This window comes from Prevotella sp. khp7, assembly GCF_900109055.1.
GTDB lineage: Bacteria > Bacteroidota > Bacteroidia > Bacteroidales > Bacteroidaceae > Prevotella.
On record NZ_FOIV01000002.1, the window covers coordinates 288,358 to 346,028 of the forward strand.

Consider the following 57,671-nt stretch of genomic DNA (forward strand, 5'->3'; position numbering starts at 1 on the left):
TTGCCGCCGAATATACCCATATTGGCAGCTGCTTTGCATTTACTTTCTCGAATAATCTGAGGAGCCGTCTTAAGATTATGCTTAATATACTCCATGGCAACCTCATAGTCTGTCAATGAAAAATTCTCAATCATCTCCAGACTTTGACATACGACATCTGCATTTACCACCCTATCAGGAAATTCCTGCCAAATAAATACATCATTATCTACATGTAAGAACGGTTCCTTTTGTACAGAATAGGTCATGATTTTCCCATACGCCCACAAAGATTCGTCAACGTTGGCCATATCATCAAGATTTGTGTGGAACTTATAATATGGGAGTTTCAAAATATCTCTGAAAAGCTTCACTCCAAAAGTATCCGTGTATAATTCAAGATGAGGATAGTATCGGGATATAGTAAGGCAACTATAAGCCATTGACAATAAGCAATAGCGATAGTTTATCCAACCGCCATGATACCTGTTCTGGCTCACATCGCTGTTTGCCTTAAAAAGCGGCTTGCTCCAAAAAGACTGTATTACATTCATAATGTATTAAAGAAAAAGTGTCTCATTGCAGTTCTGTCTACAAGAGACACTATGATAAAGTTTGCTTAGTAAGTTAATGATTTTACCATTAACACAGGCAGATCAGTCCAGTAAATGGCCAGTATCCGCATCTTCCGCTCTTACCATTCCATGTACATGGGCTACCCGGACCCTTACCAGCGCAAGGTGCGGCACCAGTACCTCCAACAACATGTTTCAACTGTTCGCGAGTCAGCGAATTGTCCATCATTCCCTCTAGGGAATTCATCTTAATCTTTTTCATTTCTTTTGTTTTTTTATTAATACTACAATTACTGGTATAAGCGTACTGCAGATTACTTACACCAAATTATTTATCACTCAAATAGAGATTCAAAATCATTATACGAATAGAAATCATCTGGTAGTTGATGATTGTTTATATAGAATGTCGGAGTATAATGTATCTCCAGCTCCTGAGTTCTCCGTTCCATCCACATGATCTTATCTTCTTGTGCGTCTATTGCTTTGTCATCTATTTCATACTTTTTCCGGAATTCTTCATATTTTTTTTCCTTTTGGCCATACCAGTCATGCAAAACCTTTATCATGTATTGATCGCCATATTTTTCCTTTAGAGCAAAGAACAATTTTATGGCATTCTTCTTTGCATCACGATCTATAGAAGACACGTTGAAGATAACTTGTAAAAAGACATCCTTCTTTTCCAAGAATTTTTCCATTTTAAGATGAGACTTGGAACAAGCGCTACAATACGGATCGCAGACCTTAAGTATTGTCACCGCAGCAGTTGGTTGGCCTATATTTATACTCATATCCTGAGGTACTTCTGCTATCAATGGGCTCTCTTCCAACAACGTCCGGAATACATTCTCATCATATCTAAGTTTATTGAAAGCAGGAAATAGCTCATTATACATTTTATTCTGTTTACATAGACTCAGATACATATTACTTCCCCATAGCATTATCAAATCAATGATGATAAAGGGAACAACGCTACTCATTATCTGATTTAAACGCAAACTCAAAAAACCACCAAGAATTGATATCACAAACAAATAGAGCAAAAGCGTCAGTACAGACAAGCACATTACACACCAATGCTTAGACACTATGACTTGATAATAAAGCGAATATATAATAAAGGGGAGGGCTAATACATTTATGCAAGCAGCCGCCTGATAATAGCTCAGATTATTACCAACACACGTTAAAGTGATTAACGTGCCTGCAAAATAAGCGAGTCCTATCGTAGTCCAATTTATACCATAAATGTTGTTTGCAGCCGATTTTAGGACAATCGAACAGTCCCACTTCTTCCCAACAGGGCATAGTTTCTCAATAAAAGATGAGTTATAATCATTTACTTCAGAATATAAAAGAACCGCACAAATGAGACTTCCAATCCCAAGTCCTACAGCATACAATCCGAAATAAATCGGTATTTCGAATGGCAATAATGACAAAAATACCGATACAAAAGCTATAACAAATACAAAAATCGGCATTGTTTCTATAAGCTTTTTTACAAAATACTCTTTCTTTTTATTCTTGTACTCTGGTTCTGCAATATAATCCTTAACCTCAACGAAGGTAACAATTCCACCATATATATTCTTGAATTCTCCGAAAGAGATGTTTTCTTTTCTATTATTTATTGGATTATACCATATAACACTTTCATTTGTTACCGAATCTATAATACTGAAATAAGGCTGTGAATGAACATATACCAATGCAATATATGATCCGTCCTGTTGTATTAAAGACTCTGCGTCTTTTATATTATATGAGGTCGTTGCTATGTTATAATTCTCCAAGACATCAGAAATTGCCATAAGGGAATCTGAGTAAGGATGCTCAGACAACTGCTTGCAAATTGTTTCCCTATTAATGGAAAGCGCGTTACGCTTTACGATTTGCCAACAAATGTCCAAGCTATTTGTCGATGTAAAATTGTACATATCCATTAGACGCAATATTTAAGTTTCTGAATTATTAACTCGCCATTTATAATTTATTACGATTGCGCTGCAAATTTAGGCGGATAATTTCTTTTTACCAAGAAAAGAATGTCGCAAAACAGGAACTAGGAGAATATACTGATTTCATAGTTAATATATTGAATTAAAGATAATTGCGTATACGCAACACGATTGCGCAACGCTTTTTGAGACATTCTATTTCTCCTATATGATAGTTTAAGCCATACATAGTAGGAGTTTACTCTTGCATATATCAAAGATAATGTGTACCTTTGCCAAAGATTAACTAAACAACATTGTATTTATGACTCCTAAAGAACTCAGAAACGAACGGTTGGCAGAGCGGATGATTAAGAATCTGAAACGTCGCAACATGGAGGCTTTCTACTGCAAAACCTCTAGTGAAGCTATTAATAAGGTGTTGGAACTGATACCTGATGGCAGTAGCATTACGTGGGGGGGCTCCATGACTATCCGCGATATGGGTCTACCAGACGCACTTCGACAGAAAGGTACATACGAAGTTTTAGACCGTGACCTGGTAGAAGGTAACGAAGAGAAAATACAGATGTACGTCAGAGCCTTCACGGCAGATGTTTATCTGTCGAGTGCGAACGCCATCTCTGAAGATGGTATAATCGTAAATATTGACGGAAATGGCAATCGTGTAGCGGCTATCACGTGGGGGCCAAAGAAGGTCATCTTTATCATAGGCCTGAACAAAGTAGCTCAGACTATAGAGGCTGCTCTGGCCAGGGCTCGAAGCACCGCATCGCCCATCAACGCTAGTCGCTTTGACATCAAAACTCCATGCCAAGTAGACGGCGTGTGCCATAACTGCAACTCGCCAGAAAGCATTTGTAACTACGTACACTTCCTGCGCAACTCACCACGAGGCAAGCACACGGTAATTCTAGTTGGAGAAGACTGGGGCTACTAAGTCACTGCTCAAAAGTTTCCTTAAAAGCTTCCATGATGGCGGTAGGACGATGATTGCGGAAGGCTCCCAAACGATAACGGCCTTCGGCCTCGGGAGCCCAATAGAAAATGCCCTTGCAATGGCCTTTGGTCTGGCTACGAGCCGCATCGATCATTCGCCTCATCCATCGTTTGCCATCTTCAGCACGATCGGCATCATAGCCTGTCTCTACTATCATCAGTGGGGTATGATAGGTTTCCCATAGCTGATTTATATTAGCGATGGCTTTTTCAAGCGTCTCGTCTTCGCTCGTTGTCAGCTTTGCGTCAATATCCCAATAAGGATAGATGCTCATGCCTATCATATCCCACTTAGCACCAAACTTCTTCAGTCCATCAAAGATGAATTGATAACGGTGAAGGTCGCAACCTGCATCGAGATGAATGATACAGGCCACTTCTGGAAATACGGACTTCACTGCATCATAACCTGCTTGTGTAAGACCTGCATATTGCTCCATATTCTCTGAGGCGCGCCCCATAGGCCAAAGAAAGCCATTGGTGGTCTCATTGCCTATCTGAACCCATTTCACATCAATGTCGTTATCTTTCAATAGTTGGAGGGTTTCACATGTGTGCTGAGCCAGGGCCTGTTTCATCTCTTCATAATCCATTTGCTCCCAGGCCTTAGGAATAAACTGTTTACCAGGATCTGCCCACGAGTCACTATAGTGAAAGTCAATCATAACAGCCATGCCTTGTTCCTTAGCACGGAGAGACAGGCGGAGCACATCCTCTTTGCTACTGAATCCCCCCATAGGATTCACCCAGACACGGAATCGGGCGGCATTCAACCCGCACTCCTTCATGATGGTGACATTGTCACGAGGCTCGCCTTGGGCATTATAAAGTTGTACATCATAAGCCTCCAAGCCTGATGTGCCACTAATATCAGCACCCAACCAAAAAGTATCGTCAGCAGAGACTGAGACAGTCATTGTCAGCATGACTAATGTTGATAACAGCTTCTTCATAAATTATTTGTTTTAGTTCTTTGGTTGCAAATATACGAAAAAATATGGTATCTCCATATATTATACTCCTTTTTCTGAAATAAAATGCTTACCTTTGCAGGCAAAATTACCAAAAGGCATGTCACCGCATTACGCACTCTTTTTCGATATAGACGGTACGCTCGTGAGTTTCAAGACACACGAGATACCACTCTCTACAATACAGGCCCTGACTCAAGCAAAGGCCAACGGCCACAAGGTTTTTATAGCTACAGGCCGCCCACCAATTATTATCACGAACCTTGGTGCCATTGAGCACTTAATAGATGGCTACGTGACCACCAACGGTGCTCTATGTTTTGTTGGCAACGAAATCGTAGTCTGTAACGCCATTCCTCAAGAAGAGGCCAAGCTGGCTGTAAACGACGCGAAAGAAAAGCAATACGGCATTATTGTAGTCGGAGAGAGAAACATTGCTGTTTTGGATCCCAAAGGTGATGTGGATTTCATCTTCAGACAGCAATTAGCTGTGAAGAACTTGAATGAGGCCATACCCGTGGAAGAGGTTCTTGAACAGCGCATCCTGCAACTTACACCTTTCTTCAACAAGGACTATGAAAAGGAACTGCTGGGACGTATTCCTGGCTGTATATCCGGACGTTGGCATCCTGCCTTCACCGATATCACCGCACAAGGAGCAGATAAAGGTCGAGGGTTGTTAGCAATGGCTGCCCATGAAGGGTTAGACCCTCAATATACCATGGCCTTTGGTGATGGAGGGAACGACACCACCATGATTAAAACTGCAGGTATTGGCGTTGCTATGGGAAACGCTATAGACGAGTTGAAAAAAGAAGCCGACTACATGACCACATCTGTAGACGAAGAAGGCATTTGGAATGCCCTACAACATTTCAAACTGATATAGAATGTCTTTATTTCTCTATCACCTCTAAAGCTTTCTTTACCATCTCACTATTCTCGTTGAAAACAGAGAAATACTCGCTCATATCCCAAATATCGCGAGCGATCAAGGCCTTTAACTGCACACATAGATATGAGAGAGTCTTTTCAAGTTCAGCCTCATCATTTGGCTTAACACCTTGCTTCTCTCCTTCAGAAATGATAGAATCAAGGAGTTGCTGAGGCACTTCGAACTGCTCTTTAAACTCAGCAAACGATGTCCAACGCTTCTTCAGTTCCTTACGATGGTTATCAACATAGCGCAGATTCTGCTGAATGACAATGCCCTTTGCCGCCAACTCCCGATGGAATCGGGTATAAATAGTCGTATCGAGCGGAACAAACTCATCAGGAACGATGCCTCCACCGCCATAAACCGCACGGTGCTGACGCAGAGTCTCGTATTTCAAAGAATCAACGAAATGAATGCTATCGGCATTGGTCAACTCACCACTCTTCAAACGATTAAGCATATCCATAGCATAATCTTTCGAGTCCCCTTTCTTATAAGGCTTCTGAATGCAGCGACCAGAAGGGGTATAATAGTGAGCAATCGTCAGACGAATCATAGAACCATCAGGCAAATCGACAGGACGCTGAACAAGCCCCTTACCAAAGGTACGACGACCAACCACAATACCGCGGTCCTGATCCTGAATAGCACCCGTGACGATCTCAGCAGCCGAAGCAGTATAGCCGTCGACTAGCACAACTATTTTACCTTTTAGGAATGCGCCATTGCCATCGGCCTTATAATCGGTACGAGGTACTTTCAAACCCTCTGTATAGACAATCAGATCACCACGCTGCAGAAACTCGTTGGCAATATCAACCGCTGCTTTTAAATACCCACCTCCATTCTCCTGGAGATCAAGAATCAGACTGGTCATTCCAGCGTCACGAAGCTGCTTAAGATGCTCCATAAATTCCTTATAAGTTGTGGCGCCAAAACTGCCAATTCGGATATATCCGATATTGGGTCGAATCATATAGGCGGCATCAACGGACTTAACTGGGATTTTAGCACGGGTAACGGTGAACTTTAGTCGGTCCTTAATGCCTTGGCGAACGACCCCAAGACGAACCTTCGTTCCTTTTGGGCCACGCAGACGCTTCATAATTTCCTCTTTCGACATCTTCACACCTGCAATGGCTGTATCATTTACAGATACAATACGATCGCCAGCAATGATACCGACCTTCTCCGAAGGGCCGTTAGTAACTGGCTGGATAACTAAAAGCGTATCCTCAATCATATTAAACTGTACACCGATGCCTTCAAAGTTGCCATTAAGCGGCTCATTTAGTTCTTTGACCTCTTTGGGCGTGGCATAGGTGGAATGAGGATCAAGTTTCTCCAACATACCACGAATGGCATCCTCAACCAATTTCTTTTCATCAACACTGTCGACATAAAGATTGTTAATGGCTATCTCAGCATATTGTAACTTGCGCAAAGGACTGTCATCATTCTGCCCAATACGAAACTGAGCAGAAACAGAAAGAGCAAACAGCAACAAAGGTGCTATAAACAAGTTTGTTTTCTTATTCATATATGTCTTCTTCTGGGCGGTCCTCCTCTACCACAAGGTTATCAATGATAAAATTCTGACGCTCCATCGTGTTCTTACCCATATAATATTCAAGAAGTTTCTGAACTTGATCGGTCTTATGAAGTGTCACCTGTTCCAAACGCATATCAGGACCTATAAAAGCTGCGAATTCATCGGGAGAAATCTCACCAAGACCTTTAAATCGGGTAATCTCGGGATCTGGCCCTAACTCATTAATGGCAGTCATACGTTCTTCATCGCTGTAGCAATAACGAGTGATGAAATCACTTCTTTTATCGTTTTTCGCATCAGCATCGGCAAGAACCTTCTTATTCTTAATCTTTGTACGACGATTACGGACACGGAACAAGGGCGTCTGCAAAACATAGACATGGCCTTTTTTTATCAACTCCGGGAAGAACTGGAGGAAGAAAGTGATGGTAAGCAAACGGATATGCATACCATCGACATCAGCATCGGTAGCCACAATCACCTTATTATATCTCAGGGAGTCAAGACCATCTTCAATATCCAAGGCTGCCTGAAGCAGATTAAATTCCTCGTTCTCATATACTACCTTTTTCGTCAATCCGAAAGAGTTCAGGGGCTTACCTCGAAGCGAAAATACGGCTTGTGTATTCACATCGCGGCTCTTCGTGATACTTCCACTAGCAGAATCACCCTCTGTAATGAAAATGCATGATTCTTCTTTGCGGTCGTTCTTCACATCGCTGAAATGAATACGACAATCACGCAGTTTACGATTATGTAGGTTGGCTTTCTTGGCTCGTTCACGTGCCAGTTTGGTGACACCTGCCATCGCCTTGCGCTCTCGTTCACTTTCCTTAATCTTATTTTCTATCACCTCAGCCACATCCTGATGGATATGCAGATAGTTGTCGACCTCCTGTTTTATAAAGTCTCCAACATACTTATTGATGCTTACCCCGCCAGGAGCCATCGTCAGTGAACCAAGCTTAATCTTTGTCTGACTTTCGAACATAGGTTCCTCAACATTAAGGGCAATAGCAGCCACGATACCAGTACGGATATCACCATACTCATATTTCCCGAAGAAATCGCGAATAGTTCGGGCTATATGCTCTTTAAAAGCACTCTGATGAGTTCCACCCTGAGTAGTGTGCTGGCCGTTGACGAAAGAATAATACTCCTCACCATACTGATTAGAATGGGTAAAGGCAATCTCGATATCCTCACCCTGCAAATGGATAATAGGATAAAGAGCCTCATTGGTCATTCGGTCTTTCAACAGGTCTTCCAAACCATGACGGGAAAGAATACGACGACCATTGTACATAATGGCCAAACCCGTATTAAGGTAAGTATAGTTTCGAAGCATATTCTCCACAATCTCATCGTGGAAAGAGTAATTCAGAAACAGCGTATTATCAGGTTCAAAGAATATGTATGTTCCATTCTCATCCTGAGAATTCTCGGTAACGTCGCTGGTCATCTCGCCTTTTTCGAAAGTGGCCTTACGTACCTTACCATCACGATAGCTGCGCACCTCGAAATGAGAGCTCAAGGCGTTTACGGCTTTCACGCCGACACCATTCAGGCCAACTGACTTCTTAAAGGCTTTTGAGTCGTATTTACCACCCGTATTCAGCACAGATACGGCTTCAATCATCTTACCCTGAGGAATACCACGGCCATAGTCACGCACTGAAACACGCAGATTTTCATCAATAGTAACCTCAATTCGATCACCAGCCTTCATCTTAAACTCATCAATCGAGTTGTCGATAACTTCTTTTAGCAACACATAGATGCCATCTTCTGGCAATGAGCCGTCGCCAAGGCGGCCGATGTACATACCTGGACGGGTACGCACATGTTCCATATCACTTAGATGACGAATATTCTCATCGTCATACTGTACTTGTTCGTTCTGTTTACCGATGATGTTATTATCTTCTGCCATAGCTTATTTATAGTTTCTTCAGATAGCAACGACGACGCTTATGCTGATGATGCTCCAGATACTGCCACTGGCTCTGCACCTTCTCGTTGGTCTCCATCTCTACATTAGTCTCACCCCATTTGAAACCATACTTCTGATATCTCGGTATCAGGTCGTAGAACAGCAAAGCATTAGCCCCCTTCTGCTGATATTCGGGTAAGACACCCACAAGCATCAAGTCGACACACTCAGCCTTATGGAATTTCAGAGCACGAAGGCAATGCCACCACCCCAATGGCCACAGACGGCCTTTGCGACACTTCTGTAAGGCGCGCGTCATTGAAGTAATGGAGATACCCACACCAATTATATCATGGCCAGGCGTATTCCAATCTTCTATCAGACAGACCAGGTTCATATCAAGCATGGGGAAATACATCTTCAAATACTCATCAATCTGCGCTTCTGTCATTTGTGAATAACCATACAGGTTCCCAAAAGTCTTGTTAATGACCTCAAGCACCTTACGACCTACCTGTTCCTTGCCAAACACCTGACTACGTTTCGGATGTGTAGGATGCAGGTTATAACGCTTCATGACCAATTCTGCAACTTTCTTGAATTTATCGGGCATTCCCTCTTCGGGTACAATGACCTTATACTCTACGTAATCATTATCTTTCTCCCATCCGCCCATCTGCTCAATATGCTTGGGATAATAGGGATAATTATATATAGTAGCCATGGTTCCCATCTGATCAAATCCATCAATCAGCATGCCTTCTGGATCCATATCAGTAAAGCCAAGAGGACCAATAATCTCTGTCATTCCCTTCTGACGGCCCCACTCCTCAACGGCATTGAACAAAGCCCTGCTTACCTCTATATCGTCGATGAAATCAACCCATCCAAAGCGAACGCTTTTACGCTCCCATCGCTCATTGGCACGATGGTTGATAATTGCGGCTATACGACCAACAAGTTTACCATTCTTATAAGCCAAGAAATATTCAGCCTCGCAGAACTCAAAAGCCGCATTCTTGTCCTTGCTTAACGTGTGCATATCATCACTAAAAAGATTGGGCGCATCAAACAGATTGCCCTTATACAAGTCATGATGAAAGTCGATGAAGTCTCTCAGACCTTTTTTGTCTGCTACCTTCTTAATCTCAACTGATGACATATTTCAATGTTATTGTTAAAGCTTTAAAACGATGCAAAGATACTTAAAAAGGCGCAAATAACAAAATTATTAAGATTTTTTACGGCAAACAAAAAGCTGATGCCCTTCGTTTGCTACTGTCGTTGCAAAAATATAAACATCACCACCTTCCTTTAATTTTAACCGCTTTCGAAGAGCGGCTACTGATAGCGGAAAATTACGCACGGCAATATTTGCTTTATCAAAACCTGCGAGTACTTTCTTCAGTTCGCGCTTGTTCATAGAGGCCTGATGTTCAATGACAAATTGGCGACCCGGGAAATGCGTCTTTTCTTTGTCGGAAACAAACAAATGGCTATTCTTGTCAAGTTGGGCAACACCAAACCGTTGCTCCAACAACTCAAAACAACCTGCCTTCATGATTGAGGCGTTTGGCTCATACAAGTATCGGAACTCCTGCGGCAAAGCAGGCACATTGCTAACATGACTGTCTGCAGGGCGATAATCAAACACCTCACCATTGTTCACACAGAACACACTCAGCGACTTTTCTTCCTTTGATAGAACAAGCAACAGCTCCTTGCATTCATTATCAACTGAAACGATATGCACTTCGTTCACCTTTCCCAAATCAGCAACAGCCTTGCGCCAATCAAGCATTGGAGATAGTTTCACCATAACGCGATCTGCCTTTTCCAACATTTCATCGCGCATTTCCAATACATTTGGGGTACAGTCGGCAATTCCGTAAGTACGGCCACCATGTTCATCCCTCCTAGCTGGATCAATAAACAGCAGATTGACATGCGACAGCTGATGCAAGTACTCCACCCCATCGCCACAAACAACCTCAATCTGTTTCAAGCCTAAAGATTTATAATTTGCTGACGAAATCGCACAAAGGGATTCTTGACGCTCCACATGGACAGCCCGCTGAAATCCTTTTGCTATAAAAGCTATGTCGACTCCAAAACCTGCTGTAAGATCAACCATAAACTGGCCTTTACCTGCAATAGCCGATTTATACAAAGCCGTTTGCTCACTTGAACATTGCTCCATCGATAAATGAGATGGATATATTATATCATCATTTGCTGCCCATGAGGGCAATTTCAAACGTGCCTTCTGTCTGCCTGCAATCTGTTCAAGAGCATAAGGAAGATTTACCTCAGGAACCTTCGTTCCCCGAAGTGCCAGCTGTCGGACATCGTCATCTGCATGCTGACGAATAAAGTCGAGTGTCTCAGAATTCATTATTTTCAGCTATTACGGCTACAAAATTAGACAATTATTTCCAAGTTCGTGTAGTTTTTCGTAACTTTGTTGCGTCAAATGGGTGAAGTTTCAAAAAACAGATGAGACAATGAATGTTTTAGAACGACAGTTTGCGCAAACCGTTAAAGAGCATAAAAGCACGATCTACACCGTGTGCTACATGTTCTCTAAAGATGTCGACGAAGTAAACGACCTGTTCCAAGAGGTACTAGTCAATCTGTGGAAAGGCTTCGAGAGCTTCGAGCATCGCAGCGACATCAAGACGTGGATTTATCGCGTTGCTCTTAATACCTGTATCTCTATAGACAGGAAGAAGAAGCGCGCCGCATCTGCTAAGGTCTCAATGGACATTAATCTCTTTGAAGACTGCGACGAGGATACTCGTCAAGTGGACATGCTCCACAAACGCATATCTAAACTGCAGCCTTTCGATCGTGCAATTGTCCTACTCTGGCTTGAGAATCTCTCTTACGAGGAAATCGGACAGATCGTAGGTATATCCACGAAAAACGTCAGTGTCCGTCTGTACAGAATCAGAGAGCAATTAAAACAAATGTCAAACGATTAAAACCTATCCCATTATGAACAACAATTTCGAGTTAGATAGCATGCGCCAGCAGATGGACACACTAAAAAAGAAGCTGGACGAACAGGAGATTGTGAACGACAAGCTGATTCACAACTCAATGAGAAAAAACGCCCATTTCATCAGCCTCCGCTACTATATTACTATTGCCATTGGCCTGTTGATGATCCCTTATTCATATTGGTGCTTTATCAAGACCATAGGACTTTCGCAGGCTTTCTGGATTGGGACAAGTGTTTTCATGCTAATCTGCGTTGTGGCTACATATTATAATTGTAGAAATCTAAACAACTTTGATCTCACGAAAAGCAATCTGTTGAATGTCAGCAAGAGAATGGCCCGCGCCAAGAAGTTCGATAGTAGTTGGCTTTTTTTCGGTATCCCTGCTGTCATTCTCTGGTTTGCCTGGTTAGTTTATGAAGTTTACCAAATTTCTACCGCATCAACGGTTTTACTAATTGCCGGCTTCATCGGTGTTATTATTGGTGCTATCATTGGTTTTTCTCTTTATTTTAAAACCCAACGAAAATACCAGGAGATTATAGACCAGATAAAGGATCTTACCGCAGAGGATTGAATCAGCCAATTATCCTAAGAAGAACAGGCTGACACCAACAACAGAGATGATTGCGCCCAAAACGGCTCGCCAAGTAATCTTTTCGTGGAAGAGCCAGTATGACGGAAGAAGAATAATGATAGGGGTCATCGCCATCAATGTAGAGGCAATACCCGCAGCAGTATATTGGACAGCCATTAACGAGAAACCAACACCTACAAAAGGCCCAAAAATCGTCGTTGCCGTAGCAACAGCCATACCTTTACAATCATGTATGGCATCACGTAAATCCCCCATTTTACCACGGAAATACAACAATAACGTAAAACCAATGATGCCTGCTATACAACGATAGAAATTTGCACTGAACGGTACCAGCCACTCTGGTATACCCGCTTCAGCCAATGCGGCAGCTTCATAATGATCCATGCCTATCTTACTCAACACCAAACCTATACCTTGACACAAGGCCGCACCTATAGCAAAGAGCACACCATTAAGAGGCAAGCGCAATGATATCTTATGACGCTCCCCACGTCCAAGCACAGAAATACCAATACCAAGAAGCGTCACAAGCATAGCCATAACACTCATGGGCTTCATCTGCTGTCCTAATGTTATCCAAGCCATCAATGCTGCCGCCAATGGAGCAAGGGTCATAAAGAGCTGACCATAACGAGAGCCAATAATAATATAACATTGGAAAAGGCAGAAATCGCCAATGACATAGCCTATAAGTCCTGACAAGAGCATCCATCCACAGGCCTCCGACGAGGCCCCTGCGGGCAACGGATTACCAGTTATAACCCCAAAAAGCACCAATGAAAATACCAATGCCAAAGCCATTCGCAACACATTAAGCGTCAGATTGCCTAAACGCTTACTACCAAACTCACTTAATAATGCCGTAGCCGTCCATGAAAAGGCTACACCTATTGATATTAGTTCACCTATATATGTCATTGTTAAGTCTATCCCTAACTATATTATGTCATCGACAATGCTTCATCTACACTCCCTGCTTCCAACAAACGCTGTTGAGCCTCCTCATAGCTTAAGCCCAAAATCTCTTGCAGCATTCGTGTCCCACGATCTACAAGCTTAGCATTTGTCAACTGCATCTTAACCATACGATTACCCAGAACGCGACCAAGTCGTATCATCAGTGTTGTAGAAATCATATTCAATACCATTTTCTGGGCCGTTCCGCTCTTCATTCGGCTGGAACCTGTCACGAATTCCGGGCCAACGATTGTTTCTATCGGGAAATCAACTTCCTTGGCTAAAGGCGTATCAGGGTTGCTCGTTATACAGCCAGTTAACAGTCCGTTTTGCTTTGCCAACCTCACAGCCCCTATCACATAGGGCGTCGTTCCTGATGCCGCGATACCCAACACCGTGTCATTAATGGTTGGATGATGGACCTGTAGGTCTTTCCATCCTTGTTCAGAGATGTCCTCAGCTTTCTCAACAGCATGGCGCAGAGCACGATCACCACCAGCAATGATACCCATTACCCAAGTGTCTGGCACACCAAAAGTTGGAGGCAATTCACTAGCATCCAACACGCCCAATCGCCCACTGGTACCAGCTCCTATATAAAATAGTCTACCACCTTGTTTCATCCGCATCTCTATAGCTTTCACCAATGCTTCTATCTGAGGTATCGCATTCTTTACAGAATCGGCCACACGGCAGTCTTCTTCGTTGATGTGCTGCAACAACTCCAAGACCGACATCTGCTCCAGATTATCGAAGCGCGACGGTTGTTCAGTGATCTTCTTCTTAATCTCCACGGCTGCAAAATTACAACTATTATTTGAGAAAATAGCAACTATATCATGTTTTTCGCCATACTCGTTTCGTCTGAAGGAGAACACTAAGCAGAATAAGACAAATACCTATATAGAAGGAGAAGTTAATCTCTCGTCCTTCACCAAAGATGAGGAAAGCCAAAACAATAGTATAGCAGGGCTCTAGATTATACGTCAAATTAACGGTGAAGGCCGAGAGGCGTTTCAAAGCCTGAATCTGTAACAGATACATGCCAACGGTGCAGAACAAAGCATGACAGAGCATAAACCAAAGGTTTGTATCTTCAGGAACGACAACGACTGGTTGCTGACTGGGGAAAACTAAGAGATAGAAAGGGATAATGACCGAGACAGCAATAAGCCCACCTGACATTTGGTACATCAGTACCGTGCGACTTCGTACACCCACACTGGCCTTTTTGTTACAAATGGCATAGAGAGCGCAGACAGCCGAGGACGCAATACCAATTGTGATGCCATAACGATAGCGAGCATCAAGAGAGAAAATACAAAGCACACCAGCCACCGTTATCAACGAGAACAAAAGTTCGACGCCTGATATACGCCTCTTATAAATCAGAGGTTCGAAGAGTGCAGTAAAGAAGCCGATAAGCGAGAAACAAATGACACCTATCGAAACATTAGAGGCCTTGATACTGCCATAGAACAGCATCCAATGAACCCCTAACAGCGCACCACAGCCACAGAGCTGAAGAAATTTACGCCATCCTATCCTTGGCAGACCAGTAAAGACTAACAGTATCAGGCTTGTAAAAAGCATGCGATACCACACAATATCTACCTCGTTTAATGTAATCAATCGTCCGAACAAGCCTGTGAAGCCAGCCAGAAGCACACTCAAGTGCAGTTGGACAAATCCTCTTCTCGTTTCAGTCATCGATCTCTCTGAGTTGATTTAATTCTACAATTAAGTTCTCGCGCATCCGACAATAGATTCCAGATACCATCCTCAGAAAGCACGCCACGTTTGAGGTCTACAGGCAAGAGACCTGCCTCATCATCGGCATAATCTTGTTTCCATTCCTCACTGCCATAATACGCGTCGAGGACCCTGATATCTTTCTGCACCGCAGCATACTTTTCCAAAGCCGCGGATAACTCTATCACTGCAGCAGCGGCTCTTTCCAGCCGCTGCTCCATTTGTTTGATTCGTTCTATCTGTTCCATGTTACCAGACTGAAATTAAGAGATCTGCAGTATCTGTTCTGCGTGCTCCTTGGTTTTCACCTGTTTTCCTGAGAATATATGCTCAATGATACCCTCCTCATTAATAAGAAAAGTGGTACGAATGGTACCCATGATTTTCTTGCCATACATCGATTTTTCACCCCAAGCACCCATTGCTTCTAACAAAGTGTGGTTTATATCGGCAATCAACGGAAAAGGCAATTCGTGTTTATCCTTGAACTTAGTATGTGAGGCAGCAGAATCCTTGCTCACACCCACAACCTCATAGCCTGCTCCCTGAAGTTCATCATAATGGTCTCTCAAGCTACACGCCTCTGCCGTGCAACCACTGGTATTGTCCTTGGGATAAAAATACAATACCAACTTCCTTCCGCGATAATCACTCAGACGTATCTCACGGCCCTGTTCATCCTTGCCCAGTATCTCTGGCGCCTTATCTCCAATTTTCATAATCCTTTTTTGTCTTTTCGATTCCTTTTCGGCTTTGGTTCTGGCAGAGCCTTACACGTCTCATAAACGATGAGAGATATATAGTCACGGTCATCAACATCGCCAATATAAAAGTAATCCCTGGCGCCCTCATATGGCGGACGCATATCAACTATACGCAGCAACGGGCGAACGGTTTCCGTGGGTTTCAGATAAAAGCAATCGTCACAAATAAGACCGAAGATTTTACCGTTACAATAGATGCCATAATCACCAAACATCTTCTTTACCGTAATATCACCAGCCTTTGCACACTGATCAACAATATACTGCACGAAGTCGGAACTACTTGCCATAACGTTTTGAAATAACATCCCAATCCATAATCTGCCATAGAGCTGCAAGATGGTTGGGACGGCGATTCTGATAATCGAGATAGTAGGCATGTTCCCAAACGTCGAACGTCAGCAGGGGGGTGAGACCCTTCTGAACAGGATTGGCCGCATTCGGCTCCTGGGTAATAACCAGTTTCCCATCCTTATCAGCAGAGAGCCATACCCAGCCACTACCAAAAAGCGTAGCACCCGCCTTTTGGAACTCTTCCTTGAATGCCTCAAACGATCCAAAGTCGCGTGTGATAGCCTTTGCCAAAGCACCAAACGGCTCTGCCTCTGAAGGCTTGGCAAATTGTCCGAAGTATAGCTCATGATTCAATATCTGACCTGCATTATTCAACAGTCCACCAGATGCCTTACAGACTATTTCTTCCAGCGTAGCATTCTCAAAACCACTACCTTCCAGCAATCCATTCAGATTGTTCACATAAGCCGCCAAATGCTTTCCGTGATGGAAACCAATAGTTTCGCGACTAATCACTGGCTCTAACGCCTCTGGTGCATACGGCAGCACCATCAATTTAAATTTTTCCATACCTTTCAATTATTTTGTGATTGTGGGTACAAATATACATCTTTTTTCGCATCTTTGCAATCATAATAACCAAAAAAGAACGAATTATAAAGAAAAAACTTTCCTAACTATGCTTGCAGGACATCTAACAGCATGTAGTGGCACATTAACCATTGACAATACCCGCATCAGAATATTGATCTGCAAATTCAACTGGGTGAAGCAGGTTCAAAAAGGGAACATCTCACATCATTGGGATTCTTTTACTCAAAAACATACCCAAAACCTTGTCGGCTAGTAATGTTCGAAGCATAGGGACCAAGTTTTTTACGGAGGCGGGTGATATGGACGTTAATGGTTCGCTCCGTAACAATGACACCAGTCCATACATCATCCATCAGTTGCTGGCGGGAAAGGACGGTTCCACGATGCATAAGAAGCAGGGAAAGGAGATCGAACTCGGTACGAGTAAGACTAATGGGAATGCCGTCGACAACAACAGTCTTGCGGTCGAGGTTCATCTGCAGACCACGAAACGTAAGATAGCGCTTACCAAGACGGGCCTCAACGACATTCATCACATAATCACCCAGTTTTTCGCAGTCGGCAATGATATCGGTATAAAGAGATCCAAGGGCATAGCTGTATTCGTGTGCCATAGCGTCTCTAGAAACCTCGCCCTTTAGACGGTCGCGCAGGGCATTGATGTCGCGTTCGATGTCTTGCGAGGCACTAATGCTAAGATCGTCGCGTCGTCCACTCACCACGACCAACATCTGCGTCATGGCCTCGTTGACTAAACGGAACATATCGTGGAGGTTGGCATACTGTTGAGGTGTGAAATCCTGACGACTATCATGACGGTGCTGGATTGTGCGGGCTATCTTGTAGCAGGCATCACCTATAGATTCAAGTTCACCAATCTGTCGGAACATATCGCGTATCTTGGCTTTCGTGTCGTCGGAAAGGTGCTCATTGCCCACACGTTCCAAATAGGCGGCAATTTCAATCTCCATGTTATCGGCGATAGTCTCGTAGTGTTCAATACGTCCATATTGCCGTTCAAATTCTTTTTTGTCCTTTTCATCGAGCAGAGTATGAGTCATGCCAAGCATACGTTGCATGCGCTCTGCAAAATGGACGATTTCCTTCTGTGCCTGAAGCACAGAAATTTCGGGTGTAGACATCAGTCCTCCATCGATAAAGTGAAGCGTCGTTGGCGAAGACTTGTCCATCGTGCTCTCCGGAATCAGCCAACATACCAGTCGCTCCATCTGCGGAATAAAGCCGATGAGGAACACCGTATTGAGGATATTAAAACATGTATGGAACATGGCGAGGACAACGGGTAACCGTTCCGTCTGCGCAACAGCCATCGAATCATAGCCCACAAAGCCACATACCATATCGGCAAATGGATAGAATACAGCGAGCAGCCAAACGACACCAAACACATTGAACAACAGATGGGCCAATGCTGCTCGCCTCGCTGCAATGCCAGCACCAAGGGCTGCAAGGTTGGCTGTAGCCGTAGTTCCGATATTCTCGCCCATCACCAAAGCAATTCCCATATAAACAGGCAGTACGCCCGTAGAACAGAGGAGAATGGTGATGGCCATCACAGCAGCCGACGATTGTACAATACAGGTAATTAGTGTACCGACAGCAAGGAATATCAGGATAGTAAAATAGCTCGATGTATCAAACGACGCGAAGAAGTTCACTACGTCTGCGTTATGTTGCAAGTCCATGTCGCGTCCAACTCCACTCAGCATTACCAGCGACCAGAACAAAAACGCAAGTCCAAAAAGAAAATCACCCACAAATCGGTGGCGCTTCCTATAGATAAGCACCATGCCTATGAGAAATGCTGGAAATACCACATTTGTCAAATCAACATTATAACCTAATGACATAATCCAGGCCGTCAACGTCGTGCCGATGTTCGCACCCATGATAACCGAGATGGCCTGTGCAAGCGAAAGCAGTCCTGCCGACACAAAAGAGACCGTCATTACCGTTGTGGCTGATGACGATTGCACGGCGCAGGTGACAAACACTCCCGTCAACATTCCGCTGAACCGATTCGATGTCATACGTCCGAGAATATGTCGCAGACCTGAGCCCGCTAGTTTCTGTAATGCATCGCTCATCGTTTTCATACCATAAATAAGCAATGCTAACGAACCGAGGAGTCTGAATAGAATTTCAATAGTCATAGTTTTCATCATTCGTTTACAATTACGCCGCAAAGATACAAAGAAATTCTCATATCTTAAGAATTAATGTGATTACAATTTGGTTACAATCATCATTAAACAAAAAAGAGCGCCGCAGACTAGAATCTGCAGCGCTCTATAGATAATTGCAAATTGTTTAATCAGCCATCTTGCCTTCGGCAACCTTAGCTACGCTCGGCATAACCCAAGCAAGCTTGGCTCTGCTCTCACTAATCACTAAGCTTTGCCTTGATCATCTCGCGGTTCAGGCGAGCGATGTTAGCAATGGTCTCGTTCTTAGGACAAACAGCCTCACAAGCGCGGGTGTTTGTACAGTTACCAAAACCAAGTTCGTCCATCTTGGCAATCATGTTCTTAACACGACGAGCAGCCTCTACCTTACCCTGAGGCAGCAGAGCCAGCTGGCTTACCTTAGATGAAACAAACAGCATGGCAGAACCATTCTTACAAGCTGCTACGCAAGCACCACAGCCGATACAAGATGCGCAGTCCATAGCCTCATCGGCATCCTCCTTAGAGATTAGGATAGCATTGGCATCCTGAGCCTGACCTGTGCGGATAGTGGTGTAACCGCCAGCCTGGATAATCTTATCGAAAGCGTTACGGTCAACCATACAGTCCTTGATTACAGGGAAGGCAGCTGAGCGCCAAGGCTCAACGGTGATAACGTCACCATCGTTGAAGCGACGCATGTAGAGCTGACATGTGGTTGCGCCACGCTCTGTAAGACCGTGAGGTGTACCATTAATGTAGAGTGAGCACATACCGCAGATACCCTCGCGGCAGTCGTGATCGAACACGAAGGGCTCCTTGCCTTCGTTGATGAGCTCCTCGTTCAGGATGTCGAGCATCTCGAGGAACGAGGTATCATCGGGGATATCGTGCATCTCGTGGGTATCGAAATGTCCCTGGTCCTTGGGGCCATTCTGGCGCCAGAACTTTATTGTAAAGCTGATATTCTTAGCCATATTTACTTAGTTTTTATAGTTACGTGTCTGTACCTTAATTGCCTCGTACTCCAGCGGCTCCTTAGAGAGCTCAGGCTCAACACCCTTGCCTTTGTACTCCCAGCATCCTACATAGAAGTAGTTCTCATCGTCGCGCTTGGCCTCACCTTCCTCGGTCTGATACTCCTCACGGAAGTGACCACCACAAGACTCGTTACGAGAGAGTGCGTCGAAAGCTACGAGCTGACCCATGGTGAAGAAGTCACGCAAGTGGATCGCCTTGTCGAGTTCGACATTCAGACCTTCCTTAGTGCCAGGAACGAAGAGGTTGGTATCGAACTCTTTCTCGAGCTCATGCATCTTCTTCAGACCTTCTTTCAGGCCTTCAGCAGTGCGACCCATACCTACATACTCCCACATGATATGGCCCAGTTCTTTGTGAATAGAGTCAACAGAACGCTTACCCTTGATATTTAACAAACGAGTGAGCTCTGCGTCAACTGCCTTCTCTGCCTCTTCGAACTCAGGCAGGTCGGTAGAGACCTTACCCCAGATAGACTGGTCTGCCAGATAGTTCTGGATGGTATAAGGCAAAACAAAGTAACCATCGGCCAGACCCTGCATCAGAGCAGAAGCACCCAGACGGTTAGCACCATGGTCAGAGAAGTTGCACTCACCGATAGCAAACAGGCCCGGGATAGTGGTCTGCAGCTCGTAGTCTACCCAGATACCACCCATGGTGTAGTGGATAGCAGGATAAATCATCATAGGTTTGTAGTACTTCACACCATTGATTTCGTTGGCAACATCGCCAGGGAATACGTCGGTAATCTCCTCGTACATCTCGAAGAGGTTTCCATAACGCTGCATGATAACATCCAGTCCCAAACGATTGATAGACTCTGAGAAATCGAGGAACACGGCCAGACCTGTGTTATTAACACCGAAGCCCTTATCGCAACGCTCCTTAGCTGCACGGCTGGCAACGTCGCGTGGTACGAGGTTACCGAATGCAGGATAACGGCGCTCCAGATAGTAGTCACGATCTTCCTCAGGAATCTCCCAACCCTGCTTGGTTCCTGCCTGCAGAGCCTTAGCATCCTCAATATTCTTAGGAACCCATATACGACCATCGTTACGCAGCGACTCAGACATCAGCGTCAACTTAGACTGCTTATCGCCGTGAACGGGAATACATGTTGGGTGAATCTGAACGTAAGAGGGATTTGCAAAGAAAGCACCCTTACGATAGCACTGAACAGCAGCTGTACAGTTACAACCCATAGCGTTAGTAGAGAGGAAGTAAGTATTTCCGTAACCACCAGTAGCGATAACTACAGCGTTAGCTGAGAAACGCTCAAGCTCACCAGTAACCAGGTTCTTGGCGATGATACCACGAGCGCGACCGTCCACAATGACTACATCCTCCATCTCATAACGGGTGTAGAGCTTTACTTTACCAGCCTGAACCTGACAAGAAAGTGATGAGTAGGCACCCAGTAGCAACTGCTGACCGGTCTGACCCTTAGCGTAGAATGTACGGCTAACCTGAGCACCACCGAACGAACGGTTGGCCAGCATACCACCGTACTCACGAGCGAAAGGTACGCCCTGAGCCACACATTGGTCAATAATATTGTTAGAAACCTCAGCCAGACGATATACGTTAGCCTCGCGAGCACGATAGTCACCACCCTTTACGGTATCGTAGAACAGACGGTAAACAGAGTCACCATCGTTCTGGTAGCACTTAGCGGCGTTGATACCACCCTGAGCAGCGATAGAGTGAGCACGACGGGGTGAATCCTGAATACACAGGTTGATTACATTGAAGCCCATCTCGCCGAGTGAAGCAGCTGCAGATGCACCAGCCAGACCTGTACCAACTACGATAACATCGAGCTTCAGCTTGTTCTTGGGGTTAACCAAGCGCTGATGAGCCTTATATTCCTTCCATTTCTCAGGCACTGGTCCTGCGGGAATCTTTGAATCTAATACTTTTGCCATAATCTTTTCTAATTAAAAATTGATAATTAGCAGCTACCGCCACAGAGCGAAGGAGCACAACCGAATGCGAATGCCAGAACCACAATGAGGAAGCAGAGCATGAGCAGAGTCACGTAGATGTTACCAATACACATCCAACGCTTCAGCCAAATCTTGCCACTGACGCCCAGTGTCTGCATAGCTGACCAGAAACCATGAGAAAGGTGGAACCAGATAGCTACAAGCCAAACAACGTAGAGCACAACAAAGACAGGATTCGAGAACGTCTCCTTAATCCATCCGAAACCATCGGTGGGGCTGATAGCGGGCATAGCGCCAACAAGTTCTGCGAACATCATGTTGTACCAGAAGTTCCAAAGGTGAATCAGCAAACCAACGCAAATGATGAGACCCAGAACAAGCATGTTCTTAGATGCCCACTCTACCTTACCAGCATTAACCTGTGTAGCCACTTCGTAGCGGTTGTCGCCACGAGCCGTACGGTTCTGCGCTGTCAGAATGAACGCGTAGACGATGTGAATCACTGCCAGAGCTGCCAAACCAAGTGTTGCTACAACAGCATACCAGTTGGCACCTAGGAATTCGCAAATCATGTTGTAACCCTCTTCCGAGAATAGCGCTACCATGTTCATGCAACCATGAAAGGTCAGGAACAGAATCAGCGCAACGCCCGTAACAGACATTACAACTTTTCTACCAATTGATGAATTGATTAACCACATAAGTTGTTGAATTTAAGTTATTTATAAAAATTTGTAATCCTTCCTTATACCTTATTTTAGGTATATCTACCCTACTTTTAGAGCGCAAAGATACTATAAATTAATGATAATTCAAAGTTTTTTGAGACAAAAATGCATTATAATTCCAAATTTTATTGTTACTTTTGCGGAAAATTAGCGAAACGAAGATGAAATTCAACTATGATGTGCTGGTTATAGGGGGTGGACACGCTGGTTGCGAAGCAGCAAGCGCAAGCGCTAACATGGGAGCCAAAACCTGTCTGATAACCATGGATATGAACAAGATTGCGCAGATGTCGTGCAATCCTGCTATTGGCGGCATAGCCAAAGGTCAGATAGTACGTGAGATTGATGCACTGGGAGGTCAGATGGGATTGGTGACCGATGCCACATCAATACAATTCCGCATGCTAAACGTCGGCAAAGGCCCTGCCATGTGGAGTCCTCGCGCTCAGTGCGATAGAGGAAAATTTATATGGGAGTGGCGCAAGCACCTCGATGAAACCGAGAACTTAGACATCTGGCAAGATCAGGCTGACGAACTTATTGTGGAAAACGAAAACAAAGGAAGCGTAAGGGCTATTGGCGTCAGAACTATCTGGGGTACAGAACTTTACGCAAAATCTATCGTTATTACTGCAGGTACTTTTCTCAACGGATTGATGCACATCGGGCGAAAGATGGTGGCAGGAGGGCGTATTGCAGAACCTGCCGTAACCCATTTTACAGAAAGCATCACAAGATATGGCATTGCCTCAGCTCGCATGAAGACAGGCACCCCTGTCCGTATTGATAAGCGTTCTGTTCATTTTGAAGACTTAGAGGAACAACCAGGAGAGGATCGCACATACCAATTCAGCTACATGAATAAAAGCGGAGCCTTAAAACAACTACCCTGTTGGACGGTAAACACCAATGCTGAGGTGCACGAGATTTTAAAAAGCGGTTTGGCAGACTCTCCATTATATAATGGCCAAATTCAATCGATAGGTCCGCGTTATTGTCCCTCAATAGAAACGAAGCTCGTTACCTTTCCTGATCGCGAGAAGCATCCGCTGTTCTTAGAACCAGAGGGGGAAGACACCAATGAGATGTATCTCAACGGTTTCTCGTCTTCTTTGCCGATGGACGCACAAATTGGAGCATTAAAGAAGATGCCCGCTTTCAGAGACGTGAAAGTATATCGACCTGGCTATGCAATTGAGTACGATTTCTTCGATCCGACACAATTAAATCATTCGTTGGAATCGAAGATTATCTCTAATCTCTTCATGGCGGGACAGGTAAATGGCACTACTGGTTATGAAGAGGCTGGAGGTCAAGGAACATTGGCTGGCATCAATGCCGCCCTGAAAGCAGGCGTAGAAAGTGATTGTCAATTCAACCCCTTCATTCTACATCGCGACGAAGCATATATAGGCGTTTTAATCGATGATTTAGTTACAAAAGGCGTCGACGAACCCTATCGTATGTTCACTTCCAGAGCCGAATACCGCATTCTTCTTCGTCAGGACGATGCAGACGCTCGCTTGACGGAAAAAGCCTACGAGTTGGGATTGGTAAAACGTGACCGCTATGAATGGTGGATGGAAAAGAAACAATATATCGAAGAAATCGAAACTTTCTGCCAAAATTTTGCGATTAAACCGCGTTTGATTAATTCCGCCTTGGAGGCTGCTGGCACTACCCCACTCCAGTTTGGCTGCAAGCTCATTGATTTAGTGAATCGTCCACAATTAAATTTGTCAAACCTTTCTGAGATGATTCCACAACTCAAGGAGGTTCTGAATCGCCCAACTAATCGAAAGGAGGAAATTGCAGAAGCTGCAGAAATCCGAATGAAATATAAAGGATATATCGAGCGTGAGAAAATTGTGGCCGAAAAAATGCATCGCTTAGAGAATATTAAAATCAAAGGACACTTTAACTACGAAGAACTTCAAGGCCTTTCCACCGAGTGTCGTCAGAAGTTGATGAAGATTCAGCCCGAGACGTTGGCACAGGCAAGCCGTATCCCTGGAGTCTCACCGAGCGACATTAATGTACTTTTGGTACTAATGGGAAGATAGTGTTCCACGTGAAACAAATATAATTATACAGACATTATAACTCATTGATTATGAACAACAAGACATTGATTGACAATCTGCGTTGCATACCAGATTTCCCAAAGAAGGGCATCAACTTCAGAGACGTAACAACTCTCTACAAGAGCGCCGAGTGCATGAAGATCATGATGGAGGAGTTGGAAAAGCTCTACAAAGACAAGGGTATCACCAAGGTGGTAGGCATTGAAAGTCGTGGTTTCATTCTTGGCGCAGCCCTCGCCGCCCGATTAGGCTGCGGATTCGTAATGGCACGCAAACCGGGCAAATTACCCGCAACAGTTATCAAAGAGTCATTTTCCAAGGAGTACGGCGTTGACACTATCGAGATGCATATCGACTCTATCGACGAGAACGATGTTGTGCTGATTCACGACGACTTGCTGGCTACAGGTGGTACTGCCAAAGCTGCATATAATCTTGTCCAGCATTTTAAACCCAAGAAAGTCTACATGAACTTCATCATCGAGATTACAGACGAGGGCCTTCATGGTCGGGACATGTTTGAGGGAATCGACCTCACTACCCTCATGACACTGTAACGTTTCACGTGAAACCACATCTTGCGGAACATGCCTATTTAAAGGCTTTCCGCAAGATTAACAACAAAGAATAGGAATGACGAAGGAAGAAAACGAGAAGCGATTAACATACCTGAAGAAGATTGTAAGCAGACTACCAGATAAACCTGGCAGCTACCAATTCTATGATGAGGACCATACAATAATATATGTAGGAAAGGCCAAGAGCTTGAAATCCAGAGTCTCATCCTACTTTCACACAGAGGTAGACCGTTTTAAGACGAAGGTTCTAGTCAGCAAGATCTTTGATATTAGCTACACCATAGTCAATACAGAAGAGGACGCATTATTACTTGAAAATTCACTCATAAAAAAATACAACCCTCGTTACAATGTGCTACTGAAAGATGGAAAGACCTATCCTTCTATCTGCATTACAAACGAGTATCTTCCTCGTATCTTCAAGACACGTACCATCAATAAGAAGTGGGGAACATATTATGGGCCCTACTCTCACGTTGGTTCAATGTACGCCATTCTCGACATAATCAAAGAACTATATCACCCAAGGACCTGTCGGCAACCCATCACAAAAGAGGGAATCGAAAACGGGAAATATAAAGTCTGCCTCGATTACCATATTAAGAAATGCATGGGGCCCTGCGTGGGCAAGCAGAGCTATGATGACTATCAGAGAAACATACTGCAAGCTCGCGAAATACTGAAAGGCAACACCGGCGTAGTGATGAAGGAACTGAAGGATGAGATGCTAAGACTTTCAGAGCAGTTACGCTTCGAAGAGGCAGAAGAAGTGAAGCGTAAATATATGCTTCTGGATGGATTTGTAAGCAAAAGTCAGGTGGTTAGTCACACCATCAACAATGTGGACGTTTTCTCCATCACATCCGATGAAAAAATGGCCTTTATCAATTTCATTCACGTGGCAAATGGTAGTGTAAATCAGAGCTTTACAATAGAATACAAGAAAAAACTTAATGAGACCGATGAGGAGCTTTTGGAACTTGGAATCGTGGAGATTAGGGAGCGTTTCAAAAGCAATTCAAAGGAAATCATCGTTCCTCAAGAGGTTAAAGTAGAACTTGAAGGAGTTACCTTCACTGTACCACAAAGAGGCGACAAGAAAACCCTACTCGACCTATCAATTATGAACGGAAAAGAGTATAAATTCGACCGTCTGAAACAAGCCGAGAAACTCAATCCCGAACAGAAACAAACCCGCTTGATGAAAGAACTACAGGAAAAGCTCCATCTGCCCAAACTACCCTATCAAATCGAGTGCTTTGACAACTCAAATATATCCGGTACCGATGCTGTTGCATCATGCGTGGTATTCAAGGCCATGAAGCCCAGCAAAAAAGACTATAAGCGCTTCAATATTAAGACTGTTGTAGGGCCCGATGACTATGCTTCGATGAAGGAGGTTGTACATCGCCGCTACAGCAGACTTATAGAAGAAGAACAACCCCTACCCGATCTTATTATAGCTGACGGCGGAAAAGGACAAATGGAGGTGATTCGTGAGGTGATTCAAGACGAGTTAAATCTAGACATCCCCATTGCAGGACTGGCAAAAGACGACCGTCACCGTACCAATGAGTTGCTTTATGGCTTTCCACCCATGAAAGTAGCACTGAAACTCGATTCAGAACTGTTTCACGTGCTTTCACAAATACAGGACGAAGTACACCGCTTCGCCATCGAATTCCACAGAGACAAGCGTTCTAAGCGTGCTTTACACTCCGAGCTGGATGATATCAAGGGAATAGGACCAAAGACGCGTGACGAGCTTCTAAAAGCTTTTAAATCCGTTAAACGCCTTCGCGAAGCCCCACTCGAACAACTTTCTGAGGCTGTAGGACCGGCAAAAGCAGCTATTGTTTACAACTACTTTCATGCTTTGAACGGCTGACAGGAATATGCAAGTACATGGTCAGCAGCTATATCTTATTGTGCAATATAGATTAAATTGCAAAGCAAAATAGACTAAATTGCAGAACAAAATAGACTAAATTGCAAAAAAAGGAGATGTCTCTGTCAATACATAAGCTTAAATGTATCAATTGAAAACAGCATGAATGACAGTGAAATAAAACACTAGATTTGGTAAATTGAAAATAAGTTTGTAACTTTGCCGAAAAATCGAAAGATAATGAGAGCAGTCATACAACGAGTTACCCATGCCAGCGTTACCATCGAAAGCAACGTAAAAAGCCGTATAGGACAGGGATTTCTGATTCTGTTAGGCGTATGCGAAGAGGACACGATGGAAGATGTGGACTGGTTAGTGAAAAAGATAGCCAACCTGCGTGTGTTTGGTGACGAAAACGACGTGATGAACCGCTCTATTCTCGACATTCAAGGCGAGGCTTTGGTAATAAGCCAGTTTACACTCTACGCCAGCTACAAGAAGGGTAACCGTCCTAGCTGGTTCCGTGCAGGCTCACACGAGCACTCTATCCCACTCTACGAGGCCTTCTGCACTCAACTTTCCGATGCCATTGGAAAGCCAGTAGGCACAGGCGAATTCGGCGCAGACATGAAGGTTGAGCTCCTCAATGACGGGCCCGTAACCATCTGTATGGATACAAAAAACAAAGAATAAGAATGAAGAAATATCTCAAGGAAATAGAAATATCGGGCCTAATTCTGACGGCTATCGGCGTAGGACTTTCCTACATCAAGGGCATACAATATGGCGTATGGCCATGCGGTATAGGGCTCTTCCTGCTACTTCTTATTTTTCTCTACAAAGCATTCCACTGGAAGGAATACGAGCGCGAGAATAAGCAGTATATCATGATTATACTGATTTGCATTTTCATATTAATACTTCAAATGTTTAAGGCACGATGACCATCAAAGAAGCGCAAGAAGCGGTAGACCGCTGGATAAAGGAATACGGCGTGCGCTACTTCTCAGAACTTACCAATATGGCTGTTCTGACGGAGGAAGTTGGCGAACTGGCCCGGGTGATAGCGCGTAAATACGGCGATCAGAGCTTCAAAGAGGGCGAGAAAGATAACCTTGGCGAAGAAATGGCCGATATTCTCTGGGTACTACTCTGTCTGGCTAATCAGACGGGAGTTGATCTCACTGATGAGTTGCAGAAATCCATCGAAAAGAAGACACAAAGAGACTCATTAAGACATATACATAACAAGAAACTATTAGCATAACAATTATGGCAGAACATCATCATGACCACGAGCATCACCACCATGTGGAGATGCCACAGAAGAGCCGTATTGAAGAGGCTCTGAGCAAGTACAACCTCGATGTGAAGGATGAGGACGTGAAAGAGGCAGTGAAGAAAATTATTGCCGAGAAAGTACATGAAAACGACACTCCAGAGGTGAAACAGTTCCTGATGGGTAGCGTAGAACTAACGACACTGAAAACTACCGATTCTGATGAAAGCGTAATGGCCTTCACAGAGCGTGTAAACCAGTTTGACGAGCAATATCCTAACCTACCCCACGTAGCAACCATCTGCGTATATCCCCGCTTCGCCCGCACCGTAGCAGAAACGCTCGAGGTGGATGGCGTGGAGATTGCTTGCGTGTCAGGCTCATTCCCATCTTCCCAGGCCCTTATCGAGGTGAAAACCATCGAGACCCAATTGGCCGTAAAAGACGGCGCTACAGAGATCGACATGGTGCTCTCAGTAGGTGAATTCTTAGAGGGCGACTACGAGACCGTATGCGATGAGATACAGCAGATGAAAGAGGCGTGTGGTGATAAAAAGATGAAGGTGATTCTGGAGACAGGTTGCCTAAAGACTGCTGCCAACATCAAGACCGCCTCAATTCTAGCCATGTATAGCGGTGCCGACTATATCAAGACCTCTACAGGCAAGCTGGAGCCAGCCGCAACACCAGAGGCTGCTTATGTGATGTGTCAAGCCATCAAGGAGTACTACGAGCAGACTGGCATTCAGATTGGTTTCAAGCCCGCAGGAGGCCTTAACTCCGTGATGGACGCACTGATATACTATACCATCGTCAAAGAGGTTCTGGGCGAGAAATGGCTCACCAACGAGATGTTCCGCATGGGAACCTCACGCTTGGCTAATATGCTATTGAGTGAGGTCATCGGTGAAGAAGTGAAGTTCTTCTAATAAGTATACCTAGATGATTCCGCTCTTAATAAATAACCCTCGCAATAAAACTTGCGAGGGTTATTTATTTACAGATTCCTTTGAATCACATATTCAAGATAAGCAGTAAAAGCAGGCTTAAGCTCTGGTTTCACACATTCATCAATATACCTTTGAGCCTCAATAGCAATCTCTTCCATCTTGCGCTCAGCATACTCGATGCCACCCTGTTGCTTAGCAAACTCCACCAAGACAGCAATTTCATCCGAATTAATCGTTCCTGCCTTCACTTTCTTGGCAAGCGTCATCATGGCGGGCTGATCAGCATGATTCAGAGCATAGATAATAGGCAGGGTCAACTTGCCTTCAGCCATATCATTGCCCGTGGGTTTACCTATCTCTTTAGAGTCATAATAATCGAAAATATCATCACGAATCTGAAATATCATACCAATATTTCGACCAAAAGTCTTAGCTTTCTCTATTGTTTCCTCAGAGGCGTTGACAGAGATAGCGCCAAGCTCAGAACATCCTTCGAACAACGCAGCTGTCTTCTTCTCAATTACCTGATAATAAACATCTTCTGAGATTTCCTTATTTGAAATATTCGACAACTGTAGAATCTCACCAGCAGCCAGTGTTCGACCCAGTTCAGACAGACTCTCAACTATACGCAGGTTTTTTGACAATGACACACGTAACAAGGCGGTAGAAAGAATATAGTCGCCCACAAGCACAGCCACTTTATTATTATAAGAAGCATTCACCGAAGGCTGTCCACGCCGCTGACTGCTCTCGTCAACCACGTCATCGTGAACCAGCGAGGCAGTATGCAACAACTCTAGTCCAAGCGCTGCATTCTGTGTAACATCAGAAATCGTCCCGTAATTCTGAGCTGTAAGCATAATAAGCATGGGACGCATGCGTTTTCCACCCCTCTGACGTATGTGTGAAAGTACTTGTCCGAGCAAGCCTTCGCCTTCGGAAAGACATTTATTAAACAACTCCGAGAAGTCGTTCAACTCAACTGCAATGGGTCTTCTAATCGTCGATAAATAATCCATATCTCACAGATTTTCGTTACAAAAATAGTAAAAATGGTTGGAATTACAATATTTTTAAGTAATTTTACGCCGAAAATTAAGAAAGTTATGCAGAAATTGTTCCTTTTAGATGCCTACGCACTCATTTATCGGTCGTATTACGCATTCATCAAGAACCCTAGAATCAACTCGAAGGGCTTGAATACAAGTGCAATTATCGGCTTCTGCAACACACTCAACGAAGTGCTGCAGAAAGAGCAGCCAACCCATATCGGTGTGGCTTTCGACCCCCATGGTCCCACGTTCCGAAGCGAAGCATTTCCTGAGTATAAAGCTCAACGCGAGGAGACGCCAGAAGACATTCGCAAGGCAGTACCTATTATCAAAGATATATTGAAAGCCTACCGCATTCCCATCCTTCAGGCAGATGGTTTTGAGGCCGATGACGTTATTGGTACCTTAGCCAAGAAAGCCGATTCCATCGGTGTAGAAACATATATGCTGACACCTGATAAGGATTATGGCCAGTTGGTAACAGAGAATGTGAAGATTTTCCGCCCCCGTCATGGAGGTGGTTATGAAACAATGGGACCGAAAGAGGTAACAGAAAAATATGGCATCACAAACCCACTCCAGGTTATCGACCTCTTGGCACTCATGGGTGACTCGGCAGATAACTTCCCTGGATGTCCTGGTGTGGGTGAGAAGACAGCTTCGAAACTCATCAACGATTTTGGAAGTATAGAACAACTGATTGCCCGTTCATCAGAAATCAAAGGTAAACTTCGCGAAAAAGTTGAAGACCATGTAGACGACATCAAGATGAGTTACTTCCTCGCAACCATCAAAACCGATGTTCCCATCGAACTCGATATGGAAGCTTTGAAACTCGTCGAGCCCAACGAGGAAGAATTGGGCAAACTCTTCACCGAACTCGAGTTCAAGAGTCTCGCAGATAGGATTCTTAAAAAACCTCAAAATAAGCCAAAGCCCGTTAACGCCCAACTCGATCTCTTTGCCGAATTTCCGACCGACGGATCAAGTTTAAGCGAAAATTCGAGTTTTGAGACCCTTAAAACAACGCCTCACAACTACAAACTTATTGAAAATGAGGATGATTTGGCGAATTTACATGATTATTTCTTAACAAAAGAAATTCTCAGTCTAGATACGGAAACCACTTCAACCTCCGCCATCGAGGCAGAATTGGTAGGTTTAAGCTTCGCCGTGAAGGAATTTGAGGCATTTTATGTGCCCATTCCTGCTAATCGTGAAGAAGCGTTGCGAATTGTTAACATCTTTAAAGAGGTATATGAGAACGAGAAAATTCTCAAGGTAGGACAAAATTTGAAGTACGATCTCGAAGTGCTTCGCAACTATGACATCCATCTGGCTGGTCCAATGTGGGACACCATGATTGCACACTACCTCATTCAACCCGAATTGCATCACAACATGGACTATATGGCCGAAATCTATCTTAACTACCAAACCATTCATATAGATGAGCTGATTGGACCCAAAGGCAAGAACCAGAAATCCATGCGATCCCTCCTACCCTCTCAGGTTTACGAATATGCTGCCGAAGATGCGGACATCACATTACGCTTAAAGAATAAATTAGAACCTGATCTGAAGAAGTTTGAGTGCGAAGAGCTCTTTTATAATATAGAGATGCCTCTGATGCCTGTACTCGCAGAAATGGAGATGAACGGCGTTTGTCTGGATACGGAATCACTAAAAGAAACGTCAAAAGTTTTAACTGACCGTATGAGTGAGTTAGAGGAACGTATCTACGAACTTGCAGGTTTACAGTTCAATATTGCTTCGCCAAAGCAGGTAGGTGAGATACTCTTTGATAAGCTTAAAATCGTAGAGAAAGCCAAGAAGACCAAAACTGGGCAATACGTCACAAGCGAAGAGGTGCTTCAGCAGCTGCGCAATAAGCACGAGATAGTAGCAGACATATTGGAACACAGAGGTTTAAAGAAACTTATAGGCACCTATATCGATGCCCTTCCCAAGCTAATTAATCCTCGTACAGGACATATTCACACCTCGTTTAATCAAACGATTACTGCTACAGGACGCCTGTCAAGTAGCGATCCTAATCTCCAAAATATTCCCATCAGAGGCGAGGATGGCAAGGAGATTCGCAAGGCCTTTATCCCCGAGCCTGGTTGTCTGTTCTTTTCAGCAGACTATTCGCAGATAGAACTCCGTGTAATGGCACATCTCTCTCAGGATGCTCAGATGATAGAGGTGTTCCGTGAAGGTAAAGATTTGCATGCTGCCACAGCGGCAAACATCTACAAAAAGGATATAACGGAAGTGACCCGTGATGAACGCACCAAGTCAAAACGCGCCAACTTCGGCATTATTTATGGTATCACCGTGTTTGGCTTGGCAGAGCGTTTGGATATCCCTCGCGACGAAGCTAAGATGCTGATTGACGGCTACTTTGCCACCTTTCCACAAGTACACGACTATATGGAGAAATCAAAAGACATTGCTCGTCAGAAGGGGTATGTCACTACCCTCTTCGGACGACGACGCTATTTGCCTGATATCAACTCGCACAACGCCACTGTTCGAGGCTTTGCTGAGCGAAACGCCATCAACGCACCCATTCAGGGCACAGCAGCTGATATCATCAAGGTAGCTATGATCCACATTTTCAACCGCTTCAAGGCAGAAGGCATCCGTAGCAAGATGATTCTCCAGGTACATGACGAACTTAACTTTAGCGTCTATCCAGAAGAAAAAGAGAAGGTTGAGCGTATCGTTATTGAAGAAATGCAAGCCGCCTTCCCACTGTCTGTTCCCTTGGTAGCAGACAGCGGATTCGGTAAAAACTGGCTTGAGGCACACTAAAATAAGAAAAACTGCGGAAGTGTTGTCTTCCGCAGCTTTTCTTTTTATTCTTACAACTCAGTGATGCTGCCTATCTTAGGATTATTGAATTTCCTATGAGCTGGACGACCAGCATACCGCAAGGAGCCCACGCCCGTCACACCGCCTTCAATGGCTTCAGAAGCATAGCACTGTATACTGCCTACTCCCGTTACCTGTGCTTTCACGTTGTAAGCCTTCAAATCCTGTGCGTTGATGCTGCCCACACCAGTGCAACTATATTCTGCTTTTTCAGTCTGACCACTCAGTTCTATACTACCTACACCCGTACATTTTACATCAAGGTTCTTTACGTTCAGTTGGTTCAGGAAGAAAGAACCCACACCACTATTGTAAACCTCAAAAGCCTCGGTTGTCAGACTGTCGAGGCGAACCTCAGAAGCACCAGAATTCCTGACTACGTTAAGCGTCGGCGTATAGATAATGATATCTACATCCTCTGTATCGATATTGACACTGTTTCTTGTAAAGCGGATTTTCAACTCACCACCCTCATTGGTAAATTCATACAGATCAATATAGTTGTCAGGCGCAGAAAGCGTCACGCGGCTGTCACCTTTGCTCTGAACAATACGGATATTGCCAACTACGTGGTTATCAATCTTATCGAAAGCCTCAAACTGATACTTGGCTTTTACAATATTATCACTTGGCGAGATCCTATTGCTTATATTATTACCAAAATTCACGCCACACGACGTTAAAGAAAGCAAGAATGCCGTTGCCATCATTAATAGTTTTGTCTTCATACCATTTACATTTTTAGTTGTTACTTTATCTGTTTGACGTACAAACTATTCAAAAAGTTGCAGTACCAGATAAAAAGTCACTTCACACGCCACACATTCAAAACAATTCCCTTAAACGACTGAGAGAACTCTGGAGCACACACAAAGAGCGAATTGTTCAACCAAGCATACTTGCCGTCTGCAGGAGCCTCAAACTGTGGGGCAGCCCTGAAATAGAACGACGGATTACCCTGGGCGTCCTTACCTGTGGCGATAATACCACGATTGCGAACATGAATAACCACACCATCGTCTGTCTTAATACAATAGATGGCTTCAAGTTCGGTACGATTCAGCGACTTGTTTCCTAACTGATAGTCAGCACCGCCATTAATGATAGTTCCTTTAATGGCAGGACCTTCGAATGTTCCTCCGGTTATGGGAATGATGGTTCGTTGGCCGTGCTGGGTCTCACCTGCAGAATAGGCTTCACCAAGTGTCACTTTCAGTTGCAGGGCAAACTCCAACTCTGGGGTATCTTTGGGTTCAGTAACCTGGGCACTGGCGTTTAACGTAAGAGCCAGTAACATAATGGTTGATAACAGGATTTTATTCATTTTATCTATTAATTTAGTTGATAATCGGCTGCAAAGATAGACAAATAATGAAAAGAAACAAAAAGAAATAAGAGTAAAACTCAAATAAATTTGGTTTTTTGCTCACTTAATCGTAACTTTGCACCCGAAAAGTCGACGAAAGTCAACTTATTGTAAAAAGATAAACGTTTATAGAAGAAAATGGCATTGAAGTGTGGTATTGTAGGACTGCCGAATGTAGGTAAGTCTACATTATTTAATTGCTTGTCGAGCGCAAAGGCTCAGGCAGCAAATTTTCCTTTCTGTACAATTGAGCCTAATGTGGGCGTGATAACAGTGCCCGATGAAAGACTGACTAAATTGGCAGAGCTGGTACACCCAGGGCGTATCGTGCCTGCTACTTGTGAGATTGTTGATATTGCTGGTCTTGTAAAGGGGGCCTCAAAGGGCGAAGGACTGGGTAACAAGTTCCTTGGAAATATTCGTGAGACAGACGCCATCATCCATGTACTTCGTTGCTTCGAGGATGAGAATATCACCCACGTTGATGGCACTATCGACCCCATCCGTGACAAAGAAATCATCGATACAGAGCTACAGCTGAAGGACCTTGAGACCATTGAGGGCCGCCTGGCTAAGACAGAAAAGGCCGCTGCAGCAGGTAATAAGGATGCGAAGGTTGAGGCGACTGTGCTCCATGCTTATAAAGAGGTGTTGGAACAAGGTAAGAATGCCCGCATCGTGGAGTTTGAAAGTAAGGATGAGCAGGATTGCGCTCGCAACCTCTTCCTGCTTACTTCAAAACCCGTTCTCTATGTATGTAATGTAGGCGAGGCGGACGCCAAGAATGGCAACGACTTTACTAAGAAAGTTGAAGCGCTAGCCAAGGAAGAAGGCGCTGAGACCATGATTATTGCAGCCAAGACCGAAGAGGATATCGCTGAACTCGAATCATACGAGGACAAGCAGCTGTTCCTCGAGGAACTGGGCTTAGAAGAGAGTGGCGTAAACCGTCTGATCAAGAAGGCTTACGCCCTGCTGAACCTCGAGACCTTCATCACTGCTGGTGAAATGGAGGTAAAGGCCTGGACATATAAGAAAGGCTGGAAGGCACCTCAGTGTGCTGGTGTCATCCATACCGACTTCGAAAAAGGCTTTATCCGCGCTGAGGTCATCAAATACGACGACTATATCCAATATGGCTCTGAGGCAGCTGTCCGCGAAGCTGGCAAGATGGGCGTAGAAGGTAAGGACTACGTGGTACAGGATGGCGATATCATGCACTTCAGATTCAACGTATGATGCAATACCTATTAAACTATATCGTCTGGAATCCAAACCTCGAGGCATTTCACTTGGGGGCTTTTTCCATTCGCTGGTATGGCCTGATGTGGCTCATTGGATTTGCTCTGGCCTATTTCTTCGTGAAGCGTCTTTACAAAGAGCAGAAAATCAAGGATGAACTTTTCGATCCGCTCTTTATCTATTGCTTCTTAGGCATACTGATTGGTGCCCGTCTGGGACATTGCATTTTCTACCAGCCTCAAGATTTCCTTACCTCCTGGCAAGGCATCGTGGAAATGATTCTGCCTATTCGCTTTGGCGACGACGGCAGTTGGCTTGGCCAGACCTTTGGTTTCTTCATTACAGGCTACGCTGGCTTAGCCTCTCACGGTGGAACGTTAGGCTTGATGATTGCCCTTTGGCTCTATGTCCGCAAGACAAAGCTCAACATCTGGACGGTATTAGACAATATAGCCATAGCCACAGGTAGCATGGCTTGCTGCATCCGTCTGGGCAACTTGATGAACTCTGAGATTATCGGCAAGATAACAGACGTGCCCTGGGCATTTATCTTCGAGCGTGTAGACGCCGTGCCTCGTCACCCAGGACAACTTTACGAAGCCATCGCCTATGCCATCCTGTTCTTCATTATGTGGTATCTGCACAAAAAGATGCCTCAGAGAATAGGCACAGGCTGGTACTTCGGCTTCTGTCTGACCTATATCTTCACCTTCCGCTTCTTCATCGAGTATACCAAGGAGATACAGGAAGCTTTCGAAGCCTCTCTCCCACTCGACATGGGACAGATTCTCTCCATCCCATTCATCATCATCGGAGTCTGGTGCATGATAAAAGCTAAAAGAAAAGGATAAAAAGAAAATCGTCTCATTAACCTGAGACGATTTTTATTTGTTATAGTTTGATTCAAAAAGTCAGTGTTATGTGTTATCATTTCTTCAAATCCTTGGCAACCCAAAGTACCCAGGAATCAATATTATCCGTCAGTTGTTCTGGATATGGTAGAGGTATTGTGATATCTGGTGCATAGCCTGGAGTCTTCTTCTTACACCACTTCTCGAATGTACTTTCAACTGTCATGGGGAAGCGCATATATATTTGGCTGTTAGGCAGACGAATTTCGTTGCAGTTACCCGTCTCTTCGCATCCCATTGTATTTTCTCTTCCATATACCTTTGCATGTTTTTTAGAGTAATTGCGGACATAACGTACTGGTGCTTCTGCAGCGCTGGCGCTGTTATTGTCTATTATAATAGCTCCTTTACGCACAAGTGGAGTATGCTGATTCTGGCCTTTAGATGTAGATGACCACTTTAAATAGCTACCATCTTCTGCTAAAACAGCCTCTGACATTACCCTGTTGTGAAAGTTATTAGGATCATTATTACAGTATTTCTTCAACTCCTTATTGTTCTCATAACTTACTCTAAAATAATCCTGTTCATCATTCATAGCACTACAGTCGCACATAAACCTTGTAAACAGAAGACTGATAGCGTCACCGCCACCTGTATTACCACGAAGGTCAAGAATAAGATATTTGCAGCCCGACTGTTTGAACTCCTTTTCTTTTTCTGACATCCAGTTCCATGATGGATTTTCACCTCTGCACGATGGTAGGCGTAACAGATATGTTTCATCGTCTACTTTACAGCCAACAGGTTGGGGAGAATACTGGGGGATAAGGTTGTTGTAATCTATCATTTCTTCTGAACGTAGTTTCCAGAAGAAATCTGAAGAACAGCCAGTGTGGCGATCGAAGTTCTTGTGAAACCAGAATATATAACGTCCTACAGCTTCGTCGGCAGATATATTTCCTTGCAATAATTGTGATAGCAGACTATCTTTCAGAGAATTGTATTCGTTTTCAAATCCACATCGCATTAATATGGGGAAAATAGCATTACTACGTTCGTTGACATCAATAGCGAAGTCAAAGGTTTCGTATGCCTGACGAATAGAATCTGGCTTTGCACCATATCTTTTCACAAACTCATCCATGAAGTACTTTGATATGTCTTTCTTAATACCAGGTGCTTTGATGCCTAATGCTTTTTGAACGCTATTGGGTAATCCACATCGATCCCAAATAGTTACAAAAGGATGACCATCGTTGTCGAGTGTTGTTACAGATATTGTTTCGTCGTCAATCCAAGTTATCATACATATCATATCATCCGTCTCAATGACATTTTCGCTGAGATAGCTGCAAGCCGTATATTGGCACTGAACGATATTGGGAGTTGGAACCACTGCCATCACAGCTCCATTATCGCCAAACACCTGATAGGTGTCCATTCCCATACGACCTACCCAATACTGCGATGTGGCTGTGTTGGTTAGTTGTTTGCCTCTCATTTTCCATGTTCCATACAGTCGGTGTGGCTTTTCGGTTTGTTTCATCTTCAGAACATTCATAGCAATCTGAATGTTATCAGAATCCCTGTTAGCCGACTGTTTGCACGATAACATAATAGTTACAGAGTCAAGGTTTATTCTGTACTGCTTGTTGTTCTGTGAATACCCTTCAAATGTAGCAAGGGTAAACAAAATGGTTAAGATAATCTGTTTCATATACGGTTGATTAAATTTAGATATGTTTCAAATACTCCATAATTCCCTTGCGGTATAGTTCTGCGGGGTCTGTAATACCTTTATTAGATAAACTATCAAAAATCTGACAGAAGGTCTTAACGTCTGCATCACCAAAGTTTCGATAATCCTCTGTTTCCTTGCCTGCTATCTTGCAGTTATACCAACAAGCCATACTTTCAAAGGCACTCCAAGGTACGTATGTCAGGTCTTTTTTCGAGTCTAAAGAACGTGTGTACTCTTTCATTTCCTCTACGATAGAGTCGATACTATCTTGCATTAAGAAAATACCAAACTCATGGCTGAACATTGCCAGCTGATAGTCCAAATATTGATTGTAATAGACGGTATTGGTGTTTTCATTAAGATTGTTGTACGATGGACCTTTAGCGCCAGCACGATACAAAAGCCAGTGATAATCACCACGACGCCATGTGTAACCAGTAACGCGCTCCCAATCCTTAACAACAGGGTTCTCCATCATTTTCTGTCTCAGCTGATTCTGACGTTCCTCCATGTCTTTCTTCGCCTGAGGATAAACCGTATTGAGATAGTTGTCGTAGTTATCGACATACACCTTGGAAATAGCTTTGGCAATATTCATCACATCGTCAGGTGAGTTATAGCGCTGGGCCATCTCTTGATATTTGTCCATGACTTTTTGAAGGCTATCAGCATTGGCAAATGTCTCTGCAGAAATCATAAAGAAGAACGTTCCTGCCAACATTCCGCCTTCACCTTGTCCAAATATCAGATGTTCCTTATATTTTTGGAGGGTATCGACAGCTGCTTTAGAAAGCGTATTACCATATTTTGCTGTGTATTCCTCGTCAGAGAATCCTAGCCCAGCAAGTGTGTATAGATGAGTAACGTAGTTAACCTCAGGACGTATCTCAAACAGAATCTTAGCACCAGCAGCTTGCATGAATGATTGTCTGCTGAAGTTGACCATTAATAACGCCAAAAACAAAAATAATACAGTTCTTTTCATTACAATTTAGTTTATATACATATGACGATGAAAAGGTTCGAATAGCTACAATTATTGACTAAAAAACTGTATTTTTGCCTCTTATCAAGGATTATCATTACTTCCCTGAGACGATCTTCTTGATGTCGTTAAGTTTGTTGAGAGCTTCCAAAGGCGTGAGATTATTAACATCAAGGCCAAGAATCTCATCGCGAACCTGACAAAGTACAGGGTCGTCAAGCTGGAAAAAACTCAGTTGCATGCCTTCGCGAGAAGCAGCGATCTCTGCCGTGGGCTTACCAACAGAGCCTACAGAGGCATTATCGGCCTCCAACTGCTTTAAAATCACGTTGGCACGCTTCACGATAGAGCGAGGCATACCGGCAATCTCTGCCACATGGATACCAAACGAGTGCTCACTCCCACCCTTCTCCAACTTACGCAGGAAGATGACCTTACCATCCACTTCTTTCACTGAGACATTATAGTTCTTGATGCGCGAGAAATTCTTCTCCATCTCGTTCAGCTCATGATAGTGCGTAGCAAAGAGCGTTCTGGGGTGCCCTTTGGCATTCTCATGAAGATATTCCACAATGGCCCAGGCAATAGAAATACCATCGTAAGTACTTGTTCCCCTACCCAACTCATCGAAGAGCACCAAAGAACGAGAGCTGACATTATTCAGGATGTTCGAGGCCTCTGTCATCTCTACCATAAATGTAGATTCGCCAAGAGAGATGTTGTCCGAGGCTCCTACACGAGTGAATATCTTGTCCACCAGACCTATTCTAGCGGCTTCTGCTGGCACAAAACAACCTATCTGGGCCAGTAATACTATCAATGCCGTTTGGCGTAACAGGGCTGATTTACCTGCCATATTCGGACCGGTGATAATGATAATCTGCTGGCGCTCGTTGTCGAGCAGGATATCATTGGGCACATAGCGCTCTCCCAAAGGCAATTCTTGTTCTATCACCGGATGACGGCCCTGCTTGATATCAATCACCTCAGTCGAGTCAATCACAGGACGTATATAGTTATTCTCCTCGGCCACCTTGGCAAAGCTCAGCAAACAGTCGAGATGAGCAATGATGTTGGCATTGATCTGAATCTGAGGGATAAACTCCTGCATGCTCAGAATCAGATCGTTGAAGAGTTTTGCCTCCAATGACAAAATCTTATCTTCAGCGCCAAGAATCTTCTCCTCGTACTCTTTTAATTCCTGAGTGATATAGCGCTCTGCCTGAGCCAGCGTCTGCTTACGCACCCACTCTGCCGGCACCTGGTCTTTATAGGTGTTACGAACCTCCAGATAATAGCCGAATACGTTGTTATAGCCTATCTTCAGCGAACTGATGCCCGTCTGCTCTGCCTCGCGCTCCTGAATCTTCAGCAGATAATCCTTGCCACTATAGGCTATGTTGCGAAGTTCGTCGAGTTCTGCATTTACACCATCTTTGATAACGCCACCCTTAGCAACCAACTGTGGTGGATCGTTCTGTATTTCCTTTTCTATTCTGTCTCTCAGCGACTCACAGAGATTCAGCTGTTCCCCTACCCTGTTCAGGGCCTCATTCTTGGCATAGAGACAAGCCGTCTTGATGGGCTGAATAGCCTGCAGGGCCGTCTTCAACTGTACCACCTCACGAGGCGAGACACGCCCAACAGCAGCCTTCGAGATGATACGCTCCAAATCTCCTATACGGTGAATCTGGTCGTCAATACACTCACGAAACTCAGGTTCACGATAGTAATACTCCACGATATCCAGGCGCTCATTGATTGGCTTCTCGTCCTTTAAGGGAAATACCAGCCAGCGACGCAGCAATCGGCCTCCCATCGGACTCACCGTCTTGTCAATCACGTCAAGCAATGACTTACCGTCTTCCTGCATCGGATGAACCAGCTCAAGACTGCGGATGGTAAACTTGTCCAAGCGCACATACTTGTCTTCCTCGATACGTGAGATGCTCGTGATGTGCCCAATCTGCGTGTGCTGCGTCTGCTCCAGATACTGCAGAATGGCGCCTGCGGCAATCACGCCCGACTTCAGATGCTCTACGCCAAAGCCCTTCAGGTTTTTCACGTTGAAGTGGCGTAGCAGCTTCTGATTGGAAGTCTGCTCTGTAAACACCCAGTCTTCGAGTTGGAAAGTAAAATATTTTGTACCGAAACAGCGTTCAAACTCCTGCTTCTTGTTCCTGTCGTGAAGCACCTCTTTAGGCGAGAAATTGCCCAACAGCTTCTCTACATAATCCGCCGTTCCCTCTCCTGTCAGAAACTCACCTGTAGAAATATCCAAGAAAGCTACACCATAGCTCGACTTACCAAAATGAACTGCTGCCAGGAAGTTGTTTTCCTTATAGTTCAGCACATTATCCGATAACGCCACACCAGGCGTCACCAGTTCGGTAATGCCTCTCTTTACAAGCTTCTTGGTGAGTTTAGGATCTTCCAACTGATCGCAGATAGCCACACGCTTTCCTGCCCGAATCAGCTTGGGCAGATAGGTGTCCAGCGCATGATGGGGAAAGCCAGCCATCTCGTCGCCCTTTACGCCTGCACCATTGTTACGATGGGTCAGCGTGATACCTAAGATCTTTGAGGCAGTAATGGCATCTTCACAATAGGTCTCATAGAAGTCACCACACCTGAACAGCATCACTGCGTCAGGATGTTTCGCCTTCAAATCGAAGAACTGTTTCATCATCGGGGTCAGCTCTTTTCCTTCTTTCTTTGCCATTACCTGTTTGCTTTTAGTTCGAGTTGCAAAATTACTCCTTTTTTCCCAATTGACAAAATTTTCCCTTGAAATAATTGTTTTCCTAAGTTTTTTACTACCTTTGCATCTAATGAAGAAAGGTTGTATCATATCACTCATGCTCTGCTGGATGCTGTCGCTCTCAGCTCAGTTTCTGCATCTGGGCGATACCATCGCTATCATCTCACCTTCGAGTGCTACCGACACCACGACTATTAATGGTGGCATCCGTACTTTGGAGCGTTGGGGCTATCATTGCATCATAGGCAAAAATGCACTCAACGACTATCACGGCTTTGCTGGTACTATCGATGAACGCCTGACAGATTTGCTTTGGGCCCTTCGCGAACCATCTGTCAAGGCCATCATGTGTTCTCGGGGAGGCGATGGGGCAGCTCATCTGCTGAGCCGTCTTTCGCCTGATACCCTTCGTCAATATCCCAAGATCATCATTGGCTTCAGCGATATCACCGCCTTGCTCTGTGCTGAGGCAAGGGCGGGTGTAAAAGGCGTTCATGGTTCGATGTGTCACGCCTTGAACACCTATGAGGGAAATGATACTGTGAGCCAGACGTTACGACGTATGCTCCAAGGCGATCTGCCTACCTATCGCGTGGCACCCCATCCGCTGAATCTCAAGGGTAGGGCAGAGGGGATTGTTGTAGGGGGAAATCTCTCTGTCTATAACGACTTAGCCGGTTCCGATTTCGATCCCTTAGCGCTCAATGATATCATCCTGTTTATGGAAGATACGGGAGAGGGGATGAGTAAGGTAGACCGTATGCTGCATAATATGGAAATGCGAGGTCTTCTATCAAATGTCAGGGGCATTATCGTGGGACAGTTCAATAAATACAAGCACCCAGAAAACGGCTTTGAAGATATGTATGCCATGCTCCATGAGTACATGAAACACTATGGAATCCCTGTGTGTTTCGATTTTCCTGTGGGACATGCCCATCTGCGCAACTTCCCCTTGCTCACTGGCGCCAGGGCCATACTCGAAGTAACACCAGAAGGTACGTTATTAAAATATGAAGAGTTATCTGAATACTGAGAATATCCTGCGCAGCGAGGGTGGGGTAGAGTACCATCCACTCATTCCGTTCCTGCCCGAGAGTGCCAAAGTACTGTTTCTTGGCAGTTTTCCGCCACAGCGCAAACGCTGGTGTATCGATTTCTATTATCCCAACTTCATCAACGACCATTGGCGCATCGAAGGTCAGGTGTTCTATGGTTATCGCAATCATTTTGTAGATACCGAAGCAAAACGCTTCAAGGTAGAAGAGATTATCAGTTTCTGCGAAGAAAAGGGCATCGCCTTCTTCGATACTTCCAGTGCCATACGCCGCCTCAAGGACAATGCCTCAGACAAGTTTCTCGAAGTGGTAGAGCCCACAGACATTCCTGCCCTGATAGCCAGGCTGCCCCATTTGCGAGCTATCGTCACCACAGGCGAGAAAGCAACGGACACCATCTGCGCCTCATTGAACATCCCTGAAGTTCCAAAAGTCAACACCTTTGTGTCTATCCCTGAGATGTATAATCATAACGCCCAGCAACTCATCCTCTACCGTCTCCCGTCATCTTCTCGTGCCTATCCCCTCGCTTTCGATAAGAAGGTGACCGCCTATCAGAATATGTTTGAGATGATGGGATTGAAGAAATAAATCTTTTTCTTGCTAATATTTTTTGGATTTCTGTAGTTTTTTTCCTCTTACGTGTGACTTATTATCAAACAACGATATATCGAACAAAAAAAATGAAAAATCAAGAACGTGAGTTTGAAGAAATAGTGAGGGCCAATCGCAGTACGATCTATACCGTCTGCTACATGTTCTCCAACGACCAAGACGAGGTTGCCGACTTGTTTCAAGAGGTACTGATCAACCTGTGGAAGAGTTTGCCTTCGTTTGAGGGGCGTAGCAATATTCGCTCCTGGATCTACCGCGTCAGTCTGAATGTGTGTATCTCACTCAGCCGCAAGAAACAACGCCACGAGACGATGCCGCTGACGATGGACATCAATCCATATGAAGAGACGGAAACCAACCAGAACTTCAAGCAAATGGACATGCTAAGACGGCGTATTGCCAAACTTGGTCAATACGACCGTGCCATCATTCTCTTATGGCTGGAAAACATCAGTTACGAAGAGATTGCGGCTATCATGGGTATTACAGTCAAGAACGTTTCAATACGTCTCTATCGCATTAAAGAGGAATTAAAGAAAATGTCAAACGATTAAAACAGGAAGTATTATGGATAATCAGAATAACAACTTACAGGAACTGGAGGGACTTCGCGACCAGGTGACAGAGTTTAAGAAGCGCATGGAGCAGCAGGAGATTGTCAACCATCAACTGTTGAAGATAGCGATGAACAAACATATATCGTGGATTAAGTTCATGAACACATGGACTGGTCCAATAGCACTGGTATTATCACCCCTGTTTATTTTCTGCCTAAGAGAACTTGGCTGCTCATGGATTCCCATCATCTTTATAATCCTGGTGCTAATAGGAGAAACTGTGTTCAATATCTGGAATGTCAGTACAATCAGCAATAAGCACTTGGCAGCTCAAGATATAATCAGTGTGCAGCAGCGACTAACCGCCTATAAGCGCAGGGAAAAACTTCAGACTTACATCGAATGCCCTCTCATCTTACTCTTGGGCGGCTGGTTTATATTCGACATCTATAACTACATAAATATACCCGTCATCAAATTGATTGTTGGGCTTCTATTAGGATCGTTTATAATTTTCTTTATCCTCTTCCGCGAGATACGCTCGCTGAACAAAGCTATCAAGGTAATAGACGAATTCAATAGGTCATAAGGATAGAATAAAATATCAAGAAATATTACCATGATTTAAAACTTTTTGAATAAGGTTTTTGAGAGAGAAGAGGGGAGGGGGGATTTTGGGATTGTTTGGTGCAAGGATTGGGTTTAGCCTGACTAAAGTTAGGGTTTACTCCGACTAAAGTCAGACTTTAGTCGGAGTAAACCCATATTTTAAATAATCCAATTAAAATTTGGGGTTCTGCTCACTTTTTTGTATCTCTGGCTTTGCTGAAGTTACTACCGTTCGAGAGCGCCAAAATTGAAAAAAACTCTTTTTCATTTGGCGTTCTGCTCACTTATTCGTATCTTTGCAGCCCAAATATAATGTACGGAAACAATAAAATAGCAAATATACAATGGATTACAATTTCAGAGACATCGAACAGAAATGGCAGAAGCGATGGGTGGAGAATGGCACTTATCGTGTTGTAGAAGACAAGAACAAGAAAAAATTCTATGTGCTCAACATGTTCCCTTACCCCAGCGGAGCAGGATTGCACGTAGGTCATCCCCTTGGCTATATCGCTTCTGATATCTATGCCCGCTACAAGCGTCAGCAGGGCTTCAACGTATTGAACCCCATGGGTTACGACGCTTACGGACTGCCTGCTGAGCAGTATGCCATCCAGACGGGTCAGCATCCTGAGAAGACTACCTTCGAGAATATCGACCGCTATCGCTCACAGCTTGACAAGATTGGTTTCTCGTTCGACTGGGAGCGCGAGGTCCGCACTTGCGACCCTATATACTACAAGTGGACACAGTGGGCTTTCCAGCGCATGTTCAAGAGCTACTTCTCTACTTCGTCGCACAAGGCTCAGCCAACCATTAAACTGATTGAGCACTTCGAACTGATGGGTACTGAGAACTGCAACGCGCTTGGTACCGAGGAGCTTCATTTTACAGCCGACGAATGGAAAAACTTCTCTGAGAAGAAGAAGCAGGAGGTGCTGATGAACTATCGTATTGCCTATCTGGCTGACACGATGGTAAACTGGTGCCCCAAACTGGGAACGGTGCTGGCCAACGATGAAGTGGTTGACGGCGTATCTGTTCGTGGTGGCTATCCCGTAGTACAGAAGAAGATGCGCCAGTGGTGTCTGCGCGTATCGGCTTACGCTCAGCGACTGCTCGACGGACTGGAGGATATCGATTGGACTGACTCACTGAAGGAGACTCAGCGCAACTGGATTGGTCGCAGCGAGGGTACTGAGGTTGAGTTCAACGTAGCCGACTCAGATAAGCACTTCACCATCTTCACAACTCGTGCTGATACTATGTTTGGTGTTACATTCATGGTACTCGCTCCTGAGAGCGACCTCGTGGCTGAGCTGACCACCCCTGAGCAGAAGGCTGAGGTTGACAAGTATCTGGACTATGTGAAGAAGCGCACTGAGCGCGATCGCCAGATGGACCACAAGGTGACTGGTGTATTCTCTGGTAGCTATGCCATCAACCCATTTACTGATGAGAAAATCCCCATTTGGATTGCAGAATATGTATTGGCTGGTTATGGTACTGGTGCCATCATGGCCGTTCCTGCCCACGACAGCCGCGACTATGCCTTCGCCAAGCACTTCAACCTGCCTATCATCCCACTGATTGAGGGTGCTGATGTCAGCGAGGAAAGCTACGACGCCAAGGAGGGTATCGTCTGCAACTCATCATCAGCCAAGTTCTCTCTGAACGGTCTGACCGTCAAGGAGGCTATTGCTGCTACAAAGAAATATGTCACAGAACAGGGGTTGGGTCGTGTGAAGGTGAACTACCGTCTCCGCGACGCCATCTTCTCTCGTCAGCGCTATTGGGGCGAGCCATTCCCTGTTTACTACAAGGACGACATGCCTTATATGATTCCAAAGGAGTGTCTGCCTCTGGAACTTCCTGAGATCGACGAGTACAAGCCAACAGAGACAGGCGAGCCCCCATTGGGCCGCGCTAAGATGTGGGCTTGGGACACTACAAACAATAAGGTAGTCAGCAAAGACCTTATTGACAACAAGACCATCTTCCCACTCGAGCTGAACACCATGCCAGGTTTCGCAGGAAGTTCGGCTTACTATCTGCGCTATATGGATCCAAAGAACGAGAAGGCTTTGGTAAACAAGGATGTTGACGAGTACTGGCGTAATGTTGACCTCTACGTAGGTGGTACTGAGCACGCTACTGGTCACCTTATCTACAGCCGTTTCTGGAACAAGTTCCTCTTCGATTCAGGTTACAGCTGCGAGGATGAGCCATTCAAGAAGTTGGTTAATCAGGGTATGATTCAGGGTCGCTCTAACTTCGTTTACCGTATCGAGGACGAGGGTGCTGATAAGGGTAAGTTCGTAAGCTTCGGACTGAAGGATAAGTACACCGTTACACCTATCCACGTAGATGTAAATATCGTATCAGCCGACGTACTCGACATCGAAGCCTTCAAGGCTTGGCGCCCTGACTATCAGAATGCAGAGTTCATTCTCGAGAACGGCCAGTACAAGTGTGGTTGGGCTATCGAGAAGATGTCGAAGTCGATGTTCAACGTAGTGAACCCCGATATGATTGTAGAGAAGTATGGTGCCGACACCCTCCGCCTCTATGAAATGTTCCTGGGTCCTGTGGAGCAGAGTAAGCCTTGGGATACCAATGGCATCGACGGTTGCCACCGTTTCTTGCGTAAGTTCTGGAACCTCTTCCAGGGCGAGCTGAATGGCGAGGCTACAGCAGAAAACTTGAAGAGCGTACACAAACTCATCAAGAAGGTAAGTCAGGACATCGAGCAGTTCTCATACAACACCTCTATCTCTGCCTTCATGATCTGCGTGAACGAACTGGGTCAGCAGAAATGCAAGAACAAGGAGTTGCTCAAGACGCTTGTCATTCTCATCGCTCCATTCGCTCCCCACATCGCTGAGGAACTCTGGGAACAGCTTGGCGGCGAGGGTTCTGTATGCGACTCCCAGTGGCCTAAGTGGGATGAGCAGTATCTCGTAGAGAGCCAAGTGAAGCTGGGTATTGCCTTCAACGGTAAGACACGTCTGGAGATGGAGTTCCCTGCTGATGCTGACAATAAGACCATCGAAGAGACTGTATTAGCAGACGAACGCGCTAAGAAGTATCTTGAAGGTTTCCAGGTTGCAAAGGTTATCATCGTCCCTAAGCGTATGGTGAACATTGTACTGAAGAAATAAATGACGATCGATCACAAAATCATATTGAATGAGGTCAAGGACTATTTGTTTATAGCCCTTGGCCTGTTACTCTATACCATCGCCTTCACGGTATTCCTGATGCCCTATCAGATTGTTGCTGGAGGCGTTACAGGTCTGTCGGCTATCATCTACTATGCCACAGGCTTCCATCTGGAAAACACCTATATCATCATCAACGGTCTCTTGCTGATGGCGGCCTTGAAGATTCTGGGCTTCAAATTCCTGATGAAGACCATCTTCGCCATCTTCATGCTTTACTTCATGTTGAAGTTTGCGCAGGATATCATTCCTAAGCAGGAGAACGGACTGCCCTTCAAACTGATGGGTGAGGGTCAGGATTTTATGTCGATGATCATTGGCTGTGTGATTACAGGTATCGCTCTGGCTACCGTTTTTACCCATAATGGTTCTACTGGTGGTACCGATATCATTGCTGCCTCAGTAAACAAGTATCATCCAAATGTCACATTAGGCAATGTGCTGATTGCTGCCGACTTCTGTATCATCGGCTCTTGTATGTTCTTCCCACAGTTCGGCACCTATCTCGAAAGAGCTCATAAGGTGATGTTCGGCTTCTGCGTAATGGCTATGGAGAACTATACCCTCGATTACGTGATGAATGCCCGTCGCCAATCTGTTCAGTTCTTCATCTTCTCACATAAGTGGCAGGAGATAGCCAACGCCATTGGTACTCAGATGCATCATGGTGTAACCATTCTCGATGGACACGGCTGGTATACTGGTAAGGATATGAAAGTGCTTTGTATTCTGGCCAGAAAGAATGAGAGCATCAATATGTTCCGTCTCATCAAGATGATCGACCCCAACGCCTTTGTATCGCAGAGTGCCGTTATCGGCGTATATGGTGAAGGCTTCGACGAGATGAAAGTGAAGATAAAGGAGGATAAAAAGAGTCTGAAGAAGATAGAGAAAAATGAAAATAGTATTCGCAACAAATAACGAGCATAAACTTTCTGAAATACGCAGTATCCTGGGTGATAGTATCGAGGTGCTTTCACTGAAAGATATAGGCTGTGATGCAGATATCCCTGAGACAGGCAAGACGCTTGAGGAAAATGCCCTGCAAAAGGCGCAATTTATCTATGACCACTATCACATGGATGTATTTGCTGATGATACTGGCTTGGAAGTTGAGGCTCTGAATGGTGCTCCCGGCGTTTATTCAGCTCGCTATGCAGGAGGTGAAGGTCATGATTCAGAAGCTAATATGACCAAACTCCTGAATGAATTAGGAGAAAATAACAATCGCCGTGCAAGATTTCGCACCGTGATTGCGTTAATATTAAAGAAGAATGTATGTCCTTGCGGTTGTACCAGTATCAAGGAAATCCACCAGTTCGATGGTATCGTTGAAGGTGAGATTATCCGAGAGCGTAGGGGAGGAGAGGGCTTTGGCTACGATCCTATTTTCAAACCTGACGGCTACGACAAGACTTTTGCTGAGTTGGGTATGGATATCAAAAACCATATCAGCCACAGGGCAAGAGCCACAGCAAAACTTGCCGACTTTCTTCTGAAAAAGTAAAAAAAGTAAAAAGGTAAAAGAGTAAAAATGAAGAATAGAAATTATTCAATAAAAAGAATAGTGAATTGGCTTTTACCTTTTTGCTTTTTTACTTTTTTACCTTTAAATGCACAAATAGGTACTTGGAAAAACTATTTGGCTTATCATGAAGTAAAGAGTATCTGCAAAGCAGGTGATGAACTCTTTGTACTAGCCTCTAATGGACTCTATCAGTATAATATCAACGACCAGAGCATCACTACTTATGATAAGGTAAACGGACTTTCTGATACCCATATCACCCATATTGCTTGGAGTCAACAGGCTAAACGACTGATAGCAGTCTATCAGAACGCTAATATCGACTTGATAGAGACTGATGGCGATATTATCAATATCTCTGCCCTCTACAATAAATCGATGACAGACAACAAGACTGTCAACAGCATTAGTATCGAGGGTATCTATGCTTATCTGCATTGTAGTTTTGGTATCGTAAAGGTAAACATGCAGAAAGCAGAAATTACTGATACCTATACACCAAACATGCCTGATTATCCTGTTGGTCTTACCCCTTATCAGGATCAATACGCTGAATACATCACTATGGTATCGACTCTGAACCCTGGAGGACCTATTTATAACCATTTCTACGAGTCGAAATTCATAAAAGGTATACTTTATACCACTGGTGGTTATTTTCTGCCCAGCATGCCCGATAATGAGTTTCCTGGCATTATTCAGACTTTCGACGGTAATAACTGGACACTCTTTGAAGAAAACATCAATGAGAAGACAGGTTATGCTTATCTGGACATTTGCTGTATCGATGTTGATCCAATTAACGAAAAACATGTGTTTGCTGGAGGCAGATGTGGACTCTATGAATTTAACGATGGTAAGTTGGTAGCTTATTATAATAAGGATAATAGTCCATTGAAGAGTGCTAACGACAGAGGTACAGAACTGGGTAATGATTATCTGCTTATACTAGGCATTAAGTTCGATGCTCAGGGAAATCTTTGGGTGCTTAACAGTATGGCTCAAGGTGTGAGTCTGCTAGAACTTACGCCTGATCACCAATGGAAAGATCATCATCAGCCATTACTCACTGATAATACAGAAAATACGCTTCCAGGCCTTCGAGATATGACGATTGATAGTCGTGGACTGCTATGGTTTGTCAATAATAACTGGCAGAATGCTGCTCTCTTCTGTTATGACATGCAGAACGATGTCCTTCTGAAATATGATAACTTTACCAATCAGGATGGACAGAAATATAATATAACCTGGGCCTATTGTGTGGTAGAGGATCGGGAGAATAACATTTGGATAGGAACTGACCAGGGCCCTTTTATGATTAAGAAGTCAGAAGTAGGACAGCAAAATATTACATTTCAGCAAATAAAAGTTCCTCGTAATGATGGAACCAGCTATGCTGACTATCTGTTAAGTGGTGTTAGTATCAGCAGCATAGCTATCGATGGTGGTAATCGTAAGTGGTTTGGTACTAATGGTAGTGGTGTCTTTCTAATTAGCTCTGATAATCTTAACCAACTCCAAAGCTTCACCACAAGCAATTCAAAGCTAATCAGTGATAATATTACCTCAGTAATTGTTAATCAACAGTCTGGCGAAGTGTTTTTCCTCTCAGACAAAGGACTTTGCTCTTTTTATTCAGACGCTATAGAACCTAATGAAGAAATGACAAAGGATAATGTCTGGGCTTATCCGAATCCTGTATCACCTGATTATACTGGACTTATTACCATTACTGGTTTATCTTTCGATGCGGATGTGAAAATCATAGCCTCAAATGGTGCTTTGATAGCTGAAGGAAGAAGCAATGGAGGACTCTTTACTTGGAATGGTTGTGATAAAAAAGGTAAGCGTGTAGCCAGTGGTGTCTATATGGTGATAACAGCTAACAGTGATGGTAAAAAAGGTACAGTTTGCAAGATAGCCATCATAAAATAAAAATCCCCTCCTGATTAGGAGAGGAAAAGAAGAATATTCATCAGCTAAGTTCAAGCATCTTATTGATAGGTTTAACTGCTTCTTTAGCTATTTCTGAATCAATCTCTATCTGCGGACTTTCGTTTTTCAAACAATTATATACTTTTTCGAGTGTATTGAGTTTCATATACTGACACTCATTACAACTGCATTCAAGACCACTCTCACTAATTTCAGGAGGAACTGGGATAAACTGCTTATCAGGACAAGTTCGTTGCATCTCATGCAGAATACCAGCCTCTGTAGCTACGATAAACTGCTTCTTATCACTCTGCTGAGCATATTTCAACATGGTAGCTGTCGATCCCTTTACCTCTGCTACAGCCAATACAGGAGCTTTACACTCTAAATGAGCCATTACAACAGCTTCAGGATATTTTGCTTTTAATTCTAATATATTGGAAACAGAAAAGCGTTCATGTACATGACAACCACCATTCCAAAGCAACATCTGACGGCCTGTTACCTCATTAATATAATTGCCTAAGTTATAGTCAGGACCGAAAATAAGTTTGGCATCCTTTGGTAATTGATCAACAACTTTCTTAGCATTACCACTTGTCACCACTACGTCAGTCAGTGCTTTTACAGCAGCTGTCGTATTCACATAACTGATAACCTGATAACCAGGATGCTCTTCTTTGAATTTCTTAAGATCTTCAGCCTTACAACTATCAGCCAATGAACAGCCAGCTTCTAAGTCAGGACATAGTACCATCTTGTCTGGTGAGAGCAACTTACATGTCTCCGCCATGAAGTGAACACCACACATCACCATAGCCTTTGCATCAGTCTCTGCTGCTTTACGAGCCAAGGCCAGTGAGTCACCTACAAAGTCAGCAATATCCTGAATGTCTCCTATTGTGTAATAGTGAGCCAGAATAATAGCATCCTTTTCTTTGCAAAGTCTGCGAATCTCTGCTTTCAAATCCTCAGTTTTCAACATCACAATATATTTATCTTTCTTTTTTTATTTATAATTAAAAAGAGAATAAGTAGTATGATATGCCGTTAATATCTTGATAACTTTTTATGCCTTTTCTTGTATAGTAAGTTATTCACTCATAACTAGTCATTATTAACTACTTATGTGAATTCTTATTGCTTGATAATGAATACCTAACACAGTTTATCCACATTTCTCAATTTTGGTGCAAAATTAATAAGTTTATATCTTTTTTCAGCAAAAAACGGTGGAAATCTTTAGAATTTCCCTCTAATAAACTTGTGGATATCCCCTTAGTCACCTTCCTATGAGTTAATTCTGTGGATAATAAACATAGTTTTCCACATAGTTATCAACAGTTTTTCAACAATTATTTGGATTTTTGCTCACTTAGTGTTAACTTTGCATCCAAGATGAAGAAATTACGTACAATAGAAATGGAGCGCTTGTCTGTCGATGAGTTCAAACAGGCAGACAAGATATCATTAATAGTAGTGCTCGACGATGTACGTTCGATGCATAATGTAGGTAGTGTGTTTCGCACTGGTGATGCTTTCCGTATAGAAGGTATCTATTTGTGTGGTATTACTTCTACACCTCCTATGGCTGAGATTCATAAAACTGCTCTTGGTGCAGAGGATAGTGTAAACTGGAAATATTTCGAAAAAGCTACGGAGGCTGTTGAAGCTTTGAAGTCTGAAGGTTATGAGGTTTATTCAGTAGAGCAGGCTCACGGATCAACCAAGTTACAATCATTTGTACCTTCTATAAATAAAAAGTATGCTGTTATTTTAGGCAATGAGGTAAAAGGTGTTCACCAAGAGGTAATTGACACTTCTGACGGATGTCTGGAAATACCACAATTTGGCACTAAACATTCTATGAACGTTTCTGTAACGGCAGGTATTATTATTTGGCACTTTGCTAAGACTCTCTTAAATCTTTAGAAAAAAAATTATTCTTTTGTGTCACAAATTAGATATTGTTGCGTATATAGGATAAAAAGTAACACGAAAGAATGACAACAGAGGAGTTTCAATACAACGCCGAAGTATTAAGGCAGCAACTGGTTAGTATAGCCCGTAGATACGTTGGGAATACTGACGAGGCTGAGGATGTTGCTCAGGATGCAATGGTAAAGCTTTGGCTGATGCACGACAAGCTTGTTGCTCCAATAGGTGGAATAGCCAGTGTACTGACTCGAAACCTCTGTATAGACAATCTGCGTAGAAAACATGCTACTGTCGATATATCAAGATTGCCTGAAGAAGAAGATTTCAGCGATGATGGTGAACAGATAGAGCAAATGCTTCAAATTATCGACACACTTCCCTCTACACAGCGTACTATACTCAAGATGCGACATCTGCAGGGGATGGAGATGAGGGAGATAGCTATGGTACTTGGCTCTTCTGAAGTTGCGGTACGCAAAACACTCAGTCGTGCTCGTTCGATGGTAAGAAAACGCCTCATGGCTCTTCTTGCTGCTGCCTGTATCATTGGGGCGGTTTCTATGGTAGCTGTTCATTGGAATCTTATTGGAGGAGGAGAAGAATATGTGGCCTATGTCTATGGTAAGAAGTATACTGATAAGACCATAGTATTACAGGAAATGAATCACGCTATAAGTGAAATCACAGAGGACAATCCCCAGAACGAAATAGAAAGTCAGTTAAATGAATTATTTAGAGAGTAATAATATGAGACGAGTTATTTTTGTCATAATCATGTGGCTCTCATTAGTAGCTACAGTAAAGGCTCAAAGTGGCCTGAGTATTTCTCCTCTTTTCGAGGGAAAGATTATCCCTCAGGAACATTTGGTGGAGACGAGAGTCAAAGGAAGGGCACTGAGCAAGTATCAGCTCACATTCTTCCGTAGTGTGCGCTTCAGTACGACAGATTCCAAAGAGTTTCGTCGTATCAGAAGTCTTGTAGAGCAAGATCAGCAGCGTAGTATCAGCAGCCAGAGTCAGAAACGTAATGGGGTGGAGACCATCATGCTACAACTGCCAAAAGAGAATGGTCAAAATCGTTTTCTGTGCTTTAAGGGTCAGAAAACCGAGATAACGGTAATTTATATGGAAGGCTCGCTTTCCTCGTTTGATACATTAAAAAATATATTGAAATAATTAAAGACATAAGAATATGAAAAAGTTATTATTATTTTTATTACTGGCTAATACAATTACAGCCAATGCTCAAGAAAAGAATGACACATTGACCATTCTTAAGCCTCAGAAAGTACGTATTATCACAGGTGACTCTATTCAGAAAATTAAGGTTTATGGCAGGGAGAACGATAATAGGTACACCTATGAGAATACCATACAGCTGGTAGACTCAAATTACGTAAGTTCTGTCGATATCAATAAAGATAAATGGAACTTCGATTTTATGAGAAAACACAGCAAGGATACAGGTTATCCTTTAGAGCGCAATATTCTTCATACGTATCTTGGTTTTGGTCTGTGTCAGGGTGTTGGAGCCAACTATAATGGTTCAATATCTATGGGCAGTTCTTGGGAAATCTCGTGGACCATCTTTGACTGTGAGAAATTTGGCTATGGCAAGCGTAGTGGCTACTCTTATGGATTTGGTCTTAATTGGCGTAATTATCGTATAGACAATCGCAGCCGTTTTGTCAAGCTCGACGATGGTAAGCTTACTCAGCAGAATTTACCTGAAGGTTATGAGAATGATTTCTCACGTATTAAAGTGTTCAGTTTGAATATACCCGTCATGTATCGCTATCGTGGTGATAAGGTAAGTTTCGGACTGGGTCCTGTTTTCAACTTCAATACTTATGCCAGCATCAAGAACAGATATCGCGATGCTGATGGAAAGAAACATAAGGAACTCTATAAACACATTCATCAACGTCCTGTAACAGTTGATATCATGGCAAGTGTAAAATTCATAAATTGGGTTAGCATCTATGTTAAATACTCACCCATGACACTCTTCAGTTCGACCTACGGTGATGATATCAATTTCCATCCATTATCAATAGGTATTATTTTATAAAGGTGAAAATTTTTAAGGTGCCATCTCATTTTCTGAGGTGGCACTTTTATTTTAATACTTTGAAAGATACTCTTCGTCTGTTGTGGCAATAACAATGCTGTCGTTGGGTAATTCTTCTGAGCTGAGTAGTTCCAGCAGTCTAATACGATAGTTGTGATTGCGATAAATGGGACGATCAGATGGTGTAATACTAAGTCGCATTCTGCATTTGTAGGTGTTGAATTGCTGAGTTGTTTCATTAAAAGTGCGAAAAGACTCAAAATCTGAACCAATAATCTCATTAAGACCCATATCGAGTGTTTCACTACCATCTATAGCTCTTCCACAAAGAAAGTAATAGCCAGCAGAAGAATGTTCGTCTGGTGTCTGCATAAGTACCCTCTGCACGTCCATCGTTACCTCGTGACAGCCTTCTGTACGTATTCCTACATATTCTTTGCTTAATATTTTTTTTAAAGCATAGGTATGACTTGGACAATCAACTATATTCGGATCGGTGGTCGTCGCATTTAATAATAACTTATAACGATAGCCTTCTTCATAGGTAAAGCCATTGATTTCGTTAACTGAAAAAGCATCCATGCGCTTACCTGTGTCGTCGACTGCTTCCATCGCGAGTACTGAAGTAGCCCAAAAAGTGGAACTGAAAATATATTCCGGCTCAATAGTCACTTCCATAGTGGTGGTTTTTGGTTTCCATTTTCCAGGATCGTCATCATCTAGTGAACAGGCTGTCAGACTAGTTGTCAGTAGCATCATTATTAACATTTTTATTTTCATCATCATACTATTTTATGGTTGTATGTCTATGAATATAACTGTCAACCCATAAATATACTGCACGCCGACTTTTATAATTATGATTCTTTAAGAAATAAGACAAATAGCTGATAGTTACTAGTTTAGTAAAAAGTGTAAATAGGGGTGCGCAGTGATGCGCGCCCCTATTAGATTCATTACTCAGGCTTGAAATTTTCCTTGCCTACGCCACAAATGGGGCATACCCAATCATCGGGAATGTCTTCAAACGCTGTTCCAGGGGCGATACCACCATCAGGATCTCCTACTGCGGGGTCGTAAATGTAACCGCAAACTTGGCAAACGTACTTCATAATCGTAAGTGTTTAGTTATTAATAAGGGTTAATATTCTCTCAACAATCCGTTCTGGCGGAATGTTTTGTAGACAAGCATAGTCGCCACGTTGGCAAGGCTTGTTACCAAAGATGCTGCACGGGCGACATTCAAGGTCAAGTTGTATGGCGTTATCCATATTCTGGTTGAATCCTAAGAATCCTGCCATCGGATGGGTGGCTCCCCAGACACTGACTACGGGAATACCCGTCAGTGAAGCCAGATGCATATTTGCAGAGTCCATCGAGAGCATGGTGTCGAGGTGACTCATCAGGATAAGTTCCTGATACATTCCCTCACAATATCTGCCAACTGCGAGGCATTGGCGATACTGGGCTGTCCAAAGCGGGAAGTATTTATCTTCGTCTTCACCTCTTCCGAAAAGGAAGATACGAAGGTTGGGCACTTGTTGTATGAGCTGGAAAATGACCTGTTCCATCAGTTTTGGCGGATAGATCTTACCTTGATGAGCTGCAAAAGGAGCAATGCCAACCCACTTCTCAAAACTCTTTCTGGGACCAATCTCCTTAGGTAGCAGATTTAGATTTCCGCCCTCTTCTGGGAAG

Annotated in this window: 55 protein-coding genes and 1 pseudogene (2 of these 56 only partly in view); 26 read left to right on the forward strand and 30 right to left on the reverse strand. The window is 43.9% G+C overall.

All coding sequences use genetic code 11. The features are described from left to right. From BMX82_RS04925 to BMX82_RS04930, 3 genes are all read right to left on the reverse strand, one after another. Positions 1-533 carry the 5' end (the start) of a DUF6734 family protein gene (locus BMX82_RS04925; protein ID WP_036910738.1) on the reverse strand. 730 nt of this gene lie to the left of the window's left edge, so 533 of the gene's 1,263 nt are visible here — the first part of the coding sequence; its start codon is at positions 531-533; the stop codon falls past the left edge of the window. 88 nt (positions 534-621) lie between these two features. Beyond that, positions 622-816 carry a hypothetical protein gene (locus BMX82_RS12870; protein WP_143058315.1) on the reverse strand — a complete coding sequence of 65 codons (195 nt, stop codon included), beginning with the start codon at positions 814-816 and terminating at the stop codon, positions 622-624. A gap of 73 nt (positions 817-889) precedes the next feature. Then, a complete protein-coding gene (locus tag BMX82_RS04930) occupies positions 890-2,500 on the reverse strand; it encodes a vitamin K epoxide reductase family protein (RefSeq protein WP_177172020.1) in 1,611 nt (536 codons plus the stop codon). Between the two features lie 325 nt (positions 2,501-2,825). Here BMX82_RS04930 and BMX82_RS04935 point away from each other — a divergent pair, with 325 nt between their 5' ends. Continuing rightward, positions 2,826-3,461, forward strand: a complete 636-nt coding sequence (locus BMX82_RS04935; RefSeq protein ID WP_036910740.1) for a lactate utilization protein — start codon at positions 2,826-2,828, stop codon at positions 3,459-3,461. A 1-nt stretch (position 3,462) separates the two neighbouring features. Here BMX82_RS04935 and BMX82_RS04940 read toward each other — a convergent pair whose 3' ends face one another. Next, positions 3,463-4,473, reverse strand: a complete 1,011-nt coding sequence (locus tag BMX82_RS04940; RefSeq protein WP_036910741.1) for a glycosyl hydrolase 53 family protein — start codon at positions 4,471-4,473, stop codon at positions 3,463-3,465. 118 nt (positions 4,474-4,591) lie between these two features. Here BMX82_RS04940 and BMX82_RS04945 point away from each other — a divergent pair, with 118 nt between their 5' ends. Continuing rightward, positions 4,592-5,380, forward strand: a complete 789-nt coding sequence (locus BMX82_RS04945) for a Cof-type HAD-IIB family hydrolase (RefSeq protein WP_036910742.1) — start codon at positions 4,592-4,594, stop codon at positions 5,378-5,380. Positions 5,381-5,387: 7 nt separating this feature from the next. On the opposite strand, the gene BMX82_RS04950 is transcribed toward BMX82_RS04945, so the two are convergent. The 4 genes from BMX82_RS04950 to BMX82_RS04965 form a co-directional block, all read right to left on the reverse strand. Beyond that, positions 5,388-6,968: a S41 family peptidase gene (locus tag BMX82_RS04950; RefSeq protein ID WP_091766594.1), complete on the reverse strand. Its 1,581-nt coding sequence runs from the start codon at positions 6,966-6,968 to the stop codon at positions 5,388-5,390. Beyond that, positions 6,961-8,913, reverse strand: coding sequence for a DNA topoisomerase IV subunit B (locus BMX82_RS04955; RefSeq protein WP_091766597.1), 1,953 nt, complete (start codon positions 8,911-8,913; stop codon positions 6,961-6,963). The genes BMX82_RS04950 and BMX82_RS04955 overlap by 8 nt, the downstream gene beginning before the upstream one ends. A gap of 7 nt (positions 8,914-8,920) precedes the next feature. Further along, positions 8,921-10,075 (reverse strand): GNAT family N-acetyltransferase, encoded by a 1,155-nt coding sequence (locus tag BMX82_RS04960; RefSeq protein ID WP_036910744.1) that lies wholly within the window; start codon positions 10,073-10,075, stop codon positions 8,921-8,923. A gap of 69 nt (positions 10,076-10,144) precedes the next feature. Further along, positions 10,145-11,308 (reverse strand): THUMP-like domain-containing protein, encoded by a 1,164-nt coding sequence (locus BMX82_RS04965; protein ID WP_177172021.1) that lies wholly within the window; start codon positions 11,306-11,308, stop codon positions 10,145-10,147. A 109-nt stretch (positions 11,309-11,417) separates the two neighbouring features. On the opposite strand from BMX82_RS04965, the gene BMX82_RS04970 reads away from it, so the two are divergent. Together BMX82_RS04970 and BMX82_RS04975 are read left to right on the forward strand one after the other, a co-directional pair. Further along, positions 11,418-11,897 carry an RNA polymerase sigma factor gene (locus BMX82_RS04970; protein ID WP_036910877.1) on the forward strand — a complete coding sequence of 160 codons (480 nt, stop codon included), beginning with the start codon at positions 11,418-11,420 and terminating at the stop codon, positions 11,895-11,897. Positions 11,898-11,910: 13 nt separating this feature from the next. Further along, positions 11,911-12,492, forward strand: a complete 582-nt coding sequence (locus BMX82_RS04975; RefSeq protein ID WP_143058316.1) for a hypothetical protein — start codon at positions 11,911-11,913, stop codon at positions 12,490-12,492. Positions 12,493-12,501: 9 nt separating this feature from the next. On the opposite strand, the gene BMX82_RS04980 is transcribed toward BMX82_RS04975, so the two are convergent. From BMX82_RS04980 to BMX82_RS05030, 12 genes and pseudogenes are all read right to left on the reverse strand, one after another. Then, positions 12,502-13,434 carry a DMT family transporter gene (locus tag BMX82_RS04980; protein WP_036910750.1) on the reverse strand — a complete coding sequence of 311 codons (933 nt, stop codon included), beginning with the start codon at positions 13,432-13,434 and terminating at the stop codon, positions 12,502-12,504. A gap of 23 nt (positions 13,435-13,457) precedes the next feature. After that, positions 13,458-14,267 carry an N-acetylmuramic acid 6-phosphate etherase gene (gene murQ, locus BMX82_RS04985; RefSeq protein WP_036910752.1) on the reverse strand — a complete coding sequence of 270 codons (810 nt, stop codon included), beginning with the start codon at positions 14,265-14,267 and terminating at the stop codon, positions 13,458-13,460. A 43-nt stretch (positions 14,268-14,310) separates the two neighbouring features. After that, positions 14,311-15,183, reverse strand: coding sequence for a DMT family transporter (locus tag BMX82_RS04990; RefSeq protein WP_036910754.1), 873 nt, complete (start codon positions 15,181-15,183; stop codon positions 14,311-14,313). Continuing rightward, positions 15,180-15,473 (reverse strand): DUF4298 domain-containing protein, encoded by a 294-nt coding sequence (locus tag BMX82_RS04995; protein WP_036910757.1) that lies wholly within the window; start codon positions 15,471-15,473, stop codon positions 15,180-15,182. The genes BMX82_RS04990 and BMX82_RS04995 overlap by 4 nt, the downstream gene beginning before the upstream one ends. Positions 15,474-15,488: 15 nt before the next feature. Beyond that, positions 15,489-15,944, reverse strand: a complete 456-nt coding sequence (gene bcp, locus BMX82_RS05000; RefSeq protein ID WP_036910759.1) for a thioredoxin-dependent thiol peroxidase — start codon at positions 15,942-15,944, stop codon at positions 15,489-15,491. Continuing rightward, a complete protein-coding gene (locus BMX82_RS05005; RefSeq protein WP_036910761.1) occupies positions 15,941-16,279 on the reverse strand; it encodes a TfoX/Sxy family protein in 339 nt (112 codons plus the stop codon). The genes bcp and BMX82_RS05005 overlap by 4 nt, the downstream gene beginning before the upstream one ends. Continuing rightward, on the reverse strand, positions 16,269-16,853 hold the full coding sequence (locus BMX82_RS05010; protein ID WP_036910763.1) for a superoxide dismutase: 585 nt from the start codon (positions 16,851-16,853) through the stop codon (positions 16,269-16,271). The genes BMX82_RS05005 and BMX82_RS05010 overlap by 11 nt, the downstream gene beginning before the upstream one ends. 242 nt (positions 16,854-17,095) lie before the next feature. Beyond that, a complete protein-coding gene (locus BMX82_RS13155; protein WP_255327768.1) occupies positions 17,096-17,353 on the reverse strand; it encodes a winged helix-turn-helix domain-containing protein in 258 nt (85 codons plus the stop codon). Between the two features lie 24 nt (positions 17,354-17,377). Next, positions 17,378-19,063 (reverse strand): annotated as a pseudogene (locus tag BMX82_RS05015) (Na/Pi cotransporter family protein); the annotation flags it as partial. Between the two features lie 218 nt (positions 19,064-19,281). After that, positions 19,282-20,040 carry a succinate dehydrogenase/fumarate reductase iron-sulfur subunit gene (locus tag BMX82_RS05020; RefSeq protein WP_036910764.1) on the reverse strand — a complete coding sequence of 253 codons (759 nt, stop codon included), beginning with the start codon at positions 20,038-20,040 and terminating at the stop codon, positions 19,282-19,284. 6 nt (positions 20,041-20,046) lie between these two features. Then, a complete protein-coding gene (locus BMX82_RS05025) occupies positions 20,047-22,026 on the reverse strand; it encodes a fumarate reductase/succinate dehydrogenase flavoprotein subunit (RefSeq protein ID WP_036910765.1) in 1,980 nt (659 codons plus the stop codon). 26 nt (positions 22,027-22,052) lie between these two features. After that, positions 22,053-22,748 carry a fumarate reductase gene (locus tag BMX82_RS05030; RefSeq protein ID WP_036910766.1) on the reverse strand — a complete coding sequence of 232 codons (696 nt, stop codon included), beginning with the start codon at positions 22,746-22,748 and terminating at the stop codon, positions 22,053-22,055. Positions 22,749-22,936: 188 nt separating this feature from the next. On the opposite strand from BMX82_RS05030, the gene mnmG reads away from it, so the two are divergent. The 7 genes from mnmG to deoC all read left to right on the forward strand — a co-directional run bounded on the left by mnmG (position 22,937) and on the right by deoC (position 29,533). Continuing rightward, entirely contained in the window at positions 22,937-24,838 is a 1,902-nt protein-coding gene (mnmG, locus tag BMX82_RS05035; protein WP_091766603.1) for a tRNA uridine-5-carboxymethylaminomethyl(34) synthesis enzyme MnmG, read from the forward strand. 50 nt (positions 24,839-24,888) lie between these two features. Further along, a complete protein-coding gene (locus tag BMX82_RS05040; RefSeq protein WP_036910768.1) occupies positions 24,889-25,416 on the forward strand; it encodes an adenine phosphoribosyltransferase in 528 nt (175 codons plus the stop codon). Positions 25,417-25,492: 76 nt separating this feature from the next. Further along, complete coding sequence (gene uvrC, locus BMX82_RS05045; protein WP_036910769.1) at positions 25,493-27,325, forward strand: excinuclease ABC subunit UvrC; 1,833 nt, start codon at positions 25,493-25,495, stop codon at positions 27,323-27,325. 240 nt (positions 27,326-27,565) lie between these two features. Then, positions 27,566-28,018: a D-aminoacyl-tRNA deacylase gene (gene dtd / locus BMX82_RS05050; RefSeq protein ID WP_091766606.1), complete on the forward strand. Its 453-nt coding sequence runs from the start codon at positions 27,566-27,568 to the stop codon at positions 28,016-28,018. A 2-nt stretch (positions 28,019-28,020) separates the two neighbouring features. Beyond that, positions 28,021-28,269 (forward strand): hypothetical protein, encoded by a 249-nt coding sequence (locus tag BMX82_RS05055; protein WP_036910773.1) that lies wholly within the window; start codon positions 28,021-28,023, stop codon positions 28,267-28,269. After that, entirely contained in the window at positions 28,266-28,592 is a 327-nt protein-coding gene (locus BMX82_RS05060; protein WP_036910775.1) for a nucleotide pyrophosphohydrolase, read from the forward strand. Before BMX82_RS05055 ends, BMX82_RS05060 begins: the two co-directional genes overlap by 4 nt. Positions 28,593-28,597: 5 nt before the next feature. Further along, positions 28,598-29,533, forward strand: a complete 936-nt coding sequence (deoC, locus tag BMX82_RS05065; RefSeq protein WP_036910777.1) for a deoxyribose-phosphate aldolase — start codon at positions 28,598-28,600, stop codon at positions 29,531-29,533. 68 nt (positions 29,534-29,601) lie between these two features. Here the strand turns inward: deoC and BMX82_RS05070 are convergent, their stop codons facing one another. Beyond that, entirely contained in the window at positions 29,602-30,576 is a 975-nt protein-coding gene (locus tag BMX82_RS05070; protein WP_036910780.1) for a polyprenyl synthetase family protein, read from the reverse strand. Positions 30,577-30,663: 87 nt separating this feature from the next. On the opposite strand from BMX82_RS05070, the gene polA reads away from it, so the two are divergent. Beyond that, positions 30,664-33,429 carry a DNA polymerase I gene (gene polA, locus BMX82_RS05075; RefSeq protein WP_091766609.1) on the forward strand — a complete coding sequence of 922 codons (2,766 nt, stop codon included), beginning with the start codon at positions 30,664-30,666 and terminating at the stop codon, positions 33,427-33,429. Between the two features lie 50 nt (positions 33,430-33,479). Here the strand turns inward: polA and BMX82_RS05080 are convergent, their stop codons facing one another. Then, complete coding sequence (locus tag BMX82_RS05080; RefSeq protein WP_081911041.1) at positions 33,480-34,217, reverse strand: head GIN domain-containing protein; 738 nt, start codon at positions 34,215-34,217, stop codon at positions 33,480-33,482. A gap of 77 nt (positions 34,218-34,294) precedes the next feature. Then, on the reverse strand, positions 34,295-34,813 hold the full coding sequence (locus tag BMX82_RS05085; RefSeq protein WP_091766612.1) for a DUF3237 domain-containing protein: 519 nt from the start codon (positions 34,811-34,813) through the stop codon (positions 34,295-34,297). A 180-nt stretch (positions 34,814-34,993) separates the two neighbouring features. Between BMX82_RS05085 and ychF the strand changes: the two genes are divergently transcribed. Then, entirely contained in the window at positions 34,994-36,094 is a 1,101-nt protein-coding gene (gene ychF / locus BMX82_RS05090; protein ID WP_036910786.1) for a redox-regulated ATPase YchF, read from the forward strand. Then, positions 36,094-36,948: a prolipoprotein diacylglyceryl transferase gene (lgt, locus tag BMX82_RS05095; protein ID WP_091767272.1), complete on the forward strand. Its 855-nt coding sequence runs from the start codon at positions 36,094-36,096 to the stop codon at positions 36,946-36,948. Before ychF ends, lgt begins: the two co-directional genes overlap by 1 nt. Positions 36,949-37,024: 76 nt before the next feature. Here lgt and BMX82_RS05100 read toward each other — a convergent pair whose 3' ends face one another. The 3 genes from BMX82_RS05100 to mutS all read right to left on the reverse strand — a co-directional run bounded on the left by BMX82_RS05100 (position 37,025) and on the right by mutS (position 42,399). After that, positions 37,025-38,668 (reverse strand): S41 family peptidase, encoded by a 1,644-nt coding sequence (locus BMX82_RS05100; protein ID WP_091766615.1) that lies wholly within the window; start codon positions 38,666-38,668, stop codon positions 37,025-37,027. A gap of 16 nt (positions 38,669-38,684) precedes the next feature. After that, entirely contained in the window at positions 38,685-39,677 is a 993-nt protein-coding gene (locus BMX82_RS05105; RefSeq protein WP_177172022.1) for a hypothetical protein, read from the reverse strand. Positions 39,678-39,774: 97 nt separating this feature from the next. Next, positions 39,775-42,399 (reverse strand): DNA mismatch repair protein MutS, encoded by a 2,625-nt coding sequence (gene mutS, locus BMX82_RS05110; protein ID WP_091766621.1) that lies wholly within the window; start codon positions 42,397-42,399, stop codon positions 39,775-39,777. 109 nt (positions 42,400-42,508) lie between these two features. On the opposite strand from mutS, the gene BMX82_RS05115 reads away from it, so the two are divergent. From BMX82_RS05115 to BMX82_RS05150, 8 genes are all read left to right on the forward strand, one after another. After that, the gene (locus tag BMX82_RS05115; RefSeq protein WP_051949696.1) at positions 42,509-43,474 is read left to right on the forward strand and encodes a S66 peptidase family protein; all 966 of its coding nucleotides are present in this window, start codon (positions 42,509-42,511) and stop codon (positions 43,472-43,474) included. Continuing rightward, positions 43,452-44,087, forward strand: coding sequence for a uracil-DNA glycosylase family protein (locus tag BMX82_RS05120; protein WP_091766624.1), 636 nt, complete (start codon positions 43,452-43,454; stop codon positions 44,085-44,087). The genes BMX82_RS05115 and BMX82_RS05120 overlap by 23 nt, the downstream gene beginning before the upstream one ends. Before the next feature lie 92 nt (positions 44,088-44,179). Continuing rightward, positions 44,180-44,665, forward strand: a complete 486-nt coding sequence (locus BMX82_RS05125; RefSeq protein WP_036910796.1) for an RNA polymerase sigma factor — start codon at positions 44,180-44,182, stop codon at positions 44,663-44,665. Positions 44,666-44,678: 13 nt separating this feature from the next. Next, entirely contained in the window at positions 44,679-45,257 is a 579-nt protein-coding gene (locus BMX82_RS05130) for a hypothetical protein (protein ID WP_091766626.1), read from the forward strand. 364 nt (positions 45,258-45,621) lie between these two features. Then, on the forward strand, positions 45,622-48,438 hold the full coding sequence (gene leuS, locus BMX82_RS05135; protein ID WP_091766629.1) for a leucine--tRNA ligase: 2,817 nt from the start codon (positions 45,622-45,624) through the stop codon (positions 48,436-48,438). After that, positions 48,439-49,419 carry a YitT family protein gene (locus BMX82_RS05140; RefSeq protein ID WP_036910803.1) on the forward strand — a complete coding sequence of 327 codons (981 nt, stop codon included), beginning with the start codon at positions 48,439-48,441 and terminating at the stop codon, positions 49,417-49,419. Further along, the gene (locus BMX82_RS05145) at positions 49,394-50,005 is read left to right on the forward strand and encodes a non-canonical purine NTP diphosphatase (RefSeq protein ID WP_036910805.1); all 612 of its coding nucleotides are present in this window, start codon (positions 49,394-49,396) and stop codon (positions 50,003-50,005) included. The genes BMX82_RS05140 and BMX82_RS05145 overlap by 26 nt, the downstream gene beginning before the upstream one ends. A 135-nt stretch (positions 50,006-50,140) precedes the next feature. Beyond that, positions 50,141-51,964: a type IX secretion system anionic LPS delivery protein PorZ gene (locus BMX82_RS05150; RefSeq protein WP_255396547.1), complete on the forward strand. Its 1,824-nt coding sequence runs from the start codon at positions 50,141-50,143 to the stop codon at positions 51,962-51,964. Positions 51,965-52,004: 40 nt separating this feature from the next. Here the strand turns inward: BMX82_RS05150 and nadA are convergent, their stop codons facing one another. Further along, complete coding sequence (gene nadA / locus BMX82_RS05155) at positions 52,005-52,949, reverse strand: quinolinate synthase NadA (RefSeq protein ID WP_091766636.1); 945 nt, start codon at positions 52,947-52,949, stop codon at positions 52,005-52,007. Between the two features lie 413 nt (positions 52,950-53,362). On the opposite strand from nadA, the gene BMX82_RS05160 reads away from it, so the two are divergent. The 4 genes from BMX82_RS05160 (at position 53,363) to BMX82_RS05175 (ending at position 55,973) form a co-directional block, all read left to right on the forward strand. Then, complete coding sequence (locus tag BMX82_RS05160) at positions 53,363-53,896, forward strand: RNA methyltransferase (protein ID WP_091766640.1); 534 nt, start codon at positions 53,363-53,365, stop codon at positions 53,894-53,896. Between the two features lie 71 nt (positions 53,897-53,967). After that, on the forward strand, positions 53,968-54,645 hold the full coding sequence (locus BMX82_RS05165; RefSeq protein ID WP_091766643.1) for an RNA polymerase sigma factor: 678 nt from the start codon (positions 53,968-53,970) through the stop codon (positions 54,643-54,645). Between the two features lie 4 nt (positions 54,646-54,649). Next, positions 54,650-55,078 carry a DUF6108 family protein gene (locus BMX82_RS05170; protein ID WP_143058319.1) on the forward strand — a complete coding sequence of 143 codons (429 nt, stop codon included), beginning with the start codon at positions 54,650-54,652 and terminating at the stop codon, positions 55,076-55,078. A 16-nt stretch (positions 55,079-55,094) separates the two neighbouring features. Next, positions 55,095-55,973 carry a hypothetical protein gene (locus tag BMX82_RS05175; RefSeq protein ID WP_091766649.1) on the forward strand — a complete coding sequence of 293 codons (879 nt, stop codon included), beginning with the start codon at positions 55,095-55,097 and terminating at the stop codon, positions 55,971-55,973. Positions 55,974-56,024: 51 nt separating this feature from the next. On the opposite strand, the gene BMX82_RS05180 is transcribed toward BMX82_RS05175, so the two are convergent. The 3 genes from BMX82_RS05180 to BMX82_RS05190 form a co-directional block, all read right to left on the reverse strand. Beyond that, on the reverse strand, positions 56,025-56,759 hold the full coding sequence (locus BMX82_RS05180) for a DUF4377 domain-containing protein (RefSeq protein ID WP_091766652.1): 735 nt from the start codon (positions 56,757-56,759) through the stop codon (positions 56,025-56,027). Between the two features lie 170 nt (positions 56,760-56,929). After that, positions 56,930-57,088: a rubredoxin gene (gene rd, locus BMX82_RS05185; RefSeq protein WP_081911042.1), complete on the reverse strand. Its 159-nt coding sequence runs from the start codon at positions 57,086-57,088 to the stop codon at positions 56,930-56,932. Positions 57,089-57,097: 9 nt separating this feature from the next. Continuing rightward, a protein-coding gene (locus tag BMX82_RS05190) for a glycosyltransferase family 9 protein (RefSeq protein ID WP_036910818.1) crosses the window boundary here: on the reverse strand, positions 57,098-57,671 show its 3' portion. The gene runs 479 nt beyond the window's last position; 574 of the gene's 1,053 nt are visible here — the last part of the coding sequence; its start codon lies beyond the right edge, outside the window; the stop codon is at positions 57,098-57,100.

What these genes read in the sequence shown, in the direction of transcription:
- nadA (WP_091766636.1), bottom strand. Translation starts at nt 52,949, where the DNA reads ATGTTGAAAACTGAGGATTTGAAAGCAGAGATTCGCAGACTTTGCAAA.
- BMX82_RS05010 (WP_036910763.1), bottom strand. Translation starts at nt 16,853, where the DNA reads ATGGAAAAATTTAAATTGATGGTGCTGCCGTATGCACCAGAGGCGTTA.
- BMX82_RS05005 (WP_036910761.1), bottom strand. Translation starts at nt 16,279, where the DNA reads ATGGCAAGTAGTTCCGACTTCGTGCAGTATATTGTTGATCAGTGTGCA.
- BMX82_RS05160 (WP_091766640.1), top strand. Translation starts at nt 53,363, where the DNA reads ATGAAGAAATTACGTACAATAGAAATGGAGCGCTTGTCTGTCGATGAG.
- BMX82_RS05180 (WP_091766652.1), bottom strand. Translation starts at nt 56,759, where the DNA reads ATGATGATGAAAATAAAAATGTTAATAATGATGCTACTGACAACTAGT.
- polA (WP_091766609.1), top strand. Translation starts at nt 30,664, where the DNA reads ATGCAGAAATTGTTCCTTTTAGATGCCTACGCACTCATTTATCGGTCG.
- BMX82_RS05130 (WP_091766626.1), top strand. Translation starts at nt 44,679, where the DNA reads ATGGATAATCAGAATAACAACTTACAGGAACTGGAGGGACTTCGCGAC.
- BMX82_RS05100 (WP_091766615.1), bottom strand. Translation starts at nt 38,668, where the DNA reads ATGAAACAGATTATCTTAACCATTTTGTTTACCCTTGCTACATTTGAA.
- uvrC (WP_036910769.1), top strand. Translation starts at nt 25,493, where the DNA reads ATGACGAAGGAAGAAAACGAGAAGCGATTAACATACCTGAAGAAGATT.
- BMX82_RS05105 (WP_177172022.1), bottom strand. Translation starts at nt 39,677, where the DNA reads ATGAAAAGAACTGTATTATTTTTGTTTTTGGCGTTATTAATGGTCAAC.
- leuS (WP_091766629.1), top strand. Translation starts at nt 45,622, where the DNA reads ATGGATTACAATTTCAGAGACATCGAACAGAAATGGCAGAAGCGATGG.
- BMX82_RS05085 (WP_091766612.1), bottom strand. Translation starts at nt 34,813, where the DNA reads ATGAATAAAATCCTGTTATCAACCATTATGTTACTGGCTCTTACGTTA.
- BMX82_RS05170 (WP_143058319.1), top strand. Translation starts at nt 54,650, where the DNA reads ATGAGACGAGTTATTTTTGTCATAATCATGTGGCTCTCATTAGTAGCT.
- BMX82_RS12870 (WP_143058315.1), bottom strand. Translation starts at nt 816, where the DNA reads ATGAAAAAGATTAAGATGAATTCCCTAGAGGGAATGATGGACAATTCG.
- bcp (WP_036910759.1), bottom strand. Translation starts at nt 15,944, where the DNA reads ATGAAAATTGGAGATAAGGCGCCAGAGATACTGGGCAAGGATGAACAG.
- BMX82_RS04940 (WP_036910741.1), bottom strand. Translation starts at nt 4,473, where the DNA reads ATGAAGAAGCTGTTATCAACATTAGTCATGCTGACAATGACTGTCTCA.
- BMX82_RS05080 (WP_081911041.1), bottom strand. Translation starts at nt 34,217, where the DNA reads ATGAAGACAAAACTATTAATGATGGCAACGGCATTCTTGCTTTCTTTA.
- BMX82_RS05030 (WP_036910766.1), bottom strand. Translation starts at nt 22,748, where the DNA reads ATGTGGTTAATCAATTCATCAATTGGTAGAAAAGTTGTAATGTCTGTT.
- lgt (WP_091767272.1), top strand. Translation starts at nt 36,094, where the DNA reads ATGCAATACCTATTAAACTATATCGTCTGGAATCCAAACCTCGAGGCA.
- mnmG (WP_091766603.1), top strand. Translation starts at nt 22,937, where the DNA reads ATGAAATTCAACTATGATGTGCTGGTTATAGGGGGTGGACACGCTGGT.
- BMX82_RS05025 (WP_036910765.1), bottom strand. Translation starts at nt 22,026, where the DNA reads ATGGCAAAAGTATTAGATTCAAAGATTCCCGCAGGACCAGTGCCTGAG.
- BMX82_RS04965 (WP_177172021.1), bottom strand. Translation starts at nt 11,308, where the DNA reads ATGAATTCTGAGACACTCGACTTTATTCGTCAGCATGCAGATGACGAT.
- BMX82_RS05140 (WP_036910803.1), top strand. Translation starts at nt 48,439, where the DNA reads ATGACGATCGATCACAAAATCATATTGAATGAGGTCAAGGACTATTTG.
- BMX82_RS04970 (WP_036910877.1), top strand. Translation starts at nt 11,418, where the DNA reads ATGAATGTTTTAGAACGACAGTTTGCGCAAACCGTTAAAGAGCATAAA.
- BMX82_RS04945 (WP_036910742.1), top strand. Translation starts at nt 4,592, where the DNA reads ATGTCACCGCATTACGCACTCTTTTTCGATATAGACGGTACGCTCGTG.
- BMX82_RS05115 (WP_051949696.1), top strand. Translation starts at nt 42,509, where the DNA reads ATGAAGAAAGGTTGTATCATATCACTCATGCTCTGCTGGATGCTGTCG.
- dtd (WP_091766606.1), top strand. Translation starts at nt 27,566, where the DNA reads ATGAGAGCAGTCATACAACGAGTTACCCATGCCAGCGTTACCATCGAA.
- mutS (WP_091766621.1), bottom strand. Translation starts at nt 42,399, where the DNA reads ATGGCAAAGAAAGAAGGAAAAGAGCTGACCCCGATGATGAAACAGTTC.
- BMX82_RS04975 (WP_143058316.1), top strand. Translation starts at nt 11,911, where the DNA reads ATGAACAACAATTTCGAGTTAGATAGCATGCGCCAGCAGATGGACACA.
- BMX82_RS05040 (WP_036910768.1), top strand. Translation starts at nt 24,889, where the DNA reads ATGAACAACAAGACATTGATTGACAATCTGCGTTGCATACCAGATTTC.
- BMX82_RS05175 (WP_091766649.1), top strand. Translation starts at nt 55,095, where the DNA reads ATGAAAAAGTTATTATTATTTTTATTACTGGCTAATACAATTACAGCC.
- BMX82_RS05120 (WP_091766624.1), top strand. Translation starts at nt 43,452, where the DNA reads ATGAAGAGTTATCTGAATACTGAGAATATCCTGCGCAGCGAGGGTGGG.
- ychF (WP_036910786.1), top strand. Translation starts at nt 34,994, where the DNA reads ATGGCATTGAAGTGTGGTATTGTAGGACTGCCGAATGTAGGTAAGTCT.
- BMX82_RS05125 (WP_036910796.1), top strand. Translation starts at nt 44,180, where the DNA reads ATGAAAAATCAAGAACGTGAGTTTGAAGAAATAGTGAGGGCCAATCGC.
- BMX82_RS05145 (WP_036910805.1), top strand. Translation starts at nt 49,394, where the DNA reads ATGAAAATAGTATTCGCAACAAATAACGAGCATAAACTTTCTGAAATA.
- BMX82_RS04950 (WP_091766594.1), bottom strand. Translation starts at nt 6,968, where the DNA reads ATGAATAAGAAAACAAACTTGTTTATAGCACCTTTGTTGCTGTTTGCT.
- BMX82_RS05165 (WP_091766643.1), top strand. Translation starts at nt 53,968, where the DNA reads ATGACAACAGAGGAGTTTCAATACAACGCCGAAGTATTAAGGCAGCAA.
- BMX82_RS05055 (WP_036910773.1), top strand. Translation starts at nt 28,021, where the DNA reads ATGAAGAAATATCTCAAGGAAATAGAAATATCGGGCCTAATTCTGACG.
- BMX82_RS04935 (WP_036910740.1), top strand. Translation starts at nt 2,826, where the DNA reads ATGACTCCTAAAGAACTCAGAAACGAACGGTTGGCAGAGCGGATGATT.
- BMX82_RS05070 (WP_036910780.1), bottom strand. Translation starts at nt 30,576, where the DNA reads ATGGATTATTTATCGACGATTAGAAGACCCATTGCAGTTGAGTTGAAC.
- BMX82_RS13155 (WP_255327768.1), bottom strand. Translation starts at nt 17,353, where the DNA reads ATGAACCTCGACCGCAAGACTGTTGTTGTCGACGGCATTCCCATTAGT.
- deoC (WP_036910777.1), top strand. Translation starts at nt 28,598, where the DNA reads ATGGCAGAACATCATCATGACCACGAGCATCACCACCATGTGGAGATG.
- BMX82_RS05060 (WP_036910775.1), top strand. Translation starts at nt 28,266, where the DNA reads ATGACCATCAAAGAAGCGCAAGAAGCGGTAGACCGCTGGATAAAGGAA.
- BMX82_RS04980 (WP_036910750.1), bottom strand. Translation starts at nt 13,434, where the DNA reads ATGACATATATAGGTGAACTAATATCAATAGGTGTAGCCTTTTCATGG.
- BMX82_RS04960 (WP_036910744.1), bottom strand. Translation starts at nt 10,075, where the DNA reads ATGTCATCAGTTGAGATTAAGAAGGTAGCAGACAAAAAAGGTCTGAGA.
- BMX82_RS04990 (WP_036910754.1), bottom strand. Translation starts at nt 15,183, where the DNA reads ATGACTGAAACGAGAAGAGGATTTGTCCAACTGCACTTGAGTGTGCTT.
- BMX82_RS05020 (WP_036910764.1), bottom strand. Translation starts at nt 20,040, where the DNA reads ATGGCTAAGAATATCAGCTTTACAATAAAGTTCTGGCGCCAGAATGGC.
- BMX82_RS04930 (WP_177172020.1), bottom strand. Translation starts at nt 2,500, where the DNA reads ATGTACAATTTTACATCGACAAATAGCTTGGACATTTGTTGGCAAATC.
- BMX82_RS04955 (WP_091766597.1), bottom strand. Translation starts at nt 8,913, where the DNA reads ATGGCAGAAGATAATAACATCATCGGTAAACAGAACGAACAAGTACAG.
- BMX82_RS04995 (WP_036910757.1), bottom strand. Translation starts at nt 15,473, where the DNA reads ATGGAACAGATAGAACGAATCAAACAAATGGAGCAGCGGCTGGAAAGA.